The organism is Polynucleobacter sp. AP-Melu-500A-A1 (assembly GCF_018882125.1).
Classification (GTDB): Bacteria; Pseudomonadota; Gammaproteobacteria; order Burkholderiales; family Burkholderiaceae; genus Polynucleobacter.
Genome location: NZ_JACVOZ010000003.1, coordinates 286,736 through 344,406 on the forward strand (window position 1 = coordinate 286,736; position 57,671 = coordinate 344,406).

58 protein-coding genes (2 of these 58 running past the window's edge) are annotated in these 57,671 nt (G+C 44.5%); 19 read left to right on the plus strand and 39 right to left on the minus strand.

Features of this window, described 5'->3' with window-relative positions; all coding sequences use genetic code 11:
• The 4 genes from ICN38_RS07925 to lysS form a co-directional block, all read left to right on the plus strand.
• Positions 1-51: the end of a hypothetical protein gene (locus tag ICN38_RS07925; RefSeq protein WP_255562773.1), read on the plus strand. Its footprint begins 915 nt before the window's first position; the window shows 51 of its 966 coding nt (coding positions 916-966); the start codon falls outside the window, past its left edge; the stop codon is at positions 49-51.
• A gap of 8 nt (positions 52-59) precedes the next feature.
• Positions 60-1,814, plus strand: coding sequence for a single-stranded-DNA-specific exonuclease RecJ (gene recJ, locus ICN38_RS07930; protein ID WP_216256529.1), 1,755 nt, complete (start codon positions 60-62; stop codon positions 1,812-1,814).
• A gap of 35 nt (positions 1,815-1,849) precedes the next feature.
• A protein-coding gene (gene prfB, locus ICN38_RS07935; protein ID WP_216256530.1) for a peptide chain release factor 2 occupies positions 1,850-2,954 on the plus strand; the annotation gives its coding sequence in 2 pieces (ribosomal slippage) (positions 1,850-1,930 and positions 1,932-2,954; 1,104 coding nt in all).
• Positions 2,955-2,992: 38 nt separating this feature from the next.
• Complete coding sequence (gene lysS / locus ICN38_RS07940; RefSeq protein WP_216256531.1) at positions 2,993-4,543, plus strand: lysine--tRNA ligase; 1,551 nt, start codon at positions 2,993-2,995, stop codon at positions 4,541-4,543.
• 58 nt (positions 4,544-4,601) lie between these two features.
• Here lysS and ICN38_RS07945 read toward each other — a convergent pair whose 3' ends face one another.
• Positions 4,602-5,093, minus strand: a complete 492-nt coding sequence (locus ICN38_RS07945; protein ID WP_216256532.1) for a disulfide bond formation protein B — start codon at positions 5,091-5,093, stop codon at positions 4,602-4,604.
• 168 nt (positions 5,094-5,261) lie between these two features.
• On the opposite strand from ICN38_RS07945, the gene ICN38_RS07950 reads away from it, so the two are divergent.
• Entirely contained in the window at positions 5,262-6,038 is a 777-nt protein-coding gene (locus ICN38_RS07950) for a ferredoxin--NADP reductase (RefSeq protein WP_216256855.1), read from the plus strand.
• 29 nt (positions 6,039-6,067) lie between these two features.
• Here ICN38_RS07950 and ICN38_RS07955 read toward each other — a convergent pair whose 3' ends face one another.
• From ICN38_RS07955 to uvrB, 23 genes are all read right to left on the minus strand, one after another.
• Positions 6,068-7,075: an Ldh family oxidoreductase gene (locus tag ICN38_RS07955; protein WP_216256533.1), complete on the minus strand. Its 1,008-nt coding sequence runs from the start codon at positions 7,073-7,075 to the stop codon at positions 6,068-6,070.
• On the minus strand, positions 7,075-8,010 hold the full coding sequence (locus ICN38_RS07960; protein ID WP_216256534.1) for a hydroxyacid dehydrogenase: 936 nt from the start codon (positions 8,008-8,010) through the stop codon (positions 7,075-7,077). Before ICN38_RS07960 ends, ICN38_RS07955 begins: the two co-directional genes overlap by 1 nt.
• 86 nt (positions 8,011-8,096) lie before the next feature.
• A complete protein-coding gene (locus ICN38_RS07965; RefSeq protein ID WP_216256535.1) occupies positions 8,097-9,089 on the minus strand; it encodes a tripartite tricarboxylate transporter substrate-binding protein in 993 nt (330 codons plus the stop codon).
• Positions 9,082-11,214: an adenylate/guanylate cyclase domain-containing protein gene (locus ICN38_RS07970; RefSeq protein ID WP_216256536.1), complete on the minus strand. Its 2,133-nt coding sequence runs from the start codon at positions 11,212-11,214 to the stop codon at positions 9,082-9,084. Before ICN38_RS07970 ends, ICN38_RS07965 begins: the two co-directional genes overlap by 8 nt.
• Before the next feature lie 38 nt (positions 11,215-11,252).
• Positions 11,253-12,584 (minus strand): dicarboxylate/amino acid:cation symporter, encoded by a 1,332-nt coding sequence (locus ICN38_RS07975; protein WP_216256537.1) that lies wholly within the window; start codon positions 12,582-12,584, stop codon positions 11,253-11,255.
• Complete coding sequence (locus ICN38_RS07980; protein ID WP_216256538.1) at positions 12,581-13,447, minus strand: ABC transporter substrate-binding protein; 867 nt, start codon at positions 13,445-13,447, stop codon at positions 12,581-12,583. Before ICN38_RS07980 ends, ICN38_RS07975 begins: the two co-directional genes overlap by 4 nt.
• Positions 13,448-13,546: 99 nt before the next feature.
• Entirely contained in the window at positions 13,547-14,551 is a 1,005-nt protein-coding gene (locus tag ICN38_RS07985; RefSeq protein ID WP_216256539.1) for a galactitol-1-phosphate 5-dehydrogenase, read from the minus strand.
• An 11-nt stretch (positions 14,552-14,562) separates the two neighbouring features.
• A complete protein-coding gene (locus ICN38_RS07990; protein ID WP_216256540.1) occupies positions 14,563-15,336 on the minus strand; it encodes an SDR family NAD(P)-dependent oxidoreductase in 774 nt (257 codons plus the stop codon).
• Positions 15,333-16,646, minus strand: coding sequence for a histidinol dehydrogenase (gene hisD, locus ICN38_RS07995; RefSeq protein WP_216256541.1), 1,314 nt, complete (start codon positions 16,644-16,646; stop codon positions 15,333-15,335). Before hisD ends, ICN38_RS07990 begins: the two co-directional genes overlap by 4 nt.
• Before the next feature lie 80 nt (positions 16,647-16,726).
• Positions 16,727-17,791, minus strand: a complete 1,065-nt coding sequence (locus ICN38_RS08000) for an ABC transporter substrate-binding protein (RefSeq protein ID WP_216256542.1) — start codon at positions 17,789-17,791, stop codon at positions 16,727-16,729.
• Between the two features lie 30 nt (positions 17,792-17,821).
• Positions 17,822-18,619, minus strand: coding sequence for an ABC transporter ATP-binding protein (locus ICN38_RS08005; protein ID WP_216256543.1), 798 nt, complete (start codon positions 18,617-18,619; stop codon positions 17,822-17,824).
• A 3-nt stretch (positions 18,620-18,622) separates the two neighbouring features.
• The gene (locus ICN38_RS08010) at positions 18,623-19,408 is read right to left on the minus strand and encodes an ABC transporter permease (protein WP_216256544.1); all 786 of its coding nucleotides are present in this window, start codon (positions 19,406-19,408) and stop codon (positions 18,623-18,625) included.
• Entirely contained in the window at positions 19,408-20,118 is a 711-nt protein-coding gene (locus tag ICN38_RS08015; RefSeq protein WP_370624383.1) for an ABC transporter permease, read from the minus strand. The genes ICN38_RS08010 and ICN38_RS08015 overlap by 1 nt, the downstream gene beginning before the upstream one ends.
• A 437-nt stretch (positions 20,119-20,555) precedes the next feature.
• A complete protein-coding gene (locus ICN38_RS08020) occupies positions 20,556-21,548 on the minus strand; it encodes a YeiH family protein (protein WP_216256545.1) in 993 nt (330 codons plus the stop codon).
• A gap of 7 nt (positions 21,549-21,555) precedes the next feature.
• Positions 21,556-21,723 (minus strand): hypothetical protein, encoded by a 168-nt coding sequence (locus tag ICN38_RS08025; RefSeq protein WP_216256546.1) that lies wholly within the window; start codon positions 21,721-21,723, stop codon positions 21,556-21,558.
• Positions 21,724-21,744: 21 nt separating this feature from the next.
• Entirely contained in the window at positions 21,745-22,083 is a 339-nt protein-coding gene (gene fdx / locus ICN38_RS08030) for an ISC system 2Fe-2S type ferredoxin (RefSeq protein WP_216256547.1), read from the minus strand.
• Between the two features lie 32 nt (positions 22,084-22,115).
• Positions 22,116-23,981 carry a Fe-S protein assembly chaperone HscA gene (hscA, locus tag ICN38_RS08035; protein WP_216256548.1) on the minus strand — a complete coding sequence of 622 codons (1,866 nt, stop codon included), beginning with the start codon at positions 23,979-23,981 and terminating at the stop codon, positions 22,116-22,118.
• A gap of 18 nt (positions 23,982-23,999) precedes the next feature.
• Positions 24,000-24,539 carry a Fe-S protein assembly co-chaperone HscB gene (gene hscB / locus ICN38_RS08040; protein ID WP_216256549.1) on the minus strand — a complete coding sequence of 180 codons (540 nt, stop codon included), beginning with the start codon at positions 24,537-24,539 and terminating at the stop codon, positions 24,000-24,002.
• Positions 24,505-24,828, minus strand: a complete 324-nt coding sequence (gene iscA, locus ICN38_RS08045) for an iron-sulfur cluster assembly protein IscA (protein ID WP_216256550.1) — start codon at positions 24,826-24,828, stop codon at positions 24,505-24,507. Before iscA ends, hscB begins: the two co-directional genes overlap by 35 nt.
• Positions 24,829-24,847: 19 nt before the next feature.
• The gene (gene iscU / locus ICN38_RS08050) at positions 24,848-25,234 is read right to left on the minus strand and encodes a Fe-S cluster assembly scaffold IscU (protein WP_216256551.1); all 387 of its coding nucleotides are present in this window, start codon (positions 25,232-25,234) and stop codon (positions 24,848-24,850) included.
• Between the two features lie 28 nt (positions 25,235-25,262).
• On the minus strand, positions 25,263-26,522 hold the full coding sequence (locus ICN38_RS08055) for an IscS subfamily cysteine desulfurase (protein WP_370624384.1): 1,260 nt from the start codon (positions 26,520-26,522) through the stop codon (positions 25,263-25,265).
• A 30-nt stretch (positions 26,523-26,552) separates the two neighbouring features.
• Positions 26,553-27,122, minus strand: a complete 570-nt coding sequence (locus ICN38_RS08060; RefSeq protein WP_216256552.1) for a Fe-S cluster assembly transcription factor — start codon at positions 27,120-27,122, stop codon at positions 26,553-26,555.
• A 136-nt stretch (positions 27,123-27,258) separates the two neighbouring features.
• Positions 27,259-29,415, minus strand: a complete 2,157-nt coding sequence (gene uvrB, locus ICN38_RS08065) for an excinuclease ABC subunit UvrB (RefSeq protein WP_255562774.1) — start codon at positions 29,413-29,415, stop codon at positions 27,259-27,261.
• Between the two features lie 160 nt (positions 29,416-29,575).
• On the opposite strand from uvrB, the gene ICN38_RS08070 reads away from it, so the two are divergent.
• From ICN38_RS08070 to ICN38_RS08090, 5 genes are read left to right on the plus strand one after another with little or no spacing between them, the layout of a single operon-like run.
• Positions 29,576-30,778 (plus strand): amino acid aminotransferase, encoded by a 1,203-nt coding sequence (locus ICN38_RS08070; protein ID WP_216256553.1) that lies wholly within the window; start codon positions 29,576-29,578, stop codon positions 30,776-30,778.
• A 28-nt stretch (positions 30,779-30,806) separates the two neighbouring features.
• A complete protein-coding gene (locus ICN38_RS08075; RefSeq protein ID WP_216256554.1) occupies positions 30,807-32,093 on the plus strand; it encodes a polyhydroxyalkanoate depolymerase in 1,287 nt (428 codons plus the stop codon).
• A gap of 55 nt (positions 32,094-32,148) precedes the next feature.
• The gene (gene rsxB, locus ICN38_RS08080) at positions 32,149-32,841 is read left to right on the plus strand and encodes an electron transport complex subunit RsxB (RefSeq protein WP_216256555.1); all 693 of its coding nucleotides are present in this window, start codon (positions 32,149-32,151) and stop codon (positions 32,839-32,841) included.
• Complete coding sequence (gene nth / locus ICN38_RS08085; RefSeq protein WP_216256556.1) at positions 32,841-33,497, plus strand: endonuclease III; 657 nt, start codon at positions 32,841-32,843, stop codon at positions 33,495-33,497. The genes rsxB and nth overlap by 1 nt, the downstream gene beginning before the upstream one ends.
• Positions 33,484-33,915, plus strand: coding sequence for a DUF1841 family protein (locus ICN38_RS08090; protein ID WP_216256557.1), 432 nt, complete (start codon positions 33,484-33,486; stop codon positions 33,913-33,915). The genes nth and ICN38_RS08090 overlap by 14 nt, the downstream gene beginning before the upstream one ends.
• Before the next feature lie 4 nt (positions 33,916-33,919).
• On the opposite strand, the gene ICN38_RS08095 is transcribed toward ICN38_RS08090, so the two are convergent.
• From ICN38_RS08095 to clpB, 9 genes are all read right to left on the minus strand, one after another.
• The gene (locus ICN38_RS08095) at positions 33,920-34,315 is read right to left on the minus strand and encodes a Zn-ribbon domain-containing OB-fold protein (protein ID WP_216256558.1); all 396 of its coding nucleotides are present in this window, start codon (positions 34,313-34,315) and stop codon (positions 33,920-33,922) included.
• The gene (locus ICN38_RS08100) at positions 34,312-35,484 is read right to left on the minus strand and encodes a thiolase domain-containing protein (protein ID WP_216256559.1); all 1,173 of its coding nucleotides are present in this window, start codon (positions 35,482-35,484) and stop codon (positions 34,312-34,314) included. The genes ICN38_RS08095 and ICN38_RS08100 overlap by 4 nt, the downstream gene beginning before the upstream one ends.
• A gap of 35 nt (positions 35,485-35,519) precedes the next feature.
• Entirely contained in the window at positions 35,520-36,500 is a 981-nt protein-coding gene (locus ICN38_RS08105) for a tripartite tricarboxylate transporter substrate binding protein (RefSeq protein WP_216256560.1), read from the minus strand.
• Positions 36,497-37,159 carry a 3-oxoacid CoA-transferase subunit B gene (locus ICN38_RS08110; protein WP_216256561.1) on the minus strand — a complete coding sequence of 221 codons (663 nt, stop codon included), beginning with the start codon at positions 37,157-37,159 and terminating at the stop codon, positions 36,497-36,499. Before ICN38_RS08110 ends, ICN38_RS08105 begins: the two co-directional genes overlap by 4 nt.
• On the minus strand, positions 37,156-37,827 hold the full coding sequence (locus ICN38_RS08115) for a 3-oxoacid CoA-transferase subunit A (protein WP_216256562.1): 672 nt from the start codon (positions 37,825-37,827) through the stop codon (positions 37,156-37,158). The genes ICN38_RS08110 and ICN38_RS08115 overlap by 4 nt, the downstream gene beginning before the upstream one ends.
• A gap of 38 nt (positions 37,828-37,865) precedes the next feature.
• Positions 37,866-38,303: an HIT family protein gene (locus ICN38_RS08120; RefSeq protein ID WP_216256563.1), complete on the minus strand. Its 438-nt coding sequence runs from the start codon at positions 38,301-38,303 to the stop codon at positions 37,866-37,868.
• A 106-nt stretch (positions 38,304-38,409) separates the two neighbouring features.
• Positions 38,410-39,708 carry an isocitrate lyase gene (gene aceA / locus ICN38_RS08125; protein ID WP_216256564.1) on the minus strand — a complete coding sequence of 433 codons (1,299 nt, stop codon included), beginning with the start codon at positions 39,706-39,708 and terminating at the stop codon, positions 38,410-38,412.
• Between the two features lie 281 nt (positions 39,709-39,989).
• Positions 39,990-41,225 carry an MFS transporter gene (locus ICN38_RS08130; RefSeq protein WP_216256565.1) on the minus strand — a complete coding sequence of 412 codons (1,236 nt, stop codon included), beginning with the start codon at positions 41,223-41,225 and terminating at the stop codon, positions 39,990-39,992.
• Positions 41,226-41,283: 58 nt separating this feature from the next.
• The gene (clpB, locus tag ICN38_RS08135; RefSeq protein ID WP_216256566.1) at positions 41,284-43,887 is read right to left on the minus strand and encodes an ATP-dependent chaperone ClpB; all 2,604 of its coding nucleotides are present in this window, start codon (positions 43,885-43,887) and stop codon (positions 41,284-41,286) included.
• A 105-nt stretch (positions 43,888-43,992) separates the two neighbouring features.
• Here clpB and ICN38_RS08140 point away from each other — a divergent pair, with 105 nt between their 5' ends.
• Positions 43,993-44,238 carry a GIY-YIG nuclease family protein gene (locus ICN38_RS08140; RefSeq protein ID WP_216256567.1) on the plus strand — a complete coding sequence of 82 codons (246 nt, stop codon included), beginning with the start codon at positions 43,993-43,995 and terminating at the stop codon, positions 44,236-44,238.
• 7 nt (positions 44,239-44,245) lie between these two features.
• On the opposite strand, the gene moaE is transcribed toward ICN38_RS08140, so the two are convergent.
• From moaE to ICN38_RS08170, 6 genes are read right to left on the minus strand one after another with little or no spacing between them, the layout of a single operon-like run.
• A complete protein-coding gene (moaE, locus tag ICN38_RS08145; RefSeq protein ID WP_216256568.1) occupies positions 44,246-44,701 on the minus strand; it encodes a molybdopterin synthase catalytic subunit MoaE in 456 nt (151 codons plus the stop codon).
• A gap of 1 nt (position 44,702) precedes the next feature.
• On the minus strand, positions 44,703-44,960 hold the full coding sequence (gene moaD / locus ICN38_RS08150) for a molybdopterin converting factor subunit 1 (protein ID WP_216256569.1): 258 nt from the start codon (positions 44,958-44,960) through the stop codon (positions 44,703-44,705).
• An 18-nt stretch (positions 44,961-44,978) separates the two neighbouring features.
• Positions 44,979-46,220: a gephyrin-like molybdotransferase Glp gene (glp, locus tag ICN38_RS08155; RefSeq protein WP_216256570.1), complete on the minus strand. Its 1,242-nt coding sequence runs from the start codon at positions 46,218-46,220 to the stop codon at positions 44,979-44,981.
• Between the two features lie 28 nt (positions 46,221-46,248).
• Positions 46,249-47,691: a threonine synthase gene (gene thrC / locus ICN38_RS08160; RefSeq protein WP_216256571.1), complete on the minus strand. Its 1,443-nt coding sequence runs from the start codon at positions 47,689-47,691 to the stop codon at positions 46,249-46,251.
• A gap of 9 nt (positions 47,692-47,700) precedes the next feature.
• The gene (locus ICN38_RS08165; protein ID WP_216256572.1) at positions 47,701-49,011 is read right to left on the minus strand and encodes a homoserine dehydrogenase; all 1,311 of its coding nucleotides are present in this window, start codon (positions 49,009-49,011) and stop codon (positions 47,701-47,703) included.
• Positions 49,008-50,264 (minus strand): aminotransferase class I/II-fold pyridoxal phosphate-dependent enzyme, encoded by a 1,257-nt coding sequence (locus ICN38_RS08170; RefSeq protein WP_216256573.1) that lies wholly within the window; start codon positions 50,262-50,264, stop codon positions 49,008-49,010. Before ICN38_RS08170 ends, ICN38_RS08165 begins: the two co-directional genes overlap by 4 nt.
• Positions 50,265-50,343: 79 nt before the next feature.
• On the opposite strand from ICN38_RS08170, the gene ICN38_RS08175 reads away from it, so the two are divergent.
• The 8 genes in view from ICN38_RS08175 to ICN38_RS08210 are tightly spaced (at most 41 nt apart) and all read left to right on the plus strand, a layout consistent with a single transcriptional unit that may run on beyond the window.
• Entirely contained in the window at positions 50,344-50,724 is a 381-nt protein-coding gene (locus tag ICN38_RS08175) for an Mth938-like domain-containing protein (protein WP_216256574.1), read from the plus strand.
• Positions 50,721-52,415, plus strand: a complete 1,695-nt coding sequence (locus ICN38_RS08180; protein ID WP_216256575.1) for a glycosyltransferase family 39 protein — start codon at positions 50,721-50,723, stop codon at positions 52,413-52,415. Before ICN38_RS08175 ends, ICN38_RS08180 begins: the two co-directional genes overlap by 4 nt.
• 9 nt (positions 52,416-52,424) lie before the next feature.
• On the plus strand, positions 52,425-53,591 hold the full coding sequence (locus tag ICN38_RS08185; protein WP_216256576.1) for a DegT/DnrJ/EryC1/StrS aminotransferase family protein: 1,167 nt from the start codon (positions 52,425-52,427) through the stop codon (positions 53,589-53,591).
• Between the two features lie 41 nt (positions 53,592-53,632).
• On the plus strand, positions 53,633-54,595 hold the full coding sequence (locus ICN38_RS08190; RefSeq protein WP_216256577.1) for a glycosyltransferase: 963 nt from the start codon (positions 53,633-53,635) through the stop codon (positions 54,593-54,595).
• Positions 54,596-55,468, plus strand: coding sequence for a formyltransferase (locus tag ICN38_RS08195; RefSeq protein WP_216256578.1), 873 nt, complete (start codon positions 54,596-54,598; stop codon positions 55,466-55,468).
• Positions 55,469-55,488: 20 nt separating this feature from the next.
• Positions 55,489-56,535: a bifunctional UDP-4-keto-pentose/UDP-xylose synthase gene (locus ICN38_RS08200; protein ID WP_216256579.1), complete on the plus strand. Its 1,047-nt coding sequence runs from the start codon at positions 55,489-55,491 to the stop codon at positions 56,533-56,535.
• An 11-nt stretch (positions 56,536-56,546) separates the two neighbouring features.
• On the plus strand, positions 56,547-57,482 hold the full coding sequence (locus ICN38_RS08205) for a polysaccharide deacetylase family protein (RefSeq protein WP_216256580.1): 936 nt from the start codon (positions 56,547-56,549) through the stop codon (positions 57,480-57,482).
• A gap of 17 nt (positions 57,483-57,499) precedes the next feature.
• Positions 57,500-57,671, plus strand: partial view of a peroxiredoxin gene (locus ICN38_RS08210; RefSeq protein WP_216256581.1) — the beginning only. 293 nt of this gene lie beyond the right edge of the window; only the first 172 of its 465 coding nucleotides appear in the window; the start codon lies at positions 57,500-57,502; its stop codon lies beyond the right edge, outside the window.

Consider the following 57,671-nt stretch of genomic DNA (forward strand, 5'->3'; position numbering starts at 1 on the left):
TTCTGGAAAAAGACAAACCCCCTCACCTGGAAAGAAATTGCTCAGCAATAAGGATTGATATGAGTCTTTTCTCTCAACGGCCATTCTCTGATCGAACTGCTAGCTGGTTGCAGCAAGGCGGCTTACACCCCTTATTAGCAAGGCTCTACGCAGCACGTGGTCTTCAATCCCCTGAAGAGCTCTCATTAGATTTGAAGCAATTACTCTCCCCAATAGAGCTGAAGAACTGCTTAAGTACTGCTAGCTTAATTGCCGATGTCCTTGAAAAAAAAGAGCCTATGCTCATCGTTGCCGACTACGACTGTGATGGTGCCACTGCTTGTGCCGTTGGCCTGCGGGGCTTGCGTATGCTTGGAGGACCCCAAACACTCATTCAATTTCTAGTACCAAATCGTTTTACGATGGGTTACGGCTTAACGCCTGAAGTGGTTGAGCTTGCCTCACAACAGATACCAAAACCAAAATATCTCATCACTGTTGATAACGGCATTGCCAGTGAGGCTGGTGTAGAACGCGCCCGTGAATTAGGAATGGAAGTCATCATTACTGACCACCATCTTCCCGGAGATCATCTCCCTAAAGCTAAAGCAATCGTCAATCCGAATCAACCTGGCTGCAATTTTCCAAGCAAGGCACTTGCTGGCGTTGGCGTCATGTTTTACTTATTAATAGCTTTGCGTGCAGAACTTCGTCAGCGCGGAAAATTTACGAATGAGACCCAGCCTAAAGTAGAGAACTTATTAGATCTGGTGGCCTTAGGCACGGTAGCCGACGTTGCTCAGCTTGATCGTAATAATCGCGTATTGGTCTCCAATGGTCTTAAAAGAATTCGTGCAGGCGTATCGCAACCAGGGATCCAAGCCCTATTTCAAGTGGCGGCAAGGGATCCACGCAAGGCAAATACTTTTGATCTTGGATTTGCAATCGGCCCCAGGCTTAATGCCGCTGGACGCTTAGCAGACATGACTTTAGGGATTCGCTTATTGCTCACTGATAACGTCGATGAAGCACTTGCATTGGCCCAGGAACTCGATCGTATTAATCGTGAGCGACGTGTAATAGAAACCGGCATGCAAGAAGCCACTCTTGCCCATCTTGCCGAAGATCAATTGGCAGGAACTATGGCTGATCGCAACGGTATTTGCCTATGGAATCCAGAATGGCATCAAGGCGTGGTGGGTATTGTGGCCTCCCGCCTTAAGGAACGCTTTAACCGCCCAGCGATTGTCTTTGCTCCAGCAGATGGCGCCTCTGGTGAGGAGTTACGTGGCTCAGGACGTTCTCTTACCGGCTTTCATTTGAGAGATGCACTTGATGTCGTCTCAAAACGAGAACCAGGACTGATTCTAAAATTTGGTGGCCACGCAATGGCAGCTGGTTTAACAATACGCAAAGCAGATTTTGAAAAATTTGATCTTTGCTTCCAGCAAGTTGCAAACGAATTGCTAACGGATGAACTGCTTGAGAGACGACACATACATGATGGCGCACTCGAACTATCTGAATTTACTGCGGAAACTGCGGATTTACTGGCAGAAGAGATCTGGGGGCAAGGCTTTCCACAGCCTATTTTTTATGGCGAGTTTGAGATCACGCAACAAAGCCTGATGAAAGAAAAGCATTTGCGATTAATGCTTCGCCCCTTAGGCTCGGGAGTAGTGGCCAGCAAACCATTTACCGCTGTTTGGTTTAATCACACACAAAGCTTGCCAAGCAAGGCGAAATTGGCCTATCGCCTAGTAACCGATCGTTACCAAGGCCAAGCCCGGATTCAACTCATGATTGAGGCACACGATGAGACTTCAGGTGACTAAGAGGCCGGGTCGAATAACCCCCTTATAATTAAGGGATGGAAGCCGAACAATTAAATACTATTTCAAATACCTTGTCTGACCTGCTCACCCGTGAGCAAGCGCTTCGGGGGTATCTTTGACTTCGAAGTAAAGTCACGCCGCCTTACTGAAGTTAACTCCATTCTTGAAGATCCCACGATCTGGGATGATCAAAAGAAAGCACAAGCCTTAGGTAAAGAAAAGAAGTTGCTTGATGGTGTTGTGGCTACCCTCACAGACCTCAATACCAACATTACCAGCGCTCTTGAGCTCTTTGATATGGCCAAGGAAGAAAGCGATTTTGAAACCATCGGCGCTATTGAGCAAGATGTAGAGGGTTACAGCAAGATTATTGGTGATCTCGAGTTTCGCCGGATGTTCCACAATGAGATGGATTCTTGCAATTGCTTTATTGATATTCAGGCGGGTGCTGGCGGGACTGAGGCTTGTGACTGGGCTAGCATGCTCTATCGACAATATCTAAAGTATTGCGAGCGCAAAGGCTACAAAACAGAAATTTTGGAAGAATCTGATGGTGATGTCGCTGGTATCAAAAGCGCCACTATCAAAGTAGATGGTGAATACGCTTACGGCCATCTTCGCTCTGAAACGGGTGTTCACCGCTTAGTTCGTAAATCACCGTTTGATTCCTCAAATGGTCGCCACACTTCATTTGCATCAATTTATGTTTATCCTGAGATAGATGACTCCATTGAGATTGATGTAAATCCTGCTGATATCCGTACCGATACCTATCGCGCTTCAGGCGCTGGTGGACAGCATATCAATAAAACCGATTCTGCCGTGCGTCTTACTCACCTTCCAACCGGTATCGTGGTTCAGTGTCAGAACGATCGAAGCCAGCACCGTAACCGCGCTGAAGCCATGACAATGCTCAAGTCACGCTTGTATGAGCATGAGATGCAAAAACGTCGCGTAGAGCAAGACAAATTAGAGGCTAGTAAAACCGATGTGGGTTGGGGTCACCAAATCCGCTCTTATGTGCTAGACCAAAGTCGTATTAAAGATTTACGTACCAATGTTGAAATCTCCAACACTCAAAAAGTATTAGATGGCGATCTCGATGCATTTATTGAAGCTAGCCTTAAACAAGGTGTGTAATCAAAATTAACCGTAGTCATTAATAGCAACCCAACGATATGAACGATAAAGCCAACCTTACCCCTGCTCCGGCGACTGAAGTTGTTGATGAAAATCACATCATTGCAGAGCGCCGTGAAAAATTAGCCAAACTTCGTGAAGGTGGCATTGCCTTTCCGAATGACTTTGTCCCCACACATTTAGCTGCTGACTTACATACCCACTACGACAGTCTGACTAAAGAAGAGCTGGCAACCAAGAAAGTTCATGTCAAAGTTGCAGGCCGCATGGTATTAAAACGTGTGATGGGTAAAGCTAGCTTTGCCACTATTCAAGATCGCAGTGGTCAAATTCAGTTCTATATCAGCGATGAACTCAGTGGTGCCGAGACCCATGGCGCCTTTAAGCATTGGGATATGGGTGACTTCATTTCAGCCGAGGGCAATCTCTTTAAGACAAATAAAGGTGAGCTTTCGGTAGAGTGCAGTCATTTGCGCTTATTAAGCAAGTCCCTGCGTCCACTACCTGATAAATTTCATGGACTTTCTGATCTCGAGACTAAATATCGACAGCGTTATGTAGATTTAATTGTTAATCCAGAGAGCCGTAATACTTTTAAAGCACGTAGTAATGCGATTGCTTCACTTCGCCGCCATATGCTCGATGCCGACTTTATGGAAGTGGAGACCCCAATGCTCCACCCTATTCCCGGTGGCGCTACCGCAAAGCCCTTTATTACTCACCACAATGCCCTAGACATGCAAATGTTCTTGCGTATTGCTCCAGAGCTATATCTCAAACGTTTGGTAGTTGGCGGCTTTGAGCGGGTTTTTGAAATTAATCGTAACTTCCGAAATGAGGGTGTAAGCCCGCGCCACAACCCTGAATTTACCATGATGGAGTTTTATGCAGCCTATACTGATTACCGCTGGCTGATGGATTTCACAGAAGGATTGATTCGTGCAGCAGCAATAGATGCTCAAGGCACAGCTCTACTGACTCACCAAGGTCGGGGACTGGATTTAAGTAAACCTTTCCAACGTCTCACGATTACTGAAGCCATTCTTAAGTACTGCGGTCAATCCGGTAAGAGCTATCAAGCAAGCCAGCTCGATGATATTGAATTCATTCGCGCTGAACTCAAAAAAGGCGGCGAGAATCCTGATGCACCAACTCTAAAAAATGCTGGTATTGGCGCACTTCAACTAGCTTTATTTGAATTGGTTGCTGAAGAGCATCTTTGGGAGCCAACTTACATCATTGATTACCCAATTGAAGTGAGTCCACTAGCAAGAGAATCCGATACACGCCCAGGCATCACCGAGCGCTTTGAATTGTTCATCACCGGCCGTGAAATTGCGAATGGTTTCTCAGAGCTCAATGATGCCGAAGATCAAGCCAATCGTTTCCGCAAGCAGGTTGAGCAAAAAGAAGCGGGTGATGAGGAAGCTATGTACTTTGATCATGACTTCATCCGCGCCTTGGAATACGGCATGCCTCCAACCGGCGGCTGCGGAATCGGTATTGACCGACTAGTCATGCTACTCACGGATTCCCCAAATATCCGTGACGTCATTCTCTTTCCACACTTACGTCGTGAAGAAGAGTAAGGAGTTTGGATAAAAAGTAAAAGGCACCTTAGGATGCCTTTTTATTGCCCATTCTTTACTAAGATGGATTTTGCTTTTGTTTTTTGAAGAAAGTAAAAATCAAGGCCAGAAATAACACTGCAAACCAGAAAAAAGACCACTCGGGAACTTGTAAGCCCAAGATTGAAGGCAATTTCGCAGAGCAAAGTCCGTCAGCCTTAAATAACCAAGGCATTGCGTTAGCTAACTGAAATTGATTAATCCACAGCTCCAGGGGATCTATTCCACAAGACTCACTCGGGTGAAATAATAGCCAAACATGATGTCCTGCGACTGCTATTCCATATCCCGCTGACAAAATAGCTAAGCCATGAAACAGCTTTCTCAGTGGCGAAATACAAAATGCTAAAAAGCATGAAATAGCGATTCCAAGATAGCCAATTCTTTGCAAAATACACAAAGGACATGGCAGATAACTCACTCCTTGATATCCAGTCTGTTGCAAGATGACTGCAAAAATGACTAAGCTCAAACTAAAAATTGAGAGAAACAAGTAATAGGGTCTTTTCATACATAGATGATAGCTAAAGGCCCTGACATCGGACTTAATGCAGGGCTTTATTACTAAAATTCTGATCTATATCACTACTGAGTCCTATTTTTCATGGGATTAGCTTCAAATTAGGCCCTCAAGAATGGGATAATTAGTGCTTTGCTATCTATTAACGAATACGTATTTATGGCCGCATACAACACTGAAACCGTTTTGACCGTTCACCATTGGAACGACACCCTTTTTAGCTTCACTACCACTCGCAATAAAAGCCTGCGCTTTCGTAGTGGCCACTTCTTGATGATTGGTCTTGAGCTTGATGGCAAACCTTTGGTGCGTGCTTATAGTGTTGCCAGCCCTAACTATGAAGAGCATTTGGAGTTCCTCAGCATTAAAGTTGAAGATGGTCCACTAACATCCCGTTTACAAAAAATCAAAGTGGGTGATCCTATATTGGTTAGCCAAAAGTCTGTGGGCACCTTGGTAGTAGATGACTTAAATCCAGGCAAACACCTTTATCTCTTTAGCACTGGAACTGGCTTAGCGCCATTTATGAGCATCATTCGCGATCCAGAAACCTATGAAAAGTTTGAGAAAGTTGTCTTGATTCACGGTGTTCGCTTGGTGAGCGAATTGGCCTATGGTGATTACATTAAGAATGAACTCACCCAAGATGAATATCTTGGAGAACTCATACGTGAAAAACTGATCTACTATCCAACTGTGACACGTGAGGCATTTAAGCACACTGGACGCCTGACTACTGCTATTGAATCTGGTCAACTCTTTAAAGATATCGGCTTACCGCCATTGGATCCAGCAGTCGATCGCGCTATGATCTGCGGTAGTCCATCCATGCTCAAAGAAACTGCTGAAATGCTGGATGCGAAGGGCTTCAAGGTCTCCCCAAGTCTTGGTCAAATGGGTGACTACGTTTTTGAGCGAGCATTCGTAGAGAAGTGAATTTCAGCAATCAAAAATAATAGGATGGATCACCGCCAAGATCTAGCAATACCGTTACGGATTTCTTCCACGATCACATCAGGTACGTTAACGCCTTCCTGAAACCCAGCAGCTCGTTTTTTAAAGCGACGTTGCCCTGGTAAGCGAACGCCTGCATCTAAGGCAAGCTCCTTCAAGAAGCTAGTCATTTTTTTGGCATAAACACCAGATCCCGAGATTCCAGGATTGATGGTGAGAATTAGTTGCCCAATCCGTGGACGATTACCCTTAGGATCAAAAAAAGAATCTGCTTCATAGGAAAACTGGCTACCCGAGAGACCCACCACCAATAGCTCAACGATCATTGCTAGCAAAGCACCCTTATCTCCACCTAAGGGAACCATCAAGCCTTTTAAGCCCTCTTTAGGATCGGTTGTAGGCTCTCCCGAAGCAGTTAAGGCCCATCCTAGTGGAATGGATTGACCATTCTTATCGGCCACCATGAGTTTGCCTCGCGCCACCGCTGATAAGGACATATCAATGACAAGCGGATCTCGCCCTTTAACTGGAAAAGCGGCTGCCAAGGGGTTTGTGCCGAATAGCGCTTTGCGCCCTCCTGCCATCGGCATTGCTGCCGGTGTATTGCCAAATAGAAGTGAGATATATCCAGCACGTGCAGCTGCTTCTGTGAAATGCCCAGCAACGCCAAAATGATGGCTATTTTTAATAGCAACCAATCCGATACCTGTTTTAGATGCCAAATTTACGGAAATATCAGTGCCATAACGCAACGCAGGAAAGGCTAATCCATCCCCAGCATCGACCAGCATTGCAGACGATTTAAAAGGAGTGAGTTTGAGCTTTGCCTGCTTTTCAACGCGACCATGCACAGCATGTCCAGCATATTGAGGTACACGGGATAAACCATGTGACCCAAGCCCATCTAACTCCGCTAAGGCTAAAAATTGAGCAGTCTCTTTTGCAGCTTCTGCAGATATGCCAGATGCTCTTAAGCCCTCTGTGCTCAAATCAAGCATTTCTTGATAACTTAGTAGCATTAGTTTTTTTCCAAAAAGTGACTAACTTCATTTGCAATTAACTGACTTACTCTTTCATTACTCTCAGCTGTCACTCCAGCAATATGGGGAGTAAGAATTAAATTCTCTATGTTTGAGAAATGACTTAAATCCTTTGCCGGCTCAGCAGAAAATACATCAATCGCAGCGCCGCCTATTCGACCCGAACGCAATCTCTCTGCCAATGCATTCTCATCCAAAATGCCGCCTCGCGCAGTATTAATCAATATAGCCCCCTCTTTCATCAAATCTAGAGTTGCGGCATTAAATAGATTCTTCGTTTCAGGTAGCAGCGGTAAATGCAATGAGACATAGTCACTTTTCCCTAACAAGTCTTGCAGTGGCATCAAGGGTACTGAAAAATCTCCCATAGCAACTTCAGACCCACTGAGAAATGGGTCATAAGCAATACAGCGCAGCCCCAAACCATTTGCATTTTTGGCCAGTACTTTTCCAATACTGCCAAAACCAATGATCCCTAAATATTTACCAGCGCATTCAGCCTGGCCAGAAAATGTTGAACGGGGCCACTTGCCTTCGAGAGTCAACTGCGTAGCCTGCTCAAATCTACGTGAAAGTGCTATCACACTGCCAATGACATACTCGGCGACAGACTGGGCATTAGCACCCGTTGCTGGTATCACTTTAATATTTCTTTGTGCACAGGCAGGTAGCTGAATATTTTCTAAACCTACCCCGAGTCTGCCGACCACTTTAAGATGAGGTGCTGCTGACAATATGTCCTCATTTACCTGAGTAAGATTTCGAACAATCAATCCCTGAACATGTTGAATAGATTCCTTAATCTTTAAGGGATCCTTATATAGTTCCGGATCGTAGATGACCTCATGTTTCTCACGGAGAAATTGCAAGGCCTGAGGGGAGATAAACTCAGAAATTAAAATGGATGTACTCATGGGGACTTAAGAAATGGCTCAGATTCTAAATAGAATTTTTACTAACAAGACGTAATAAAGTAAGGCAGTAATTAGCTCATCACCTTCTATTTGGTGTTTACGTCAATGTTGGCCTTGCGAATAATAGGACCCCATTTATTAATTTCGGACTCCAATAAGCTATACAAACTTTCGGCATTCACTTTAGATGGCGGGACGATATTAATACTAGATTCATCAAACCGTTTAATAACATCAGGATCTTTTAAAGCAAACTTCAAGGCATCATTCAATTTTTTCATGCTTGCCTTATCAGTACCCTTTGGGGCATAAAGTCCATGCCACACGGATATATCAATACCTTTAACCCCCTGCTCATCTAAGGTAGGAACATCCGGCAAGCTTGATAAGCGCTTAGGAGCAGCTACACCATAAGCTTTAATAGACTTGGCTTTTATTTGGCTAACTGTTTGAGTAGTTTGATCGCACATTAAATCAACCTGACCCCCCATTAAATCCGTCAGCGCAGGCGCCGTTCCCTTGTAAGGAATTTCAGTCATACGAACACCCAAACGGCTCATCAGCATCAAGCCGCAAAGATGGGCAACACCACCTGGTCCAGCATTAGCAATATTGACTTTTGATTGATTGACCTTAATGTATTCAATTAATTCTTTCGCATTTTTAGGAGGCAAATCTTTTCTTCCCAAAAGCACCATTGGCACGTCAACAATTTGACCTACATACTCAAAATCAGTCAGAGGATCGTAGCCTAATTTGTCATAAAACGCTGGAGTAGATGCCATCGCTAAATGCTGCAAAAACAAGGTGTAGCCATCTGGTTTAGCTTGAGCTACCTTTCTCGTTGCTACGGTTCCACTAGCACCCAGTACGTTTTCAATAACTACTGCTTGCCCCAAATATTTTGACATTGGACCTGCAATTGTCCTAGCCACAGCGTCTACAGGACCACCAGCAGAATAGGGAACCACTATCGTGATGGGCTTATCAGGATAAGCAGCATTCACTGAGGACCCAAAAAAAAGCGCTCCCAAGATGCAGAACGATGAAATAAAGGATGAAGTAAAAGAGTTATGCATGTAACTTTTCTCGACACTTAGCAGCCATCACTTTAGAGAGGCCATCGTTAAACTCTGTTGCAATAGCCATGTATGCAAGCTCTGCCTCAGCATATTGGCCTGCAGCATAAAAAGTGTAAGCATCTTTGGTCAAGATGCATAACTGCTTCTCATCTTCAGTTGCCTCAACTTCTGGATCTCCATTACGAATACCCATCAACTCATAGATCAGGAATTCGTTTTGTCTGCCTTTTACTGCAATCTTATCAATTGGCCTAACCCACAGACGCTCACCAGCCTCTTTAAATAGACCATGACTTACGCATATTTGCGTTTGATAATCTTTGTTAACGCCCTCAAGTCTTGAGGCAATGTTCACGCCGTCACCCATCACTGTATAGCTCAATCGCTCCATTGAGCCAATATTTCCACAAAGGACTGCATCTGAGTGAAGACCCATTCGAACAAATAGAGGAGGAATTGATTTCTCTGCAAGTTCAGCATTGAAGATCGCCATCCTACGCTTAGACTTGATTGCCGCTACACAGGCATGGTATGCATGGAATTGGTTAAGCACTGGCGCTCCCCAAAAAGCCATGACTGAGTCGCCAATGAATTTATCGACTGTTCCATCTTCTTCTTTAATCGCATAGGTTAGCAACTTCAGATAAGAGGAGACCCGCTCTAATAGCTCTCGTGATGGGGTATTTTCAGCAAGGGTTGAAAAATCCTTCAGGTCTGAAAAGAACATGGTGAGATAACGACTTCTACCGCCAATTTCGATTTGCTTGCCCGAGGACAGCAGCTCCATCACTAAATCACGTGGGACATAAGCAGTAAAAGCTAGGATGGTTGATCTGAGTTTTTGAACGGCGCTTGATAACATCAGGATTTCAGAGATGTAACTGGCAATAGGCTTGCGCTCTTCAATCTTAAATTCAAGAATATCTTTAATTTCTTGAGAAATCATTTCAAGCGGCTTGGAAATAATCTTTGAAAAATAAGATGCTAGAAGAACTATTCCAAGAAAAATGATGCCCCCAAAAAGCATCAGATTTTTATTGCTATTTTCTAATGGGGCAAGAAAATCTGAAACGGGTGAAACGGTTATCGCGTACCACGTTTTATTCGATGTAGTAGGAAAGCTAGAAATTACTGCAAAATACTTTATGTTGTCCGCATAGAACTGAAATTGATTTGAGGCTTTCTTGGACTCTTCCCAGGTACGAAATGCGGCACTAACAGCCTGATTGGATATTTCACTAATATTTTTTAACTTATAGACCTGGTCCACAACAGTAAATGTATCTTGAAAAACAGAATTCAAAATCACTTTATTATTCTTGTCAAAGATAACGGTAACGCTATTGGGGCTAACTGCATTTTTAGCCAGAAAGTCCGATAAGGTGACAATCCGACCTTGAGCACTAATTGTCCCAGCGGGCTTATTGTTCTGAAAAAATACCCTATTAATACCGATTACGGCCTGCTTGCTGCGATAAGCAAAAAACGGGTCATCAATCGATACCGGGTTAGTGCTATCAGCTTCAGCTGCTTTGAAGGCCTCTATATAAAACGGGCGTTTTCTGGGATCGTAGGTATCTGGCTTATTGAAATGCTCTATGGAATTTAGCTTTTCATCATAAAAGGTATATACCGTATCCGCACCTTGATTAGTCTTTCTATCAATCGATACTTCCGCATATTTTGCTTGCTTGGGAGGGACTCTTCCCCCTAATGGAACAGCTTCATTCGTTCGCTGGGTCTGATAAAAAGAACCATCTTGATTGGCGTAAAAGTAGCTGACTACATCTTTATTATTTTCAAGGTTAGTTATGAAATGTGGAAAGATTTTACCTTTCGCAATAAAACTAGGATCTGATTCAATCAGATTAGTAGTGATGAAAGCAGAACTCGTTAGTTGACCTAAGAAATCAAATATCCTACGGATATCTTCTTGGTTATTCCTTTCAATCGATTCATAGGCGTTTTTCTCATAGCTCTGTTTATTGGTTTGATACGAGTAGGTAACAAAAGCAATGAAAATCGGAGCAATTAGGATAACAAACAGCGCGCTGATAGAAAGGCGCAGTTTGATATTAGGAATATCAATCGCAGGTATAGAAAAAGGGTTCTTTATACGCATTATTTCTTTCAACTAACCCTTATCTATGCTGTGCAGTCTTATGAATTTACAAACTTAACATCAGATGGATCTGAAACCAGAACCTCATCTTCAGGACCGCCCGCAAGGACAGCAATCGCGCAATTGACTGAAATATTCATGATGGGACGAATCATTTGAGATATCGGGTCAATAATTGCCAATAATGGCAAAGCCAATTCGTAAGGTAAACCAAAAGCCTTTAGAACGATAGCGAAGGTCGGCAATACTGCGACACCATTTAAGCCCAAAGAAGAAATAGATGCCAATATACAAAATAGGCAAATGGAGACGAGCTCCCAAAGATTGAAGCTGACATTGAGTAAAGATGCAAAAAAGAGTGTTGCAACAATGAAATAGACCATTAAACCAAAACGAAAGGTGGTGTATCCAAGAGGAATGAAGAGGTCAACGGTACTCTTTTTAGCTTTTAATTGAACTACCAAACCATCTACGGTTGAAGGAATGGCAATCAATGCATTTCTAGAAACTGCACCCATAGTCAAGGTTGCTGACATCGCTTGTATAGATTCCCTAAGGGACTTCTTCAGAGAATAACTAATACCAAAGATAGAAACAAAAACGACTACAACTGTAGCAATCAAGTAGGCAATCACAAATAGTGAAAGCATCACATAAATCTGGGGTGATAATTTTCCTACTTGCGGCGCAATTAGCGCAATAATGCCAATTGGCATAATGATATTGAACCATTCAAATATCACCAAGCACACCCTCTGCACGTGACGAATGGATCCAAATAAGGAGTGCTCATTTTCACGCTCAGACATCACTAAAGCAATTCCAAATATAGCAAAAAACACTAGTATCTTATTGCTATCATTTGCGGCTAAATCTTGAAATACGTTCTGCGGAATGAGGCTAAGAAGTCCAGATGGTCCTTGATTGACTACTTCTTTAAAACCGTCAATGAAGACCACAATATCAGCCTTATCCACATTAGAGACGCCCAAGAAATCGCCAATGCGGGTGAGCTCTACCTGATCTAATTTAATGAAATTAAATAGTTGAGTACCAACCACGAGAGAAATCGCTGAGCAAACCACAGTAGCAACAACAGTCCAAATAATGAGCTTGAGCACTACGTCGCGGACATTTCCAGCGGTCATCGCTGAGCGAATAGCCAGCGGAATAGTCGTAATGAGGAATGGTAAAACGAGCATTTGCAGTAAGGCTAAATATAAGTCGCCTACAGGCCTTAAATATTCAACTGCAGGAGAGCCACTAAAGCCAATCACAATGGCAAGCACCACAAAACCAAGTGTAAATAGCGGTTTATTGATGGTGGTTACAAAATCTTTTACCGTATATTTTCTTTTTGTTAAGTTCATTTTTTAACATCCGCTAACTTTAAAGAGTTCAGAATCGAAAAATCATTTTTCTCAGTGTCCAAGTAGTAATTTACAAACTGCTGTAACTTTGCACAGCTGTCACATATAGCAACGGAGATATTAGAGGTTCGGTCTTTAATCGATGCCACACCATACTTAATATTCAATTCTGGCTCACCCTTGAGTAAGCGCTTAATCTCAAACTCATCTCTATACAGCATTGAAACCTTGCCAGATTTAAGAGCAGTGACGGCAGCTTTCCAATCGTCATAAGCTACTACCTCAGCATTTTTAAAGTGGATTTTGGCTGCAGGCTCGTATGCCGTACCTTTAATAACGCCAATCTTTCCCTTAAAAACTAAAAACTCTTCAGACAATTTTTTGGAACGGTCTGCAGAAGCCTCAAGATCCAAGCGGTTATAGATCGCTGCATAAGGGATTTTGATATAAGGTCTTGAAAATCGGATATTTACCCAACGCGGATAGGTTTGCTGAATTTTGCTCACCGCAACATCAACTTTACCTTTAACAAGCATGTCAATGAGCTCCTGCTGGTTCTTGGCCTCATTATTGAAGGATGCACTAACTCCCATCTTGTTTGCGATGTTATTGACTAGATCAATCTCTGGCCCTTGAAATTCTTCACGCTGGATAGTTTTTGTAGTGCCATCTGGGTTGGTAACCGTTTCATCTTTAACTACCTTCCACATAAAACCTGGAAGATCGTTTTTAATCACACCTACTCTGAGTACACCACTTTTTTGGATGCTAGTGATGTCATTCAATTCAGCGGCATGAGTATGGGCCTGAAATAGCATCATTCCCAACACTAATATTCCTAGAAATTTTGTCTTTAAATTCATCATCTTATCGTTGTTTTTGGCTTGGTTAAAGTTAGCTGAAAATGGCTTTTTAATGATTTTGATGATTATAGGGGAAATCGACAAAATCACCTTTTTTCATTAAAACGGCTTCAATAGGACTTTTGCGGCAGCAGTTTTTCCGGCATGCAAGTCACTAAAGGCCTGAGGGCCTTCATCTAAAGATCTCTTCTCAACCCAAGCTAAGTTACCAAAAGCGCTTCGTGCCAGCAAATTGACGGTCGCTTGTAAATCTACGGTGGAATAGGTGTAGGTGCCTAATAGCGTAATTTCAGCAAGTGTTAATTTACGCATGTCAATTTCGCTAGCCCAATCTTGAAGACCTACGTGCATCATGACACCACCCGGCTTCACTGCAGCCAATGCTGTGTTTCGAGTCACTACAGCGCCCACACAGTCCATTACAAACTCATAGGAATTCTCAGCCATTTTTTCATTAATGGGGTTGATTGTTTTACAGCCAACATACTTTTCAATTGCATTTCTACGCAAGGGATTCACTTCAGCCACAGTTAAATCATCTACTCCATAATACTTTAAAAGTAGCGCAGATAACATGCCAATTGCCCCACCCCCCAGTATCAAGACACGACATTCTTGAATGGGTCTTTGAAGAGCACGCATCGATAAATTAATAGCATGTACAGCGGTAGCTGCAGGCTCAGTTAAGGCAGCTGCATCAAGACTGAGACCTTCTGGTATTGCGATCAGTGAGCTTGCAGGAATACTCATATATTGCGCAAATGCTCCAGGCCTTGTCATGCCCACCATAGTGCGATTGGCACATAAATTATTTCTACCCTGCAAACAATAATCACAATGTCCGCAAGTAATGAGGGGGTTGCCTGTAACACGCTGTCCCTTGGTAAAAAGTGAAGAGCTGGTGTCGGCTACAGTTCCAGCAAACTCATGCCCAAGAACTAAGCCTGGTTTTCTTCTAGGGTCATGACCATGAAATGCATGCATATCACTTCCGCAAATTCCCACTGATTCAATCTTCAAAACTACTTCATCGTGATCTAATGAGGGATAAGGTCGATCTTGAACTTGCATTTCATTCGGTTGTGTATAAACCAGGGCTTTCATATTTACGATCCTTATAGTGCGGTGTAACCGCCATCGAGCATGATGGTTTGCCCAGTGATGTAAGTAGACGCATCACTAGCCAAAAAGACCGCTAATCCATGTATATCGTTCATCTGACCATTACGCCCAATAGCCGTTCTTTCTGCGTGCATTTTGACAAGCGCAGGGTTACTAAACACTGGTACCGTCAGTGCGGTCGGAAAATATCCAGGACCAATCGCATTACAGGTAATGCCAAACTTGGACCATTCTTGCGCAATGGCATGGGTTAACTGCACGATCCCGCCTTTGGCTGCACCATAGGGTGCGCTATTAGCAAAGGCACGATAGCTTTGCAGTGATGCAATATTAATCACCCTGCCCCAATGGCGCTCTTTCATTTGTGGAGCCAATGCTTGCGTCATAAAAAATGGAGCAGCTAACTGCACATTCAATTGCTCTTGCCAGCTTTGTGGAGATACCTCGCCAAACGGCTCTCGTAAATTCATACCTGCAGCGTTAACTAGGATATCTACTTTGCCTAACTGGCTTAACACTCGCTTTGATAAGTTTTGAGCTTGATCTAACTCGCTCAAATCAGCCGCAAAAAAAGAAGCCTTAATCCCCTGAGAACTCAATCTTCCAACAGCTTCTTCCAAGGGGCCCTCTCTGCGAGCAGCCAGCGCCACTTCTGCCCCTGCTAAACCGAGTGCTAGTGCAATCTCCCCACCTAAGCCACTGCTGCCGCCGGTAATAAGCGCAGTCTTACCTTGCAAATTAAAGAGTTGATGAATAATTGGACTCATATTTCTACAGGACTTCCCAAATCAAATTTTTCATTGGGGAAATACTTCTCTAAGCGATCATCCGCTGTTCGAGCATGCGCTTCCATACCTTCAAGACGACTAATCCTAGCAGTTACTAAAGCCATCTCCTTACTACCTTCACGCGTCATCTTCTGCCAAGTCAGTGTTTTCATAAACTTATGAACTGATAAGCCGCCTGAATACCGGGCTGCACCTTTGGTTGGAAGAACATGATTTGGTCCACTAGTCTTATCTCCAAATGCAACAGTGGTTTCTTCACCCAAAAATAAAGATCCATAACAGGTAAGGCTACTTAACCACCAATCTAAATCTTTTGCATGAACTTCAAGATGCTCACTTGCATATTGATCAGAAACCTTCGCAACTTCCTCGCGGGTGCTACACACAATCACCTCGCCATAATCTCGCCACGCACATGCAGCGGCATCTTTTGCGATGGGAGGTAAGAGATCAATCATCTGAGGCACCAACTCCATTACTTCTTTAGCTAATTTTTCTGAAGTAGTAAATAACCATGCAGGAGACTCGTGACCATGTTCGGCTTGACCAACAAGATCGCTCGCCACAATTTTAGGATCAGCAGTTTCATCTGCGATCACGGCAATTTCGGATGGTCCAGCAAATACATCAATGCCCACTTTTCCAAACAAGGATCGCTTAGCTTCAGCCACAAACTTGTTTCCAGGACCCACCACGACATCTGCAGGCTTCCCAGTAAACAAGCCGTAAGCCATAGAAGCAATCGCCTGAACGCCACCCAAGGTCATCACAACATCTGCGCCGGCAGCCTTAAAAGCATAGAGCACGTAAGGATGAATACCGCCACCCCGAAATGGACTAGAACAAGCAATAATATTTTTAACACCTGCCGCTTTGGCAGTGGCTACCGTCATATAGGCAGAAGCGATATGAGCATAGCGTCCAGACGGCGCATAACAACCCACAACATTGACAGGTAAGACCTTTTGACCAGCAGTAACGCCTGTATGCAAAGTAGTAGAAAAATCTTGAATGCTATTTTTTTGAGCAATGGCAAAGTCATACACTTGCTTGACCGCGAAATCAATATCCCGCTTTACCTCGACTGGGACATCCGCCAAAATGGCATTCATTGATTGCTCTGTCATCACAATATCGCCAGACCATTGATCTAGCTTTAAGGCATATTCCTTAACGGCTAACTCACCATTTTTCTCAATATTGGCAAGCATCTCCGTAACTACCTCTTGAGCAGTGGATGTCTCAGTCTCTGGAGTTTTAGCAGCTTTTTTTAAATAATCGATAGCCATATTTCTAACCTTAATTTTGTAAGCACTTATAGCCTGCATCTAAAAATGAGGTTACCCCCATTTTTAGATTTATAAATTAACTACTTAGTATTATTGGCAAATTCACGAAGCTTTTTATCTGCATTGACCATCTTCATAAACTCATCGGTAATGTACTCATTTGCTGGTGGAACAGTTTGAATTGCGCCCGTAGACTGCATAAAGGCAGCAATCGCATTAAACCAACCATCAACTTGTGAAGGACCTTTAGAGTTATCCATTACCTTTAACTCTGCAGCTAAGTCATAGGTAGGACGAGTATCAAACTCTTTTTTCATAGAGGCTTCAGAAATCGATACGCCACCTTGCTCGTAGAACTTTTTCATCATCGCAATAGCCTGTGGCTTATTGGCATTCATCCACTTCCAGGCACGTAAATATACAGCTAAGAACTTAGCCACATTTTGTGGATTCTCTTTTGCATAATCACCACGTACGATTAGAGCTCCGGGAACAAATGCACCGCCATCCTTGCCGCTACAAATAACCTTAGCGCCCGCTTTTTCTTCTAAGGTATAAATATTGGGTGCCCATAAGCCGCCAAAATCTGCATTGCCTGATGACATGGCAGAAATGATCTCGCCTTGCCCCATATTCTTCATCACCACATCGGTTTTAGATAGGCCATATTTCTTGAGACAAGCCTGGACAGCATAGTCACCAGTAGAATTTCCTGTAAGGACGATAGTCTGCCCCTTCAAGGATTGCGGATTTGCAGCAAAAGCTTCGGCAGCTTTAGGAGTTGCTAATAAAGCATTGGCTGCAGACTCATCATTAGTTAAGCCGATAGTTTTGATACCAAAGCGAACATAACCCAGTACTGCTGGAACTGAGCCTGTACCACCTACATCCCAAGATTTAGATGCCGATGCTGCGATTTGTGGAACGCCAGCGGGAAAAGTACTAAATTCCGGTTTCAGGCCTAACTCACCCCACCAGTTTTTTTCTGTCGCCACAAAAAATGGTAGTGCCCAATATAAAGCTGGCTGATAGCTGACTTTAATCTCAGTTAACGCAGGTTTTGCTTGCGCATAAACATTCGTAACACTTGCTGCAACAAGTACTGTTGCACCCACAATACTGATTAATGTTTTTTTAAATTGCATTTTTATCTCCTTCATATATTACAAAGTGAATTAATGATCGACACCCAAGTTTTGTTCCCGCAACAACTTCCAAATCTGACTACGCAACTGCACAAATGAACTCAAATCCATCACATCCTCAATACGAGAATGCGTATCCCAACCTTCTTTTTCACGAGTTGGCTTAATGTCAATAACTTCCCGAATCAAGCCGGGTCTTCTAGACATTACCACTACTCGATCGGCAAGATACACTGCCTCTTCCACTGCATGGGTAATAAATAAAACGGTTTTAGGGTTTTTACGAGCAAGTCGTACCAGCTCTTCCTGCATCACTACGCGGGTTTGCGCATCTAATGCACCAAACGGTTCATCCATTAAAAGTACTTCGGGCTCCAACACATAGGCGCGCGCAATGGCTACCCGCTGTTGCATGCCCCCCGATAACTGATGGGGATAAGCCTGCTCATATCCCTCTAGACCCATGAGAGAAACTAAACGGGCCGTCTTTTCTTGCTGTTCTGCAGGGCTCATATTCATGGATTTGAGACCAAACTCAATATTTTCCTGAACGGTTTTCCATGGAAATAAGGCGAATTGCTGAAACACTACCGCACGATCTGGACCGGGCCCTTTTACTTCCTTGCCGCCAACTAACACACTGCCTTTGCTAGGCATCTCTAAACCAGCCACCATTCGTAAGCAAGTCGTCTTACCGCAACCAGATGGCCCAACCATGGCGACAAATTCTTTATCCTTAACAGTTAAGTTAATGCCACCCACGGCTAAAAATTCTTTATTGCCCTGCTTAAAGCTACGCTGCACAGAATCGAAAATAATATCGGCCATCAATCACACTTCTTTATAGTGAATAGCGAACTTTTCAGCCTGCCTTAAAAGCACATCAATCAATAGACCAACTAGACCAATGGCAATCATGCCACTCATCACAATATCAGTCTGAATACTAGCCTGACCCTTAACCATCATGTAACCAACACCACTTGAAGCAACAATGAGTTCAGCCCCTACTAAAGATTGCCAGCCCAAGCCAGCAGAAATCCTGAGTCCGGCAATGATTGATGGAATGGATGCGGGAAACAACACCTCCGTCATCAAACGTAACTTACCTGCACCAAGCATTCTGGCAGCTTCGAGATACTTTTGATCAACATGAATCGCGCCCCGATAGGTATTAATGAGGACTGGGGGAAATGCGCCCATAAAGATTACCAGTATTGGGCCACCAATGCCCGTACCGAACCAGAGCGCAGCAAATGGCACCCAAGCAATTGGCGCAACAAAGCGAATACTTTCAAAAAATGGCGTAAATAGCCGATTGGCGTATTTAGATAAAGCCATTAATAAGCCTAGAGGTACGCCAATTACTACTGCTAATAGAAAGCCATATAAAAAACGCTGGAAGCTCGAGGCGATGTGCACTAATAAGGTGTAACCAGAAAATGGCTCCTTGAGTAGCTGAATAAATTTGATTAGCACTTCATGTGGGGGTGGTAAAAATTGTTTAGGCACCACACCAAGTAGTACAAAGAGGTACCAAAAGCTAACAAAGCTGGTGATACCTAAACCGGTCCACAATATAAACTGACCCTGATTTAAGCGTTCTTGATGGACCATCAAGCTCTCCAAGGCATTGCGTGGCGCTCAGCTTTAGCCAGTATCTGTGTCATTAACCAACCTGAAATGGCAACACTGATCATGCCGACCAAAATCATTGCCGGATTAATATCCTGCGCAGCCTGATTCAGAATTGATCCCAAACCTAAGGTTGCCCCCACCAATTCAGCAGCGACTAATGTAGTCCATGAGGCTTGAAGTGAGAGGCGCAAGCCAGTAAAAATGAGTGGTAGTGCCCCTGGTATTAATACTTCACGATAGTAAGCAAAGCGGCTGATACCTAACATGGCAGCAGCTTCACGCTGAGGTACTTCAATTGATCTGACACCTGTATAAGTATTAATTACTGACGGTACAAATGCAGCAACAAAAATTACCATGATCTTTGCAGAATTTCCTAAACCCAACCAAACAATTGCTAAGGGGATCCAAGCTAAGGGTGGTATTGGTCTCAAGGTTAAAAATATCGGATTGACAAATGCTTCGATTTTCTTATTAGCACCCATCAGAATGCCAAGCAAGATTCCCAAAGAAGAAGACACTAAAAATCCTGCAGTAACGAGAATGATGCTCTGTAAAATATGCTGATACAGCTTGCCATTGCCATAACCCTGCAAGGCAATAATTTTGAAAGAATTCCAAGTTTCCGTAGGCGATGGAAATCTTGCGCTCGAGATGGTGCCCGTCCACTCCGTGAGTCCAAACCACACCAGAAGCAAAATTGAACAAAACAGAAAGAAGGATAAAAGCTTGCTTAAAATTTCTAATTCCCCATAGGGCTAATGGATTGTGGGCGTTATCATTCTAACCACAATTTGTTATAAAAATGAGGCGTATCAAGCAACGGCAAGAAGGAATCGCAAGTGCACCTATTAGGTACCCTAAAACAGGGAATTCAAGCTCTTCGAAGGCGCTGAGCTTTTAATCCTTTTGAATTGCTAAAGGCATATCTTTTGCTGTGGGGTAAAAAACGATTCATTCGGCAGGGAATGTACCTCGATTGATTCCATGGTGCCACTGACTGACCATCTCGATAATTGCCTCCCCATTTTGAAAGGTGCGTTCACCGCCGTTCTCTTTGACAACAGTGGCTTTACCCTCAATAGATAGGCTGCATTAATTGAGGGGTGCCGTCTAATAGGAAGCACTAAAAATGCGCATAGATAAATACAAATCCAATAGCAGCAATAAAAACCGTTTCGGCTACTAGCATTAATACAGGCTGCCAACCTAACTTTGCCAACTCTTGAAAGTTAGTCTTCAGTCCTGCTGCTGCAATAGCAATGACTAACATCCAGCGTGATAAGCAGCTAATTTGCTGAGTCAGGCTACTTGGCAAGATTTGCATCGAGGCCACAATCGAGAGCGCCACAAATCCTAATAAAAATGTTGGAATCAAACGTAGACTTCCCCATCCAAATTTAGCAGTCGAACTTTGAGTGCCAAAAAAAATAGAGATAAATAAAACTACAGGGAGCAAGAGTGCTACGCGAAACAACTTAACAACCGTAGCAACATCCCCTGCTTCGGAGCCAAATAACATTCCAGCAGCAACTACCTGTGCTACATCATGAATAGTCGCACCTAAAAAAATCCCAGCAGAAAGTGCCCCTATATCCATCATTTGTAATAAAAATGGATAAGTGACCATTGCAATAGTTGAGAGTACCGTAACGCCCACAACTACTAACAAGGTAAATTGTTCGTTTTCTTTGGTTTTAGGTAATACTGAGGCTACCGCAAGTGCAGCTGAGGCCCCACAAATTCCAACTGAACCCCCAGCAATGAAACCGAAATCGGGTGAAAGTTTTAATACTTTAGCCAAAATATATCCGAGGGCTACAGTAGAAGCCACTGCGAACATTACCATCAAGCCAGTATTTAAACCAATTGCCCCAATATCAGCAAAAGTAATACGAATCCCTAAAAAAGCCACCCCCAAACGCAGTAAAGTAGTCGCTGAAAAGTCGATTCCTGGCTTTACCGTTTCATTGAGATACAAAAAATGAAAAGATAGGCCAATTAGTAAGGCATAGAGAAGTTGTGGACCACCATAATTCTCTGATAAAAAACTGGTTGAAATTGCAATTAATAGACATACCAACAAGCCTGGGATAATTTTTTGAGTGGATCTCAACATATAAGATTTAATCTTTTTTAATCGCCAATGGTAGATCTTTAATTGCCCTATAAAAGACGCTTAAATTAGAGCTACGAATAACAAATTCAGTCATGACGCCAGGGTGGGCTCCTTCGGCACTAGCGGTATTGAGTGCTGATATCACGATTACAAATAGGCAGAGCTTTAACTTCATCAAGTTATAGGTCTTCTATTTTTAATGATTTTCTTTAGCGTGATTAATCGAATACTTTGGTATTTCAATCACCAAATCTTCACGTGCAACAATCGCCTGACAAGATAGGCGCGACTGAGGGTTGAGACCCCACGCACGATCGAGCATATCTTCTTCATTTTCATCGGGAGGATTTAAGCTCTGGTAGCCCTCCTTGACGATGACATGACAAGTGGTGCAGGCGCAAACCATATCGCAAGCATGCTCAATGGGAATGTCATTCTCCAGTAAAGCCTCGCAGATCGAGGTTCCAGGTGCCGCCTCGACTACAGCGCCCTCTGGGCAATATTCACTATGGGGGAGAACAACAATTTGAGTCATGATCTTTTCTGTTTCTTTATTCGTTTTATTTTTTAGATCTCAGCGACATTCTTGCCAGATAAAGCTTTTTGAATACTCGCATTCATCCGCATTTGCGCAAAATCGTCTGTTGCCTTAGCGGCATGATCTACAGCCTTGCGCACTACATCGCTATCGGTTTCTCCATTCAAAATCCTTTGTAATGTTGCCATCTCACGATCGATTGCAGATTGCTCTTCTTTTGAAAGTAGATTCCTGTCGCTATCAAGTGCTGTTTGGACGGCATCTAATAATCTTTGGGCGTTCACCTGCTCTTCACGCAAGGATCTAGCTAATAGATCTTCTTTTGCTGAGGAGAAACCATCTTGCAACATCCTAGTAATTTCTGCATCCGTCAATCCATAGGAGGGCTTGATATCGATCGACGCCTTTACACCAGAGCCTTGCTCCACTGCGCTGACAGATAACAAGCCATCAGCATCCACCTGAAAAGTAACTCGAATACGAGCTGCGCCCGCAGCCATTGCCGGAATACCGCGTAATTCAAACTTGCCTAAAGAGCGGCAGTCTTGAGCAAGCTCACGCTCCCCCTGCACTACTTGAATGGCTAAGGCAGTTTGGCCATCTTTAAAGGTTGTGAAATCTTGCGCTCTTGCTACAGGGATGGGGGTATTTCTAGGAATAATCTTCTCGACTAAGCCACCCATGGTTTCAATACCAAGAGAAAGTGGAATAACGTCTAATAACAGCCACTCATCATCTTTACTTTGATTGCCCGCCAATAAATCAGCCTGCATAGCAGCACCGAGAGCTACCACTTGGTCAGGGTTTAAATTATTTAAGGGTTTGCTACCGAACAACTCTCCGACTAAGCGCTGGACATTCGGCATACGGGTTGAGCCTCCAACCATAACCACGCCTTTAATATCTTCAGCCTTTAAACCAGCGTCGCGCAACGCTTTTTTACAAGCCAGCAAAGTTTTGGCAACTAAATTATGTGTAATTTCGAATAGCTGTGCTTGACTAATACCGATATTCACTACAGTGCCATCAGATAAAGTCTCATGTACACGCGCCAAAGGATTGTGACTGAGTAACTCTTTTGCATGTTTACAAGCTTGTAATAAAGTGCGGTGATCGTGAATAGATAGCGGCGGGAGTTTTGCCTGCTCAATAACCCAACAATATAGGCGATGATCGAAGTCATCTCCACCTAGAGCAGAATCTCCACCAGTAGAAAGCACTTCAAATACACCCTTACTCATACGGAGTATGGATATATCAAATGTTCCGCCACCAAGATCGTAGACCGCGTATACCCCTTCCGAGGCATTATCTAATCCATAAGCAATTGCGGCGGCAGTCGGCTCATTTAATAAACGCAGAACCTCAATACCAGCCAACTTAGCAGCATCTTTAGTCGCCTGACGTTGGGTGTCATCAAAATAAGCAGGTACAGTAATTACCGCTCCGACAATATCTTCGGCGACTGAATCTTCAGCTAACTGACGCAGTCGCGCCAAGATTTCAGCTGAAACTTCAATGGGGCTTTTATCACCAGCAACCGTTTTAAGTTTGAGCATGCCTGGTTGATCAACAAAATCGTAAGGCGCACTTTCTATGTGCTCAACATCAACTAAACCTCGACCCATAAAGCGCTTCACTGAAACAATGGTGTTCTTTGGATCGAGCACAATGCTTTCAAGCGCTTCAAAACCCGCTTGCGTTCGTCCATTGGGTAGATATCGAACTACCGATGGAAGCAATTCACGACCTTGAGCATCTGGCAGTACTTTAGGCAAGGCATCGCGCACGATGGCGACTAATGAATTGGTGGTTCCCAAATCAATTCCGACTGCAATACGCCGTTGATGGGGCGCTAGCGACTTACCGGGTTCAGAGATTTGTAATAAGGCCATAGGAGGAAGAGTTTAAAGCTATACCAAGGCGGCAATAGCGTCATCAAGCTCAAGGGCGAACTTGTCTATAAAAAGTAAACCCCGCAAGAGCTCAGCAGCCTGCTCAAAATTTTTGGCATGATCAATAGCTTGCGTAATCTCGAGCAGAGTAGCTTGTCTAGAAGACTCAACCTCTTCCATCATGGACTCTAAAGCAGGCAAGTCTTCTGCCCGTTCATCTAAATTTTCGCGCCACTCCATCTGCTTCATTAAAAAAGCAGCCGGCATTGCGGTATTCGTTTCCAATTTAGCATCAACGCCATGGAGCTGGCACAGATAAAGGCCACGCTGTACGGGATTTTTCAGTGTTTGATATGCGGAGTTAGCCAGGGTAGCCATCTGCATTGCTAGACGCTGCTCGGTATCACTACCACGAGCATAGCGATCAGGATGTACTTCTTTTTGAATTGCTAGATAAGCCTGATCCAAAACAGGCAAGTCGATTTTGAATTGCTGATTTAAACCAAAAAACTGGAAGTAATTGTCAGACGCGGAAGGATTCGCCACAACCACACTCATCTTTTACGTTTGGATTTTGAAACTTAAACCCTTCATTCAAACCCTCGCGCACGAAATCTAATTCCGTTCCATCCAGATAAGCCAAACTCTTAGGATCAACAAATACCTTAATGCCATGGGACTCAAACATCGTATCTTCAGAAGCTGCTTCGTCCACATACTCCAGCTGATATGCCAAGCCCGAACAGCCAGTAGTGCGAACTCCCAAACGCAAGCCACATCCCTTACCGCGCTTTTCTAAGTTACGGTTGATGTGTGCAGCTGCTTTATCGGTTAAGGTAATTGCCATAGTTTTATCTTTACTGCGTTTATTTCGCCGTATGCTTTTCTTTGTAATCTGCAACTGCAGCTTTAATAGCATCTTCAGCCAAAATTGAGCAATGAATTTTTACCGGTGGAAGCGCCAACTCTTCTGCAATCAAAGAATTCTTAATCTCTAGCGCCTGGTCTAAAGTTTTACCCTTAACCCACTCTGTTACCAATGAAGAAGAAGCAATGGCTGATCCACAGCCATAAGTCTTGAACTTGGCATCTTCAATCACGCCTTGATCGTTTACACGAATTTGCAATTTCATAACGTCGCCACAAGCTGGGGCGCCAACCATGCCGGTACCGACACTTTCATCACCCTTCTCAAATGAGCCTACGTTACGGGGATTTTCGTAGTGGTCAATGACCTTTTCGCTATATGCCATGGTATTTCCTCTTTAATACTTCAATTGTTTAGTGTGCTGCCCATTGAATCGTACTGATGTCAATTCCATCTTTATACATTTCCCATAAAGGCGATAACTCACGCAGCTTGGCAATCTTTTCCTTTACCAACTTAATCGTGAAATCAACTTCTTCTTCAGTAGTAAAGCGTCCCAACGTAAATCGGATAGAACTATGTGCTAATTCATCATTACGTCCAAGTGCACGCAATACATAAGAAGGCTCTAAAGAAGCGGAGGTACAAGCGGAGCCAGATGAGATCGCCAAATCTTTCAATGCCATCAACATGGACTCACCTTCAACATAGTTAAAGCTAATGTTGAGGTTGTGAGGCACCCGCTGATCCATGTCGCCATTGACATACACTTCTTCAATATCTTTTAAGCCATTGAGTAAGCGATCACGCAAGGCGCGAATCCGCTTATTTTCCTCAGCCATTTCGATGCGAGCAATACGGAAAGCTTCGCCCATACCGACAATTTGATGGACAGCTAGTGTTCCAGAGCGCATACCACGCTCATGACCACCACCATGAATTTGCGCCTCAATCCGAATGCGAGGTTTACGACGCACAAACAAGGCTCCAATGCCTTTAGGTCCATACGTTTTATGAGCAGAAAAACTCATCAGATCCACTTTGATTTTTTCCAGATCAATCTCGACTTTGCCAGTTGCTTGGGCGGCATCCACATGAAGAATTACGCCGCGTGAACGACATAAGTCGCCAATTTTAGGAATATCCTGAACAACACCAATTTCATTGTTGACATACATTACAGAAGTCAAGATAGTTCCAGGCTTCATCGCCGCTTCAAGCTGGGTGTAATCAATTAAGCCATTAGGTAGCACATCCAAATAGGTCACTTCAAAACCTTCGCGCTCGAGGTCACGACAAGTATCTAAAGTTGCTTTGTGCTCGGTCTTCACCGTAATAATGTGATTGCCACGATCTTTGTAGAAGTGGGCTGCCCCCTTAAGAGCCAAGTTAATACTCTCAGTAGCACCACTAGTAAAGACAATCTCTCTTGGATCAGCGTGAACCAATTGTGCAACTTCTGAACGCGCCCACTCAACCGCCTCTTCAGCAGCCCAGCCATAAGCATGGCTGCGGGAGGCGGCATTACCAAATTGCTCACGCAAGTAAGGCAACATTTTGTCAACCACGCGAGGATCAATCGGCGTTGTAGACGAATAATCCATGTACACCGGAAAGTGTTTAGGGCTAAACATAGGAACCGGTTGTTTTGGAAGGTCTTGTGGTGCGTTCATGATTATCTTTTAGATTGAAGGTGCGGCGAATTAGCTTTGCCGAGCCAGATTGAAAACAGAATTCACTAAAGGCGCCTTAGGGGCTTCCTCTTTCTTCGCTGCTAGTGCAGTAGCTGGCTTTGCAGCTTTCACACTTTCAACTTTCATTTTCTTTTGACGCATATCTTGAATGACGATACCGCGCCCTTCTTGTTGTAGCACTAGATCGTGCAAACTGACAGAACTCAGGTACTCAACCATTTTGGAATTGAGGTTGCTCCACAGATCATGTGTCATGCATCGACCATGACTATCTTCATCACTATGACAATTGCCTTTACCGCCACATTGGGTAGCGTCTAAAGGCTCATCCACGGCAACAATGATGTCTGCTACGCTGATCTGATTAGATGCACGTGCGAGGGTATATCCACCCCCTGGGCCACGAGTACTTTCCACGATATTGAAACGGCGCAATTTGCCGAACAATTGCTCGAGGTAAGAAAGGGAAATTTTTTGTCTTTGGCTTATTCCAGCCAAAGTTACAGGACCATGCGTTTGACGCAGGGCTAAATCGATCATTGCGGTTACTGCAAAACGGCCTTTAGTTGTAAGTCTCATATGTCACCTTGGTAATGGATTGTTATGGACAGCTAACAGTCGGGCGGGTAATACCCGACTATTCCACTCAAGTTTAGCATATACCCCACCAATACGCTCGGGAATTATCCCAAATTTAGAAGGGGAATCCGAGAATTTAGCCCAGGAAGTCTTGTGACCTAGCCCCAAATGCCATTTCTTTAACCTTAGTGAGACGATCCCGGGTGCTGGCAGCCTTTTCAAACTCCAAATTCTTGGCCTCAGCATTCATTTGCTTTTCTAAGCGCTTAATTTCGCCAGCTAAATCCTTCTCACTCATGTCCTCATAGCGAGCCCGCTCTTGCTCCACCTGCATCTCCTGACGCTTCTCCTTGACGTCATAGACACCATCGATGATGTCTTTAATCCGCTTTTGGACCCCCTTAGGCTCAATTCCATGCAATTTATTAAAAGCAACTTGCTTGGTACGCCGTCTTTCTGTCTCCCCCATCGCCCTTCGCATCGAGTCTGTGACCCTATCGGCATACAGAATGGCTTTGCCTCTTACGTTTCGTGCAGCCCGTCCGATGGTCTGAATTAAGCTGCGCTCCGAACGCAGAAAACCTTCTTTATCTGCATCCAAGATGGCGACTAGTGACACCTCAGGAATATCTAAGCCTTCACGCAGTAAGTTAATACCGACCAATACATCGAAGACACCTAAACGTAAGTCACGCAAAATCTCGACACGTTCAACGGTATCGATATCCGAATGCACATAGCGAACTTTCACGCCATTGTCAGATAAATAATCAGTTAATTGCTCAGCCATTCTCTTGGTTAATACTGTCACTAAAACACGCTCACCAACTTTGACTCTGTCATGGATCTGACCCAATAAATCATCGACTTGAGTGCTTGCTGGCAAAACTTCAATTTCTGGATCGACTAAACCAGTTGGCCTTGCTACTTGCTCAACGACTTGACCTTGATGAGTCTTTTCATAATCAGCAGGTGTAGCAGACACAAAAATAGTTTGACGCATTTTGGTTTCAAATTCAGAGAATTTCAATGGTCGATTGTCCATTGCTGATGGCAAGCGAAATCCAAACTCCACCAACGTATGTTTACGAGATTTATCACCGTTGTACATCGCGTTTAGCTGACCAATCAGGACATGACTTTCATCCAAGAACATCAAAGCATCGTTGGGTAAATAATCTACCAGGGTAGGCGGCGCCTCACCTGGGGCTGCACCCGAGAGGTGGCGTGAGTAATTCTCAATCCCCTTACAAAAACCTAACTCGTTAAGCATCTCTAAGTCAAAACGGGTACGTTGCTCAAGGCGCTGCGCCTCAACCAATTTTCCGCCTTTGACAAACTCATCTAGGCGAGTACGTAACTCTTCTTTAATCGTTTCAATGGCCTTCAAAACAGTTTCACGCGGAGTGACGTAATGCGAACTTGGGTAAACAGTAAAGCGTGGAATCTTTTGACGAATCTTCCCGGTGAGAGGATCAAAGAACTGTAAGCTCTCGACCACATCATCAAATAATTCAACACGCACTGCTAACTCATTATGTTCAGCTGGAAAAATATCAATGGTGTCGCCACGGACCCTAAATACGCCGCGCTTAAAATCCGTTTCATTACGGTCATACTGCATGGCGATAAGTCGCATCAAAATATCGCGTTGACTCATCTTGTCACCGGGTCGAAGCGTCATCACCATACTGTGATAGTCGCCAGGATTACCAATACCGTAAATAGCGGACACAGTGGCTACGATGATCACATCACGTCGCTCCAATAAACTCTTGGTTGCAGATAAACGCATCTGTTCAATATGCTCATTAATTGAAGAATCTTTTTCAATAAATAAGTCACGCTGTGGAACATAAGCCTCAGGTTGGTAATAGTCGTAATAGCTGACGAAGTACTCAACGGCATTTTTGGGGAAAAATTCCCGAAATTCGCTATAAAGCTGGGCTGCCAAGGTCTTATTTGGAGCAAAAATAATGGCTGGGCGCCCTGTTCTAGCGATGACATTGGCCATCGTGAAGGTCTTTCCAGACCCAGTAACCCCCAGGAGTGTTTGAAAGGTCAATCCATCCTCAACTCCTTCAACTAAGGCTTCAATTGCCTGCGGCTGGTCTCCAGCTGGGGAAAATGGCTGATAAAGCAGGTAAGGGGAGTCTGGAAAACTGACAAATTTAGTGGGATCTAGGTCGTGGCTAGCTTCCCCCAGGGGATTGGCTTCGGGGCTTTTTTTGATTTCTTTTACTGCAGAATTTGAATCAGTTTTGGGTAACTTAGGGGGCATCTCGGCTATCATTTCAACTATGAGTTTGCTTCACAGCGAATTTTGTACAAACAATGATTTTGCCGTTTTTATTTGAAAATAGTTGATTCTGGTCTCAAAACCAGGCAATTAAACCAATACAAGCTGAATTTAACGTCAATTACTAACTAAACAATCACATAAACTCCTTCACATGACCCTGTTCGCCTCCGTTCAATTAGCCCCAAAAGATCCTATTTTTGGCCTCACAGAAGCCTATGTTGCTGACCAGCGGCCCGATAAAGTTAACCTAGGAGTTGGCGTGTATTACACGGATGAAGGCAAGGTGCCATTGTTAAAGGCTGTAATCAAAGCTGAAGGGACGCATGTTGCTAAGCAATCTCCACGTAGCTATGTTCCCATCGAAGGTCCAAATCCTTACAACAGTGCAGTTCAATCTTTATTGTTTGGTGAAGATTCTTCTTTAATCAAAGATGGTCGGGTAGTAACCGCTGAATGTCTTGGCGGTACTGGCGCATTGCGTGTTGGAGCAGACTTCATTAAGCGCCTCAATTTAAATGCACCCTGTGCAATCAGCAATCCTACTTGGGAAAATCATCGGGGCATCTTTGAGTCTGCTGATTTTAAAGTAATTGACTATAACTACTTCGATGCCAAAACACGTGGCGTTGATTTCGATGGCATGGTGAAATCTTTGGAATCTTTTCCAAAGAACACCACGGTCTTACTACATGCTTGCTGCCATAACCCCACTGGCGCCGATATGACTGAAGCTCAATGGGAACAAATAATTTCAATCTGTAAAAATAAAGGCTTAATTCCTTTCTTAGACATCGCCTACCAAGGCTTTGCGGCTGGTATTGAGCAAGATGGAATTGCCGTTCGTCTGTTTGCAAAATCAGATTTGTCTTTCTTGGTATCTAGTTCATTTTCCAAATCATTTTCACTTTATGGTGAACGTGTAGGCGCCTTGTCAATCGTGACACAAAGTAAAGAAGAATCGACGCGTGTGATGTCTCAACTAAAACGCGTCATTCGGACGAACTATTCCAACCCACCAACGCATGGTGGAGCGATTGTTGCAGCAGTTTTAAATTCACCTGAGTTACGTAAGCTTTGGGAAGATGAATTAGCAGAGATGCGTGATCGTATTAAAGCAATGCGTCATGGCTTAGTAGAAAAACTTGCTGCTGCTGGAGTGAAACAAGATTTTTCATTTATCGAGCAGCAATGTGGAATGTTTTCTTACTCAGGCTTAACGCCTGAGCAAGTAGATCGCTTACAGAAAGAAGATGGTATTTATGCCCTTTCAACTGGACGCATTTGTGTGGCGGCTCTCAATACCAAAAATATTGATAAAGTAGCCAAAGCAATCGCCCGCGTCTTAGCGCAATAAGCGGATACACTGAATTACCGGAGGTAGCATGCTATATCAGTTACACGAGTTTCAAAAAGCCTTACTTCAACCAGTTAGCTCCTGGGCACGCGCAGCTTCAGAAGCCTTTATTGATGCCTCTAACCCTGCCTCTAAGGTTCCAGGATCTGAGCGTTTAGCTGCCAGCTATGAACTTCTCCATCGCTTAGGTAAGCACTATAAGAAACCAGAATTTGGTATTCGCTCTGTTCAAGCACATGGTCATGAAGTTGCAATCCATGAAAGAACGGTCACTGCAAAACCCTTTTGTAATCTGGTTCGTTTCAAGCGCTTTTCTGATGATGTAGAAACTATCAAAAGTCTCAAAGAAGATCCTGTTGTATTAGTCGTCGCCCCGATGTCTGGCCACCACGCCACTTTGTTGCGCGATACTGTGCGCACTCTTTTACAGGATCACAAGGTTTACATTACTGACTGGATCGATGCTCGCAATGTTCCAGTTGAAGAAGGTGAATTTGGTCTTGACGACTATGTTCACTATATTCAAGAATTTATCCGCACCATTGGCGCAAAAGATTTGCATGTCATTTCTGTTTGCCAGCCTACCGTTCCAACCTTGGGCGCTATTTCGCTGATGGCTTCAGCCGGTGAAGAAACGCCTGCCTCCATGATCATGATGGGCGGTCCGATTGATGCCCGTAAATCGCCTACCGCTGTGAATAACTTGGCCGAGCAAAAATCATTTGAGTGGTTTAAAAGTCATGTGATCTATAAGGTGCCGCCCACCTATCCAGGTGTCGGTCGCAAGGTATATCCTGGCTTTTTGCAGCATACTGGCTTTCTTGCCATGAATCCTCAAAACCATTTGCAATCACATTGGGACTTCTTCCAAAACCTCGTTCGTGGTGATGAACAAGATACTGATGCGCACATTCGCTTCTATGACGAATACAACGCAGTATTAGATTTAGACGCGAAGTTCTACCTTGATACCATCAAGACCGTTTTCCAAGACTATGCTCTACCAAATGGCACTTGGACAGTAGCTGGTGAATTGGTTAAACCTCAAGACATTAAGAAGACTGCTCTATTAACTATTGAGGGTGAGCTTGACGATATCTCTGGTAGTGGTCAAACTCGCTCAGCACATGGTTTGTGTGCTGGCATTCCTAAGGAGATTAAAGATCACTACGAAGTATCCGGCGCAGGCCACTACGGAATCTTTGCTGGACGTCGTTGGCGTAATAAGGTTTACCCAAAGATTCAATCTTTCATTCGTGATCACCAAAGTGCTCATCATAAGACCAGAGCAAGACCTCCCAAATCAGAAGTCTAACTAAGCAACTAAAGATGAGGACTGCGGTCCTCTTTTTTTACATAATCACTCAGTAATGAACATTCATCAGGCGGATAATCTCACCGATCGCTTAGAGGATGCCCTTCCTCAAACTCAATGCACTAAATGTGGATACCCAGATTGCCGCGGCTATGCAGAAGCCATGGCAAGTGGGGATGCATTACCCAATCGCTGCCCGCCAGGCGGCGTTGAGGGCATCAAACGACTTAGTAAAATTCTAGTACCGATTTACCCCCAAGATGCTTTTGCATTAAACCCCACCATCAATCCTGAGTGCGGCCTTGAACGCGCCAGGCCCGTTGCCTTCATCGACCCCCAAAAGTGCATTGGTTGCACACTGTGTATTCAGGCATGTCCTGTAGACGCTATTGTTGGCGCCTCAAAGCAAATGCATATTGTTTTAACGGAATGGTGTACAGGCTGTGATTTATGTATTCCTCCCTGTCCGGTAGATTGCATCAGCATGATTGATGTCACTGGCAGCAACACTGGCTGGGATGCCTGGACTAGCGATTTGGCCGATATCTCTCGTAAGCGCTACCATGATCGGGAACGTCGCCTTGATAGAGAAGAAAAAGATAACGATGCACGCTTAGCCAAAAAAGCAGCGGCAAAACTACTGGCTGTTAATGCTGAAGATGCAATGTCAGAGGATGCAAAAAAAGAACAAGAAAGAAAGCGAGCCATCATTACTGCTGCCATTGCAAGAGCACAAATAAAAAAATGATGAATTTAGAAAAGCGGCGGGCTTTCTTTGAGCAGCTCAAAGCCAACAATCCCCATCCAGAAACCGAGCTGGAATACAGCTCTCCTTTTGAGTTATTGATCGCTGTTTTACTCTCTGCGCAGGCAACAGATATCTCCGTTAATAAGGGTACTAAGAAACTTTTTAAGATTGCTAATACCCCACAAGCCTTTCTAGCGCTTGGCGAAGAAGGAGTACGTCCCTTTATTCAGCATATCGGCTTATTTAATGCAAAAGGCAAGCATATACAAGAAACTTGTCACCTCTTGCTTGAGAAGCACGGTGGTGAAGTTCCGCAAACCCGAGAAGAGCTAGAAGCTTTACCAGGTGTTGGCCGAAAAACAGCGAATGTGATTTTAAATACTGCCTTTGGTCAACCTACTATTGCCGTAGACACTCATATCTTTCGGGTTTCGAATCGTACCGGTTTAGCTCCTGGCAAAGATGTTATCAAAGTTGAAGAGCAGTTACTCAAAAGGGTTCCTAAAGAATATCTACAAGATGCCCATCATTGGCTTATTCTCCATGGCAGATACACTTGCAAGGCTCGTGCCCCAGATTGTGCGCAATGTGTTGTTGAACCTCTCTGTGGCTTCAAACAAAAAACTGGTAAAGGAAAAGTTCGTGGCCCTATTTAATCCAACCCGCGAAGAAGTACGCCGTTTTTTTTGTGATACCTGGAAAAAAAAGAGTGAAAATCATATTCTCGATTCCATGGAAACACTTGCGGGTGATTGGATGCACGAACACCCCGAATATCATGCTTTACTCGCAAATCCAGAGGGCGCTCTTGAGCAAGACTACTCTCCAGAGCGCGGGGAAACCAATCCCTTTCTCCATTTATCGATGCACCTCTCGATTAGCGAACAAATCTCTATCAATCAACCCCCTGGAATCAAAGAGATTGCTGAGAAACTCACCAAGAAATTAGGCTCAGAACATGAGGCCCAGCATCGCATCATGGAATGTCTTGGGCAAGTAATGTGGGAGGCGCAACGCGAAGGTAAACCACTCAATCCAGAGAATTACTTAGAAGCGCTCAATAAGTTAGTCTAACAATTTATTCAAGCGGTTCGAAGAGGTGGGTCTTTATACCATCTTGGGTTTCCTGAAACACCACTCTTACTTTTTGACCTATTTTTATCCCATCAAAATCACAATTTGTCAGATGGGTGAGTATAGAAATACCCTCATCTAATCGTACATAAGCCATTGCAAAAGGAAACTCAACTCCACGTCTCATTACGGTATAGGAGTAGATTTCACCGAGGCCTTTTGATTCCACCCATGCAGTGTCATCACTGCCGCAATGAGGACAAAGTGTACGAGGATAGTAATGTAGTTCTTTACAGCTATTGCAAAACTTTAAAGTTAATTGATTATTCTGTGCAGCATCCCAAAATGGCTTATTTTCAGAATTGATGATGGGGCTTGGTAAGCGATGAGCTTGACTCATTGCAGTCTCCCCATAATTAATGCAGCTGCACCATGACGTGATCCTAAAGCGCCACCAATTCCGGAAGCAAGAGCAAATTCCAAATTAGGAACCTGCACTGCTGGATGAGCCTCTCCTCGTAATTGTCTCACTGCCTCAATGACCTTAGTCATGCCGCCTCGGTTAGCGGGATGGTTATTACATAAACCTCCACCATCGGTATTAAAGGCCAGTTTGCCTTTGCCAGAAATCAGTTGTCCTCCCTCAACAAATCGACCTCCCTCACCCTTCTTGCAAAATCCTAGATCTTCCAACTGAATTAAAACAGTAATTGTGAAGCTATCGTAAATAGAGGCATAGCGTATTTGCTCGGGCGTTAACTTAGCTTCTGCAAAAGCTCGTGGCGCAGCCCATGCCAATCCAGAATAGGTCAAATCGACCTTACCACCCATTTGACCTTTGGTTGATTCCCCAGCACCCATCATAGTAATTACTGGTTTTTTTAGAGTCTTGGCAATATCTGGATGAACCACGATTAGCGCACCGCCACTATCTGTAACGACGCAACAATCGGCACGGTGTAATGGATCAGCAATCATTGGAGAACTCAGAACATCCTCAACCGTTAAAACATCTTTGAGTGCAGCATTCGGATTATGTTGGGCATGATGAGAGGCAGCCACTTTAACCCAAGCCAGTTGCTCACTCGTCGTTCCGAATTCATACATGTGGCGCATGGCACACATTGCGTACATATTTAATGGTGCTGGAGAATACGGTTTTTCAAAAGCAAAGTCTGGGGCGCCAGCATATTGACTCCGCACCTGCGTTCCACTAGAACCCTCAGATTTAGGACGTCCTGCCAAGGTAATCAAGGCAACCTTACATTGCCCGGTTGCAATTGCACGCGCAGCATGGTTTACATGGGCTAGATATGATGAGCCACCAGTGTCGGTAGAGTCTAAATAGCTTAACTTTTTTAAACCCAGATAATCTGCCATTGAAATTGGACCCATACCGGGTGCATCACCTGCGCAAAAATAAGCGTCAACATCATTTAGGGTCAGCCCTGCATCTAGCAATGCGCCACGCGCCACTTCTGCATGTAGTTGAGCGACTGTATGATTAGGAGCAACACGCAATGGGTGCTCATAGATTCCTGCAATACAAGCATTCGCAGCAAAGGACATATTACTTCCCTATATTAATTTCTTATTTGGCAGATTTAGTCAACCGTAATATTGGATTGCGCAATTAACTTGCGCCATTTTTCAGTTTCAGCTTTGATGAATTGAGAAAACTGCTCAGGAGTTCCGGGCATTGGATCGGCGCCCTGAGCTATTAACTTATCTTTAAATTTAGGATCTGCCAAAATGATCTGCAATTCTTTATTCAACCGATTACGAATAGGTTCAGGCAGATTAGCTGGTGCCACTAAACCATACCAAGTTGCCATGTCATAACCTGGTAAGCCAGATTCGGCGATTGTGGGCACACTCGGAGCTGCCCCTGAACGTTTGGCTGTTGTAACACCAAGCGCACGCAGATTACCCGCTTTCACTTGTGGCCAACCACTGGGAAGGTTAGGGAAACTCATATCAACCTGTCCTGAAATGACATCCGGCATGGCGCTACCAGTTCCCTTATAAGGAATATGCACCATATCTATCTTGGCCATCTTCTCAAACAGTACTGCTGAGAGGTGTACTGATGTACCGCTACCACTAGAAGCAAAAGTGAGCTTGCCAGGGTTGGCCTTACCCGCAGCAATTAACTCCCCTACTGTTTTATATGGAGAGTTCATCGGTACTACCAAAATATTTGGGGCTGAAAATACGCCTCCAATTGCCGTAAAGTCTTTTACAGCGTCATAGGGCAAGTTTTTATATAAAGAAACATTAACAGCATGCCCAATTGAAGGGAAGTAAAGAACATAACCATCAGCTGGTGCGCGAGCGACAAATTCTGCAGCAATATTGCCATTAGCTCCAGCTTTATTTTCCACTACGACAGGCTGTCCTAGGCGTGTTGATAGTCCTTCTGCCAAGGCACGACCAACCGTATCGGCTGCACCACCTGGGGAAAAGCCAACGATGATGCGAATCGGCTTGGTGGGATAGTTGCCTACGGGATCTGCAGCATAGGTGGTGTTCAAACCAAAACCAAAAGCCGTCAATATAAATAGCAATATGAATTTACTGATCATTTATCTGCCCTTCTTAGAGGCACACCACTTAACGATTGCAGCTCCTCAAAAGTCAAGCCATCAACCCAATCGATCGCTACTAAACCATTCGGCGTCACAGCAATCGTTGCTAAATCCGTGTAAATGCAATCAACTGCCTCAAGTGCAGTTAAAGGATAGGTGCATTCCTTTACCAATTTAGATTCGCCCGATTTAGTCAGGTGCTCCATCATGACAAATAACTTTTTTGCACCCAATGCCAGATCCATCGCCCCACCAACAGCAGGAATTGCTTTAGGGTCTCCCGTCCGCCAATTAGCAATATCACCCTTGACAGAAACTTGGAATGCCCCGAGTACACATATATCAATATGGCCGCCCCGAATCATGACAAAGGAGTCAGCATGATGACAAAGAGAAGCTCCAGGCAACATCGTCACAGGCTGTTTACCCGCATTAACCAGCTCCTCATCAATCTCATCACCTTGAGCAAGTGGCCCCATACCCAAAAGACCGTTTTCACTATGCAACAAAATTTCTCGATCAGATGGCAAGTAGTTTGAAATCGACATTGGCTGACCAATTCCCAAATTCACATGGGCACCATCTGGAATATCCTGCACGATTCGCTTGGCAATATCCGCTGTACTGCGTTTTTTTATTTTTGAAAGATCCATCATGACTTACTCCCAGCTAGCACGACACGCTGAACAAAGATTCCAGGTGTCACAACAACTTCGGGATCTAAAGCCCCAAGCTCGACTACTTGTTTAACCTGCGCAATAGTACAACGGGCAGCAGTAGCCATAATTGGCCCAAAATTTCTGCCTGTACCGCGATAGGTGAGATTTCCCCAGCGGTCACCCTTATCTGCCTTGATTAAAGCGTAGTCCGCCTTAATGGCTTTCTCAAAAATATGATTCACACCATCTATCACGCGAGTGTCTTTTCCATTTGCGAGCTCTGTACCAAAACCCGTTGGCGTATAAAAACCACCAATTCCCGCGCCACCTGCACGAATACGTTCAGCTAGCGTTCCTTGCGGAACGAGCTCTAATTCAATTTTTCCCGCACGGTAAAGCTCATCAAAAGCTCCGGACTCAGGCTGTCGAGGATAGGAACAGACCATCTTGCGAACCTGGCCTGCAGCAATCAACTTGGCAATACCAACGCCTTGATTACCTGCATTATTACTAACTAAAGTTAAATTCTTTGCCCCCTGCTCTACCAAGGTATCCAGTAGATAAATAGGTAAACCCGCACCACCAAATCCTGAAATCAATATGGTGGATCCATCAGCAATATCTTGTAGAGCCTCAGCTACGCTGTGACTAATTTTGTCAATCACGACAAGTCTCCGTTTCTTATACTATTTTTATATAGCCACTAATATAACCGAGAAATCTTCCCTCGAATCACATCAGGCAGCTCTAGGGAGGCTTTACGTCGTTCAGCAAGAATCGCTGGGGGTGTTTCTTGAATCCTGGCTGACCAAATAGATCCAGGAAAGAATGCATCATCTTTAAAACGAGGAATCACATGCCAATGAATATGTGGAACCATATTTCCAAGAGCAGCGAGATTTACCTTGGAAGGCTTCATCACATGACGAACAGCTTCCTCCACTACAAATACCAAATGCATTAAATGCTCTCGCTCACCATGACTAAGCTCAGTCATATCAGCTTGATGACGATTCCAAATCACACGGCAAAATCCGGGTAGATCATGGTCGTTCACTAAGATAACTCTGCAGTCATCACCGCGCCATACCAGCTCATCCTCATTAGGCTTTAAATCAGCACAAAGTACGCAATTCTCCATCTGCTGAATGTAAACGAAAACGGCATCTAAGTCACCCTTGTGAGGTTATTTAGATGCCGCGGCAGTATTGGTGCTACTGCTACTACAGACTACTTAGGGATTCTCATTAGTGAAACTGCTCTTCTTCGGTAGAGCCCGTCAATGCTGTTACTGAAGACTTGCCACCCTGAATCACGGTAGTGACATCATCGAAGTAACCAGTTCCAACTTCTTGCTGATGCGAAACGAAGGTATATCCACGATCACGTGCAGCAAATTCTGGCTCTTGTACTTTCTCGATGTATGCAGTCATACCACGTTGCATGTAGTCTTGCGCCAAGTCGAACATGTTGTACCACATCGAATGAATACCAGCCAATGTAATAAATTGATACTTGTAACCCATTGCGCCTAATTCGCGCTGGAACTTAGCAATAGTGGCATCATCCAAATTCTTCTTCCAGTTGAAAGAGGGTGAGCAGTTGTAAGCCAACATTTTTCCAGGGAACTTCGCACGAATTGCTTCAGCAAACTGACGAGCAAAATCAAGATCAGGTGTACCTGTTTCACACCAAACCATATCAGCATATGCAGCGTAAGCTAAGCCACGTGAGATTGCCTGATCCAAGCCCTTACGAGTCTTGTAAAAGCCTTCTGGTGTTCGCTCACCCGTAAGGAATGGCTTGTCGTTTTCATCATAATCAGATGTCAACAAATCAGCAGCCTCAGCATCGGTACGAGCCAAAATAATGGTTGAAACACCCATCACATCAGCCGCTAAGCGTGCAGAAATTAACTTCTGAACTGACTCGGCTGTAGGCAACAATACTTTGCCACCTAAGTGACCGCACTTTTTAACAGAAGATAATTGATCTTCAAAGTGAACGCCAGCCGCACCTTGTTTGATCAATGCTTTACTTAATTCAAATGCATTCAATACGCCACCAAACCCAGCCTCAGCATCGGCAACGATTGGCGCAAAATACTCGATATAGCCTGCATCGCCCTTGTTAATACCTTTAGCTGTTTGAATTTCATCAGCACGTTGGAATGAGTTATTGATACGCTCAACCATCTTCGGTACGGAATCAACTGGATATAAAGATTGATCTGGATACATCGCTGCATACGAGTTACCGTCTGCAGCAACTTGCCAGCCTGATAAGTAAATTGCTTGTACACCAGCTTTTACTTGTTGCATGGCTTGTCCACCAGTCAATGCACCCAAACAGTTTACGTAAGCTTCGTTATTGACCAACTCCCAGAGTCTCTCTGCGCCATGCTTAGCCAGAGTGTGTTCAATCTTCAATGAGCCACGAAGACGAACCACATCTTCCGCTGTATAGCCGCGGGTAATACCTTTCCAACGTGGGTTGGTATCCCAATCTTTTTGAATAGCTGCGATTTCTGCTTTGCGATCTGCCATGTTTTTCTCCCTAAGTTAAACAAGTACTTCAAATTTTGAGAACCTTAAGACCTATTTAAGTCTTATGTCTTATATAAGAGTTTAGAGAGTTCAAAAAACCAAGCAAGAGAAATTTACAGTCATTAAAAAAATTTTTAATTATTTAAAATCAATAACTTACATCTTAAATATCACAATATGATAATGAAGATCATTGATTGAAATGGACAGCAAGGGTAAATGTTGCGCTGCATTTTACGCAGGGAAACGACGTTTCACATTATGAGAATACTTAAGACCCATTAAGCTACTTGAGCCCTAGTCTTGGAAGTTACTTTCAAGACGGTGGGAATAATCATTAATTGGAAAAGGGCAATACCTATGAATAGTGCCTTGGGTAAGCCGGCGTCCATAAAGAATCCAAAGATAAAAGGTCCTACAGCTGCGCCCAGATCAATCCCAGAATAAACGATGCCATATACCCTTCCGGATACACCTTGTGGTGTTACCTGCTTTACCAAGAGGTCGCGTGATGGTGCTAGGACACCATAACCAAAACCAATAATGCAGAACAGTATAGGAATGAGATCCATAGGAGTGGATCCACCAGCAAGAAGTAAAGACATCAAAATTGTTAAGGAGAGACAAGAGGAAACAATCTTTTGTGGCGCTTTTAATTTTGCTGCCAAATAGCCGCCAAATAAAACGCCAGCGGCACTTCCTAAGGCTAGCAATGTGATGAAATAACTACCAACACTAATGGCAACGCCATATATTTCAAAGAGAGCAGTAGGAGCGAATGATTGCAAACTAGAAGTGGCGGCCATACTAAAGAAAAAGAACATCCAGCATAACCAAACTGCCGGTAATTTTAAAAACGCAAATGCACTATCTGGAAATCCGCTAGGGTTAGCGGCTTGTGCGCTGGCTTGACTTTCTGCACGACGCTCCTGAACGTTGTCGATCAATTTACTGCGATTTATCCAGAGTATGAATAAAACGCAGGCCTCCAATACAGCAGCGGATAAGAAAGCAATGCGCCAACCTGAAAGCTCAGCAATACCCACCATAAATGCAGGGGCTGCAGCCCATCCTAGATAGCCAGTGACGCCATGCATGGAATACGCATAAGGCAAATTTGGAGGTGAGACTTTGTGATTAATTAAGGTGAAATCCACCGGATGAAAGATGCCGTTACCGCAACCTGCAATGACTGCGCCCAGGATCAACATCGCATAACCATTACTTTGTGAATATGTGAGGGCGGCTAAGGCAAGTAAACCAACTCCTGCAAACAATACGGGTCTGGCACCAATGCGATCAACTAAAAAACCGGAGGAAGCTTGCGCTACACAAGACACCACAAAGAAAATTGACATCAGCAAGCCAAGCTCGGCATAACTTAGCGCAAATGCATCCTTTAACCATGGAAACATGGAAGGAAGAATTAAATGAAAAAAATGGGAGCTACCGTGAGCCAGGCTAATCAAAGCAATAACCCGGACATCACTGGCGCGCCTACTAAGCGTAACAGTCATGTTCCGAGTTTACTGGTGCAGGCAAATTCCTGCTTATTTGCTGCAGTGCTGCAAAATATTAGTGAACTTGACGAGTAAAACTAAAGTCACCTTTTTTATCCACATCCACAGGAACTACATCTTGCGGACCAAATTTGCCTTCAAGGATCATTTTGGATACAGGGTTCTCAATATGCTGCTGAATTGCCCGCTTGAGAGGGCGAGCACCAAACACAGGATCAAAACCCACTTCAGCGATCTTATTCAAAGCAGCATCACTCACTTCAAGTTGCATATCAACTTTTGCCAATCGATCCGATAGGTTCTTCAGCAAGATCTTGGCGATATTAGCAATGTTGCCTTTATCTAAGCCATGGAAGACGACAATCTCATCGATTCGGTTTAAGAACTCCGGACGGAAGTGACTCTTGAGTTCCTCAAACACTGCATCTTTAATCTCAGACTGTTTCTTATTAGCCATAGACTGAATTAAATGGGATCCGATATTACTGGTCATCACAATCACCGTATTTTTAAAGTCCACTGTGCGGCCCTGACCATCAGTCAAGCGTCCATCGTCTAATACTTGTAAGAGCACATTAAAAACATCTGGATGGGCTTTTTCGATCTCATCAAAAAGAATCACACTGTATGGGTGGCGACGCACTTTTTCAGTTAAATAGCCACCCTCTTCATAACCCACATAACCGGGAGGCGCACCGATCAAACGAGCAACACTGTGCTTCTCCATAAATTCACTCATATCAATTCGGATGAGGTGATCTTCGCTATCAAACAAAAATCCAGCCAAGGCTTTACAAAGCTCCGTCTTACCAACGCCTGTAGGACCAAGGAATAAGAATGAACCATATGGACGATTTTCCTCAGCCAGACCTGCACGGGAACGACGAATTGCATCAGAGACGGCACGAATAGCCTCTTCCTGACCAACAACACGTTTATGTAATAACTCTTCCATCTTGAGCAATTTATCGCGCTCACCTTGCATCATCTTAGATACCGGAATGCCGGTTGCACGAGAAACTACCTCTGCAATTTCTTCTGCACCGACTTGGGTTCGTAAGAGCTTGTTTTTAACCACGCCATCTTTATCACCTTTGGCTTCTGCTGCTGCCGCAGACTTGAGTTTTGCCTCTAGCTCAGGCAGCTTGCCATACTGCAGCTCAGCAACCTGCTCTAGTTTTCCATCACGCTGCAGTCTTGTAATATCAGCCCGAACTTTTTCAATTTCTTCTTTTAGATTGGCAGCGCCTAATACGGCACCCTTTTCTGCCTTCCAGATTTCTTCTAAGTCAGCATACTCAGCCCCAAGGCGCTTGATTTCATCTTCAATGAGCCCTAAACGTTTTTGCGAAGCTTCATCTTTCTCTTTTTTCACAGCCTCACGCTCAATCTTTAACTGAATGAGACGACGCTCTAATTTATCCATTACTTCAGGCTTAGAATCAATCTCCATCCGAATACGCGAACCAGCCTCGTCAATCAAATCAATTGCCTTATCTGGTAAGAATCGATCAGTAATGTAGCGATGTGATAGCTCAGCTGCTGCCACGATTGCTGGATCAGTGATCTCAATACCATGATGCAATTCATAGCGCTCTTGTAAGCCGCGCAAGATTGCAATGGTTGCTTCAACACTAGGCTCATCAACCATGACTTTTTGGAAGCGTCTCTCTAGGGCAGGATCTTTTTCAATGTACTTGCGGTACTCATCCAAAGTAGTGGCGCCGATGCAATGCAATTCGCCGCGTGCCAAAGCAGGCTTGAGCATGTTTCCAGCATCCATTGCGCCATCACCCTTACCAGCGCCCACCATCGTATGAATTTCATCAATAAAGATGATGGTTTGACCTTCGTCTTTAGCAACATCACTTAACACTGCCTTAAGGCGCTCTTCAAACTCACCGCGATACTTAGCGCCTGCCAATAACAAGGCCATATCAAGCACTAGAACACGTTTGTTTTTTAAAGTTTCCGGTACTTCACCATTGACAATACGTTGAGCCAAACCTTCTACGATGGCAGTTTTACCTACCCCCGGCTCCCCAATGAGCACCGGATTATTTTTGCCCCGACGCTGCAAAATCTGGATGGTGCGACGAATCTCATCATCACGTCCAATCACGGGATCCAACTTACCAGCGCGAGCGCGTTCAGTTAAATCGACGGTATATTTCTTCAAAGCTTCACGTTGACCTTCAGCATCTGCACTATTCACTGACTCTCCTCCGCGCACTAAATCAATAGCGGCTTCTAATGATTTACGATTCAATCCATTCTCTCGGGCAACTTTGCCCAGCTCACCCTTATCATCCGCAACTACCAGCAAGAACAACTCGCCAGCAATAAATTGATCATTGCGTTTATTGGCCTCTTTTTCACATAAGTTCAGCCAATTGCTTAAGTCACGCCCGACCTGAACCTCGCCACTAGTACCTTGCACCTCTGGCAAATTACTAATGATTTTTTCAATACCTTTTTCAAGGCCTGGCACATTTACGCCTGCCCTGGTGAGTAAACTCTTGGCAGCACCATCTGAATCACGCAACATCGCCAACAGCACATGTGCTGGCTCAATATATTGATTATCTTTAGCCAAGGCCAAACTTTGAGCCTCGCTCAGGGCCTCTTGAAATTTAGTTGTTAATTTATCTATTCTCATTTTTTGCTCCCCATCTACTCCATGAATATCTACCTATAGAATATAGGGGCATTCTTAACAATTTCAAGTGTTTTAGCCCCTTTTTAAGCGAATTTATCCCTCATTTTGACCTGGCTTGTTTATCTCCTGAAATGCTCAGATGGCAGCTTTTATGCTGGCATTACCAACCGGCTTGAACATCGGCTAGATGCCCATAACTCAGGTCAAGGCGCCCGTTATACAAGATCACGTAGACCAGTAATCCTTTTGGCAACACAAGAGCATCCTGATCGATCTGAAGCTTCCAAGGCTGAGGCCAAATTGAAGCAATTGCCTAGGTCTGAAAAATTAGCGTTTTTTAAGAATGCTTAAGTAAAGGCTACTTCTTTTCCCAGCGAACCATTGCAGCATCGTCAGTCACCCGGGCATCGACCCAACGAGCGCCATCGGGTGTATCTTCTTTCTTCCAGAATGGTGCTGCCGTCTTGAGGTAGTCCATGATGAACTCACAAGCCGCAAATGCCTCTCCTCTATGGGCGCTAGTTACCGCCACCAAAACAATTTGATCTTCGGGTAGTAATGGGCCAATACGATGTATTACTAAAGACTCATATATGTCCCAACGAGATTTGGCCTGATCCAAAATTTCTTGAAGGGCTTTTTCAGTCATGCCTGAGTAATGCTCTAGAGTCAGCTCTATAACTTGACTGCCTTCATTCATATCTCGCACAGTGCCCAAGAAACTGACGACGGCACCTACACGCGGATCACCTTTACGCAGCGCTGCAATTTCAGTACTGATATCAAAATCCTTCTCTTGGATACGAATATTCAATTTACCCCCCTGTTACTGGCGGAAAGAAAGCAACTTCAGCACCCTCTTGCAAAGGAGTATGGGCATCTACCATTTGATGATTTAACGCGCAGCGCAGTACCTTGCCTTCCGCTAGGACTTCTGCCCAAGCGCCTCCCCGATCAGCCAAGAACAAGCGAAGCTGTGCAATCGTTTTCACGGAGTCCGGGACGGAGAGATCCTCCTCGGATACCTTGAGAGCCTCACGTAAGGAAGCGAAAAATTTCAATTCGAGCTGCATTGGGTAATCCTAAACCGATTAGGCTAAAAGCGCATTAAACGGAATGTATTTCACCACGTCACCAGCCTTGATAGGCTGACCTGGAGGGCAATCTACTAAGCCATCACCCCAAGAGGCGCTGGTTAGAACGCCAGAGCTCTGATTCGGGAATAAATCTAGACCGCCTTGATCGTTCACCTTAACACGCAAGAACTCATTACGGCGATCGGCTTTGAGCCAATCAAAATCAGCACGCATTGGATAAGATTGCATAGGTCTTACATGTTGTCCCTGTAGCTTCAAGATAAAAGGGCGCACAAACAAAAGAAAGGTAACGAAACTGGAAACTGGATTTCCTGGAAGACCAATAAACCATGCTTCACCATCAGCAGGCTTCTCAGCTCTACGCACCGCCCCAAATGCAAGAGGCTTACCGGGCTTAATGGCAATTTGCCAAAGATCCAATCTACCTTCGGCGGTTACAGAAGGTTTGATGTGATCTTCCTCGCCAACCGAAACGCCACCTGAAGTAATGATGAGATCATGATCTTTACTCGCTAGACGCAAGGCTTGTTTAGTTGCATCTAAACTATCAGGAACAATACCAAGATCAGTAGCATCACAACCCAGAGACTTGAGGCACGCCAATAAAGTATCTCGATTGGAGTTATATATCCCGCCGGGTTTTAGGGACTCACCGGGTAAGGCTAATTCATCGCCAGTAAAGAATGCAGCAACTTTAACGCGGCGCTTTACATTTAAATGTGTGAGACCTCCAGAGGCAGCAACGCCAAGTTCTTGTGGACGTAAAAATGTTCCCGCAGTCAACGCAGTTTGACCCGCAGTTAAATCCTCGCCTCTGCGACGGATCCACTGTCCCTGCATCGGAACAATGTTGACTTGAACCAAACCGCTTGAGCCCTCAGGAATCGAGCAATCTTCTTGCATGACTACCGCATCAGCGCCAGGAGGAATGGGAGCACCCGTAAAAATTCTGGCAACCGTACCAGGCTCTAATGGCGTCCCCATAGAACCTGCAGGAATGCGTTGAGCAATTTTTAGAGTTTGTCCAGGAGTAGCGGTATCAGCGCAGCGCACTGCGTAACCATCCATTGAGGTGTTGTCTAAGGGAGGTACATCGACAAAACTATTGACGCTCTTGGCAAGCACGCGACCCAGTGCTGCTTGCATTGGAATATCTTCACTCTGCTCAACAGCTTTAGCATGCGAGAGCAGATGGTCTAAAGCCTGCTGTGCAGTCAACATCGGTGGCTTTGTCATCAGAATATAAGTCAGTACTTTTAAATGATTAAATGAGATGCGTCGTAATAAATGCTTTTACTTGATTAACATCCGCATCAATATTTTCTACGCGCTGTGGCTTAGATTTAATGTCTTTAAAGGCAGGTGGGCATTGAGCAGGACGGCCCAAAGCTTCTAAAATAGTCTCTTCAAACTTAATGGGTAGGGCAGTCTCAAGCACTAACATCGGAATACCAGCTTGTAAGTGATCACGGGCAACTTTAACGCCATCAGCAGTATGCGTATCTATCATCACGCCATATTGCTTTTCAATATTGCGAATGGTTTCCAAACGATTGGCATGGGTACTACGACCAGATTGGAAGCCATATTTACCCAGCTCTTTAAATACCGCTGCTTGTGAAATGTCAAAACCACCAGTCTCATCGACTTTCTTAAATATAGCAGCCGTCGCAATACCGTCTTGACCCATAAATTCATAAACAAAGCGCTCAAAGTTACTGGCTTTGGAGATATCCATTGATGGACTGGATGTGTGCAGTGTTTCTGCGGATTTCCGCGCACGATAAACACCAGTGCGAAAGAATTCATCTAACACATCGTTCTCATTGGTCGCCACAATCAAATGCTCGATAGGCAAACCCATCATACGAGCGATATGGCCAGCACAGACGTTTCCAAAATTACCGGATGGTACCGTGAATGAAACTTTCTCAGTGCTAGACTTGGTGGCTAATAAATAGCCTTGGAAGTAATACACCACTTGGGCAACGACACGGCCCCAATTAATGGAGTTCACTGTACCAATTTGATTTTTGGCTTTGAAGGCATGGTCATTGCTCACCGCCTTAACAATATCCTGACAATCATCAAAAACACCGGCTACTGCTAAGTTAAAAATATTCGGGTCTTGCAGGGAATACATCTGAGCAGATTGAAATGAACTCATCTTGCCTCGTGGAGACAACATAAATACTTTGACGCCCTCCTTGCCACGCATGGCATACTCCGCCGCGCTTCCTGTGTCACCTGATGTAGCGCCCAAAATATTCAGGTGTTGACCGTTTTTCTTTAGGGCATATTCAAAAAGATTGCCTAATAACTGCATAGCCATATCTTTAAATGCCAAGGTTGGGCCATTTGAAAGACTAAGAAGGCCAATACGTGTGCCCTGCTCTTCCCCCAACCAATGCAAAGGGGTAATGTCTTTAGCATCATCTTGGGGGCGTCCATTGCAATAAACCTGCTCGGTATAGGTTTTACGCAATAGGGCACGCAAATCATGCTCAGGAATATCATCACAGTACAAACTCAAGACCTCATATGCTAGATCAGCATATGACCAGCCGCGCCATGAATCTAGTTGAGCTGCAGTGACCTTTGGGTATTGTGCGGGCAAATACAATCCACCATCTGGGGCCAAACCACCCAACAGAATTTCTAAGAAAGATTGTTGCGGACTATTGCCACGTGTCGATTGATAACGCATGTATTTAAATTAAGACAAATTTTCTAAGCGGATCTTCACAACTTCGCCAGCAACCGTTTTGAGATTCTGAATCTCTTTAATCGCCGCAAGCATGCTCTTTTCTTTAGTTTCATGAGTTAAGACAACCAAATCAGTCTGGCTTTCACCCTCATCTGCCTCTTTTTGTAAGAGCGCATCGATCGAAACCCCATGAGCAGCCAAAATCTTGGTGATATCAGCTAATACGCCAGCTTGGTCGGCTACACGTAAACGCAAGTAGTAGCTGGTTGTAATTTCTCCAATCGGCAAGACTGGTGTGTCATGAACTGCATCCGGCTGGAAAGCTAAATACGGCACACGATGCTCAGCATCAGCGCTTAGAAGTCGTGTGATATCAACTAAATCCGCAATGACTGCAGATGCAGTTGGCTCAGAGCCTGCACCTTTGCCGTAATACAAGGTAGTGCCTACTGCATCGCCGAAAACCTGAACTGCATTCATGGCACCTTCAACGTTAGCGATCAAGCGCTTGGTTGGTATTAAGGTCGGATGGACACGCAGTTCAACCCCGGTAGTTGTCTTCTTAGCGATACCAAGCAACTTAATACGGTAACCCAACTGTTCCGCATAACGGATATCAATTGCAGCTAACTTAGTAATACCTTCAATGTGTGCTTTTTCAAATTGCATTGGAATACCAAAGGCAATAGCACTCATAATGGTTGCCTTGTGGGCTGCGTCAATACCCTCAATATCAAACGTTGGATCGGCTTCTGCATAACCTAAGCGTTGGGCTTCTATGAGAACAGTTTCAAAGTCCAGGCCTTTATCACGCATTTCTGACAGAATGAAATTGGTGGTGCCGTTAATAATGCCGGCGATCCATTCGATACGATTTGCAGTTAAGCCTTCACGCAAGGCTTTAATAATTGGTATACCGCCAGCAACAGCAGCCTCGAATGCAACCATCACACCCTTGGCATGGGCTGCCTTGAAAATCTCATTACCGTGAACTGCGATCAAAGCCTTATTCGCAGTAACAACATGCTTGCCTGCAGCAATCGCTTCTAATACTAAGTCCTTAGCAATGCCGTAACCCCCAATGAGTTCGACGACAATATCGATCTCAGGGTTATTAATCACAGCACGAGCATCGCCCACCACTTGTGCGCGATCTTGAACAAGCTCTTTGGCTCGCTCTACATTGAGATCGGCAACAGTATTGATGCGGATACCACGACCTGCACGACGTTGAATTTCATCTTGATTACGCTCAAGCACAGTGAACACGCCACCACCAACGGTACCAATACCTAATAGACCTACTTGAATTGGTTTCATGATGCCTTTACTGCAGTTGAGGAAACCTTGCGGCCATGTTTATTACGATAGCGCTCTAAAAAACGTGCGAGGCGATTAATTGCCTCCTTGAGAACATCTTCATGAGGTAAGAACACTATGCGGAAGTGATCGGATTTTCCCCAGTTGAAGCCAGAGCCCTGAACCAACAGCACTTTCTCTTCTTTCAAAAGATCCGCTACAAACTGTTGATCATCCACAATGGGATATATCTCTGGATCTAATTTAGGAAATAGATACAAAGCAGATTTTGGTTTTACACAAGTAACGCCAGGAATTTCTGTAATCAGTTTCCAGGCAAGATCGCGCTGCCGTGCCAAACGACCACCTTCGCTAACCAGATCATTAATGCTTTGATAACCGCCCAATGCTGTTTGAATTGCATACTGCCCCGGAACATTTGCACACAGGCGCATCGAGGCCAGCATATTCAGACCTTCAATATAGTCGCGTACCATTTCTTTATCACCTGAGACCACCATCCAGCCTGCACGGTAGCCGCATGAGCGGTAATTTTTAGACAGGCCATTGAAGGTGATGACAACAACATCAGTCGATAAGGATGCTAATGAAATGTGTTTCTCTGCGTCATACAACATCTTGTCGTAGATTTCGTCTGCAAACAAAATGAGTCCATGTTCACGAGCAATTTGCGTGAGCTCAAGCAACACTTCTTTTGAATAAATAGCACCAGTAGGATTATTGGGATTAATTACTACTATCGCTTTGGTGCGCGACGTAATTTTTTTACGCAGATCAGTTAAGTCGGGGGCCCACTCTTTAGATTCATCACAAAGATAATGAACCGGGGTGCCGCCAGATAAACTGACTGCTGCTGTCCAAAGTGGGTAGTCTGGTGCGGGCACCAATACTTCATCGCCATCATTGAGCAAAGCATTCATGGAAAGCACAATGAGTTCAGACACACCATTACCGGTATACACGTCGTCTAATGCCACGCCTTGAATATCTTTTTCTTGGCAATACTGCATGATGGCCTTACGTGCGGCAAAAATACCTTTAGAGTCCGAATAAGCAGATGCGTTGCTCAAATTTCGGATCATGTCTAATTGAATCTCTTCAGGGGGGTCAAAACCAAAAACCCCTACATTTCCAATGTTTAATTTGATGATTTTGTGACCCTCTTCCTCCATGCGCTGAGCAAGCTCAAGCACTGGCCCACGAATGTCGTAACAGACGTTATCGAGTTTTTGAGACTTTAGGATGGGTTTCACAATAAATTAAAGGGTAAGTTCTTGAAATCTGAGAAAAAACAGCTAGCTATAATCCACATAATTATGACAGAGAGTCCACTTGAAGCTTCAATCTGACCCCCATTCTGGAGCCAATACGATCACGGGCTATGGCCCTGGCTATGTAGAGATCAATCAAACTCCCTATAGCCATCCAGTGCTCCTGAGCTCTAATGGCGCCATCGCAGAATGGCCAGTTCAGTCTTTTGAAGGCCTAACTGCCACCCACTTTGCTCAAATGGTGGATCTAAAGCCTGAATTGATCCTGATTGGTACGGGTACCCGTCAACGCTTTCCCAGCCCGGAACTCTTAAAACCGCTCATTTCTGCCAAGATTGGCTTTGAAGTGATGAATTCGCAAGCTGCCTGTCGCACCTACAATATTTTGGTGGGCGAAGGACGTCAAGTCGTTTTGGCCTTGATTGTGGAGCCTGCTGAATGAACTTTGGGCAAATTCGCCAATCTTCGGCACTGCATCCCGGAAAAATTCTGCTACTGATACTCGTCTACGGCTTGATCTGGTTTGGTACTCTCAACTACCGTCACCTCATTCCATCAGATGAGGGACGCTATGCTGAAATGGCGCGGGAGATGCTAGTTACAGGTGATTGGATTACACCGCGCTATAACGGCTATAAATACTTTGAAAAACCACCGCTCCAAATTTGGGCTACCGCAGTTGCATTTCAAGCATTTGGTTTAGGCGAATGGCAAGCGCGCCTTTGGACTGGACTGACTGGCTTTATGACCATCTTAGTCATTGGCTTTACTGGAGCAAAAATTTATAGCGCAAGAGCTGGATGGCTTGGCGCCTTAGTTCTTGCGTCTAGCCCAATGTGGATTATCAGTGGTCACTTCAACTCACTTGATATGGCGCTCTCTGCATTTTTAATGAGTGCCCTATGCAGTCTCTTGTTAGCGCAAACCGCCAATACTCAATCTGCTTGTCGAAATTGGATGTGGGTTTGCTGGAGCATGATGGCTTTAGCAACGCTTTCCAAAGGTCTGATTGGTGCTGCCATTCCAGCGATGGTCTTCATTGCTTATTCCATCAGTGCTTGGGACTGGAAAATATGGTCGCGCCTATATTTAATTAGTGGCACGATTATTTTCTTGATTATTACCGCACCTTGGTTTGTATTCATTGCTCAGCGGAACCCAGAGTTTTTAGAATTCTTTTTCATACATGAACATCTTCAACGCTTTACTGACGAAGCCCATAGCAGAACAGGTCCTATTTATTACTTTGTGCCATTGCTACTGATTGGCATGCTGCCCTGGATCTTTCAAATCCCTGGTGCTATTGCACAAGCTTGGACAGAGCGTAGGCGTGAGTTTTCGAGTGGCTGGCTCTTGGTATGCTGGGCTGTAGTGATCTTTGCTTTTTTTAGTGTGTCACGCTCTAAGTTGCCTGGTTACATTATTCCCATCTTCCCTGCGCTGGCTATGTTGATCGGAGCTCGCTTAGATCGCTTGCTAGGTAACAACAATTCACTTCATCTTCCATGGAAAATTCAAACTCTGGGCTTTGCATTATTGGGCTGTGTTGGATTTTTCTTTATTTCTGAAATCAGCACACAAGCAAGACCCGATGAAATTGAGGCCTATGCGCAATACGTCTATTGGGTCATCATTGCCCTCATTATTCTCATTGGCTTTAGCGGACTGGCAGCTTGGCAAAGTAAACGCAACGGTCTTCGAAGCATTGTCAGTTTTGCTATTGGCCTTTTCCTTTGCACCATCATTGCAGGTACTGGCCATGAAACGCTTGGTCGAGCTGTATCGGGTATTGATCTCGCGCAGCGCGTCAAACCATTAATCCCTGCCAATGTGAACATCTATTCCGTTCGCATGCTAGATCACACGCTGCCCTTTTACCTTGGCCGAACGATGATCATGGTGGAATCCCCAGATGAATTGGAATTTGGGGTCAATCAAGAACCAGCGCTTTGGATGCCAACGCTAGATGCGTTTATAGAGCGCTGGAAAGAAGATCAAGCCTCTTATGCATTAATGGTTCCTGAGCAATACAGCGCATTACAGAAGATCAACTTTCCAATGCAAGAAGTGGATCGAGATTCTCGAAGAGTGATTGTGAAACATCCCGATAACGCTAGCTTCCCGCAACAATAAAGGCTCATCATGTCAGCATCACAACCTGCATTTATTCCTTTTACATGCCCCAGCTTTAATCAAGAAACGATTGATGCTGTTGCAGAGGTTCTCCGCTCGGGATGGGTTACCTCGGGCCCTAAGTTGGCTGAGTTTGAGGCAAGGCTTTCTGATTATTTTGGCGGGCGTCCTGTACGCTGCTTTGCAAATGGCACTGCGACGATGAAGATTGCATTGCAAGTTACTGGTATTGGTGAGGGTGATGAAGTCATTACCACTCCGATTTCATGGGTTGCAACCTCTAACGTCATTCTCAGTGTTGGCGCAAAACCGGTCTTTGTAGATATTGATCCCCTCACTCGAAATATTGACCTCCAAAAAGTTGCTTTAGCGATCACCCCTAAAACCCGCGCCATCATGCCAGTTTATTTGGCAGGACTACCGGTGGATATGGATAAGCTCTATGACCTAGCACAGCAACACAATCTGCGCGTGATTGAAGACGCAGCGCAAGCCTTTGGATCTCTTTGGAGCGGTAAGAAGATTGGGAGCTTTGGTGATCTCGTGAGCTTTAGTTTCCAGGCTAATAAAAATCTGACCACTGTTGAGGGTGGCTGTCTCGTACTGAACAATCTTGATGAAGCAAAGCTGGCAGAAAAATTTCGCTTGCAAGGACTTACCCGCCAAGGAATGGATAGTATGGATGTTGATGTATTGGGCGGTAAAGATAACCTTACTGACGTGAATGCAGTCATTGGTCTGGAGCAACTAAAACAATTACCCGCTTATCAATCCCGACGTGCTGAACTCGCACGCCAATACTTTGATGTCCTTCGTGGTGAACTTCAGACCGCCGGCTTGGAAGATTTAGAGCTGGAACTGCCCGTAGAAAACTTTACTGAAACGAATTGGCACATGTTTCAGGTACTACTACCACTTGAGCAATTAAGAGTGGACCGCGCCCAGGTGATGACCGAACTCAAAGCGCTAGGGATTGGCACTGGCGTGCATTACCCCATCATTACCGGTTTTACCCTTTACAAGAATCTAGGCTATCAAGCCGAAGATACCCCCATTGCAAACCGTATTGGACATTCGATTCTGACCTTACCCTTATTTCCAGCCATGGCGAATGAGGATATTGGCCGCATTGCAAAGGGTTTAGTAGGAATTCTGAAAAAACATCGCAAAAACTAAGGAACTTGGGGCTAACCCGCAAGATCAGGCAAAATTAAGGCATGACTGCAAATTTAGCCGCCCAGCCAACGCTCAGTATTGTTATTCCTGTTTATAACGAGGAAGATGGCCTCCAAGCTTTATTCGATCGCCTTTATCCCGCATTAGATATTGTTGCCGCCAAACGGAGTATTCCCTACGAAATTATCTTTATTAATGATGGCAGCAAAGATCGCTCTGCCGGCATTTTAGCCAAACAAGTAGAGCTTAGGCCTGATGTCACGCGCGCAGTTTTATTTCATAGCAACTTTGGGCAACACATGGCCATCATGGCTGGCTTTGAATATGCTAAAGGTAAATACATCATTACCTTAGATGCAGACCTTCAAAATCCACCCGAAGAAATTGATGCGCTCACTGAGCAGCTTCTGAAAGGTCATGATTATGTCGGCACCATTCGCGCCCATCGTCAAGACACCTTCTTTAGAAAGCTTGCTTCACGCGCCATGAATCGTCTACGCGAAAGTATTACCCGCATCAAGATGACTGACCAAGGTTGTATGTTGCGTGGCTATAGCCGCCGCATTATTGACTTAGTTCGCCAATGTGATGAAAGCAATACTTTTATTCCAGCGCTAGCTTATACATTCGCTTCGAACCCTACAGAAATCACCGTTAAGCATGAAGAGCGTTTTGCTGGAGAATCTAAATACACGCTTTATCAACTGATTCGCTTGAACTTTGATTTAGTGACGGGCTTCTCAGTAGTGCCCTTACAAATCTTCTCAATTTTAGGTATGTTGCTCGCCCTTGCCGCAGGTAGTTTATTTGCCTATTTACTTTTTCGCCGCTTTCTTTTGGGTGCAGAGGTTGAAGGTGTCTTTACCTTGTTTGCGCTTACCTTCTTCTTAATTGGGGTCATGCTCTTTGGCTTAGGATTACTCGGTGAATATATTGGCCGCATCTACCAACAAGTCAGACAACGCCCAAGATATGTCGTGCAAACTGTTTTAGAGAAAAAATAATTGCACGCCGTCGTCTTTGCCTATCATGATGTGGGTGTTCATTGTCTGAAGGCGCTTTTAGTAGCAGGCATCAAGATTGATTTAGTGGTGACACACCAAGATGACCCCAATGAAAATGTATGGTTTGCCAGTGTTAGCAAACTCTGTTCCGAACAACAAATCCCCTATGTGATGCCAAACGCCACGGAACTGCCTAATTTAATTCCTCAACTTCAAGCGCTAGCACCTGACTATATTTTTTCCTTCTACTATCGTAATATGATTCCTGCGCAGATTTTGGCATGCGCAAAGATTGCGGCATTAAATATGCATGGTTCACTCTTGCCGAAATACCGGGGACGTGCGCCTATTAACTGGGCAATCCTCCATGGTGAATCTAAAACTGGCGCTACTTTGCATGTGATGGAAGCCAAACCAGATGCGGGTGATATTGTTGCTCAGGCAGAAGTCAGTATTGGTCCAGATGAAACTGCCACTGATGTCTTTGCTAAAGTTAGCCAAGCAGCTGTTAGCGTAATTAACGTCGTATTGCCTGATCTTATTCTGGGGAAAGTTCCTCATCAGCTAAACGACTTATCTAAAGGCAGTTATTTTGGTGGTCGCAAGCCATCAGATGGTCTAATTCATTGGGATCAAAGTGCTCAACAGATCCATAACCTCGTCAGAGCCGTCGCACCCCCTTATCCGGGCGCATTTACCGACTGGCAGGGCCAAACCATGATTGTGGCCCGCTCAAGCCTACAAGGGCCTTTTCCGGCGGAGCTCGATCTTGGGGCTCGTGGCATCCAAGTGGTTGATAATCGGGTATTCGGCATTTGTGGTGACCACCAGGCCCTTGAAATCCTGGAATGGTTCCCAGCAAAGACACATTAGATTAAAACGAGGCAGTAAAGATGAAAAAAGTACTCATTCTTGGGGTTAATGGCTTCATTGGCCACCACCTTTCAAAACGTATTCTTGAGACCACCGACTGGGATGTCTATGGCATGGATATGCAGCATGACCGCCTAGGCGATCTCGTAAACCATCCTCGCATGCATTTCTTTGAGGGCGATATCACTATCAATAAAGAGTGGGTTGAGTATCACATCCGCAAATGCGATGTGATCTTGCCTTTAGTAGCCATTGCGACACCAGCTACTTATGTACAGCAGCCTCTCAAAGTATTCGAACTGGATTTTGAAGCCAATCTTCCGATCGTTCGCTCTGCAGTGAAATACAAAAAACATTTGGTTTTCCCCTCCACCTCTGAAGTGTATGGTATGTGTGAAGACAGTGCATTTGATCCATCGACATCAAATATGGTTTATGGCCCAATCAATAAACCGCGCTGGATTTACGCCTGCTCCAAACAGTTAATGGATCGCGTGATTTGGGGTTATGGCATGGAAGGCTTGCGCTTTACCCTGTTCCGCCCATTCAATTGGATTGGTCCTGGCCTTGACAGCATCTATACCCCAAAAGAGGGCTCGTCACGAGTTGTAACTCAGTTCTTAGGTCACATTGTTCGCGGCGAACCAATCAACTTAGTTGACGGCGGCGCTCAAAAGCGCGCATTCACTTATGTTGATGATGGTATTGATGCATTAATGCGCATCATTGACAACCAAGATGGTATTGCTGATGGCAAGATCTATAACATCGGCAACCCTAAGAATAATCATTCGGTACGCGATCTCGCTAATCAAATGCTCGAGATTGCTCGCAGTATTCCTGAATATGCCAAGACTGCAAATGAAGTTACGATTTTAGAAACTACTTCGGGTGCCTACTATGGTGAAGGCTATCAGGATGTCCAAAACCGCGTACCTGCAATTGACAACACTATGAGCGAACTGGGTTGGAAACCAAGCACTACCATGACCGATGCGCTCAAGAATATTTTTGAAGCCTATCGCCAGGATGTGGAAAAAGCCCGCCATTTGGTTGATACGGAATAACTCGGTAGTTCATGGCCAAAATTGCACTAAAGGTTGATATTGATACCTTACGCGGAACCCAAGAAGGGGCGCCAAATTTAGCGCGTACTCTTGAGCGTTTTGGTTTAAAGGCTACCTTCTTATTTAGCTTGGGGCCAGACCATACAGGGTGGGCCTTAAAGCGCGTCTTTCGTCCAGGCTTTCTACAAAAAGTAAGTCGCACCTCTGTAGTGGAACACTACGGTATCAAGACATTGCTATATGGTGTTTTACTGCCTGGGCCAGATATTGGAAAACAAGCAGCTGCAGAAATGCGGGCAATTGACCAGGCTGGTCACGAGGCTGGTATTCATGCGTGGGATCACGTCGCTTGGCATGATGAAGTCCGCAATAAAGATACTAAGTGGACTAAAGCGATGATGCAAAAAAGTTGGGATCGCTTTTTAGAAATCTTTGGTCACGCCCCTAAAACTTATGGTGCTGCAGGATGGCAAATGAATGAAGTAGCCTTTGAGCAACTAGATGAATGGGGTATTCAATACTCTTCAGACGGCAGAGCTGAAGCAAACTTGATACCTTATCGCTTAGCCTTACCCTCTGGTAAGTCTAAGCATGTTCAATACCCCACTACGCTTCCTACCTTAGATGAGCTCATCGGGGTGGATGATGCGGATGAGTTTGGGGCCGTAGACAAGCTACTGGCAATAACGCAAAGTAATCCAAATGATCAAGTGTTTACCCTCCATGCCGAACTTGAAGGTCAAAAGCTATTGCCTGCCTTTGAAAAACTCGTTATTGGTTGGCTTAACCAAGGCCATGATTTGGTGACCATGGGCGAACTTCACCAATCTTGGGAAGCCACCAAACAACTAGATAAAATAGCAGTACTTCCGCTGACTTGGGGGGAAATACCCCATCGCAGCGGTGAACTCATTATTCAGAATAATGAAACCCTAGAGATAAACTAACTAACAAAGGATCATTTATGTCAGTAGCCATCGGTAAACCCATCCCCCATTGCGCTGTCCCTGCTACATCTGGACTGACTTTCACTCCAGCTTCTGCGCAAGGTAAAAAGCTCGTCATTTATTTTTACCCCAAAGACATGACGCCTGGCTGCACAGCCGAGTCTGGTGAATTTAGGGACAATATTGATG

What these genes read in the sequence shown, in the direction of transcription:
- recJ (WP_216256529.1), top strand. Translation starts at nt 60, where the DNA reads ATGAGTCTTTTCTCTCAACGGCCATTCTCTGATCGAACTGCTAGCTGG.
- lysS (WP_216256531.1), top strand. Translation starts at nt 2,993, where the DNA reads ATGAACGATAAAGCCAACCTTACCCCTGCTCCGGCGACTGAAGTTGTT.
- ICN38_RS07945 (WP_216256532.1), bottom strand. Translation starts at nt 5,093, where the DNA reads ATGAAAAGACCCTATTACTTGTTTCTCTCAATTTTTAGTTTGAGCTTA.
- ICN38_RS07950 (WP_216256855.1), top strand. Translation starts at nt 5,262, where the DNA reads ATGGCCGCATACAACACTGAAACCGTTTTGACCGTTCACCATTGGAAC.
- ICN38_RS07955 (WP_216256533.1), bottom strand. Translation starts at nt 7,075, where the DNA reads ATGCTACTAAGTTATCAAGAAATGCTTGATTTGAGCACAGAGGGCTTA.
- ICN38_RS07960 (WP_216256534.1), bottom strand. Translation starts at nt 8,010, where the DNA reads ATGAGTACATCCATTTTAATTTCTGAGTTTATCTCCCCTCAGGCCTTG.
- ICN38_RS07965 (WP_216256535.1), bottom strand. Translation starts at nt 9,089, where the DNA reads ATGCATAACTCTTTTACTTCATCCTTTATTTCATCGTTCTGCATCTTG.
- ICN38_RS07970 (WP_216256536.1), bottom strand. Translation starts at nt 11,214, where the DNA reads ATGCGTATAAAGAACCCTTTTTCTATACCTGCGATTGATATTCCTAAT.
- ICN38_RS07975 (WP_216256537.1), bottom strand. Translation starts at nt 12,584, where the DNA reads ATGAACTTAACAAAAAGAAAATATACGGTAAAAGATTTTGTAACCACC.
- ICN38_RS07980 (WP_216256538.1), bottom strand. Translation starts at nt 13,447, where the DNA reads ATGAATTTAAAGACAAAATTTCTAGGAATATTAGTGTTGGGAATGATG.
- ICN38_RS07985 (WP_216256539.1), bottom strand. Translation starts at nt 14,551, where the DNA reads ATGAAAGCCCTGGTTTATACACAACCGAATGAAATGCAAGTTCAAGAT.
- ICN38_RS07990 (WP_216256540.1), bottom strand. Translation starts at nt 15,336, where the DNA reads ATGAGTCCAATTATTCATCAACTCTTTAATTTGCAAGGTAAGACTGCG.
- hisD (WP_216256541.1), bottom strand. Translation starts at nt 16,646, where the DNA reads ATGGCTATCGATTATTTAAAAAAAGCTGCTAAAACTCCAGAGACTGAG.
- ICN38_RS08000 (WP_216256542.1), bottom strand. Translation starts at nt 17,791, where the DNA reads ATGCAATTTAAAAAAACATTAATCAGTATTGTGGGTGCAACAGTACTT.
- ICN38_RS08005 (WP_216256543.1), bottom strand. Translation starts at nt 18,619, where the DNA reads ATGGCCGATATTATTTTCGATTCTGTGCAGCGTAGCTTTAAGCAGGGC.
- ICN38_RS08010 (WP_216256544.1), bottom strand. Translation starts at nt 19,408, where the DNA reads ATGGTCCATCAAGAACGCTTAAATCAGGGTCAGTTTATATTGTGGACC.
- ICN38_RS08020 (WP_216256545.1), bottom strand. Translation starts at nt 21,548, where the DNA reads ATGTTGAGATCCACTCAAAAAATTATCCCAGGCTTGTTGGTATGTCTA.
- ICN38_RS08025 (WP_216256546.1), bottom strand. Translation starts at nt 21,723, where the DNA reads ATGAAGTTAAAGCTCTGCCTATTTGTAATCGTGATATCAGCACTCAAT.
- fdx (WP_216256547.1), bottom strand. Translation starts at nt 22,083, where the DNA reads ATGACTCAAATTGTTGTTCTCCCCCATAGTGAATATTGCCCAGAGGGC.
- hscA (WP_216256548.1), bottom strand. Translation starts at nt 23,981, where the DNA reads ATGGCCTTATTACAAATCTCTGAACCCGGTAAGTCGCTAGCGCCCCAT.
- hscB (WP_216256549.1), bottom strand. Translation starts at nt 24,539, where the DNA reads ATGAGTGTGGTTGTGGCGAATCCTTCCGCGTCTGACAATTACTTCCAG.
- iscA (WP_216256550.1), bottom strand. Translation starts at nt 24,828, where the DNA reads ATGGCAATTACCTTAACCGATAAAGCAGCTGCACACATCAACCGTAAC.
- iscU (WP_216256551.1), bottom strand. Translation starts at nt 25,234, where the DNA reads ATGGCATATAGCGAAAAGGTCATTGACCACTACGAAAATCCCCGTAAC.
- ICN38_RS08055 (WP_370624384.1), bottom strand. Translation starts at nt 26,522, where the DNA reads ATGAACGCACCACAAGACCTTCCAAAACAACCGGTTCCTATGTTTAGC.
- ICN38_RS08060 (WP_216256552.1), bottom strand. Translation starts at nt 27,122, where the DNA reads ATGAGACTTACAACTAAAGGCCGTTTTGCAGTAACCGCAATGATCGAT.
- uvrB (WP_255562774.1), bottom strand. Translation starts at nt 29,415, where the DNA reads ATGATAGCCGAGATGCCCCCTAAGTTACCCAAAACTGATTCAAATTCT.
- ICN38_RS08070 (WP_216256553.1), top strand. Translation starts at nt 29,576, where the DNA reads ATGACCCTGTTCGCCTCCGTTCAATTAGCCCCAAAAGATCCTATTTTT.
- ICN38_RS08075 (WP_216256554.1), top strand. Translation starts at nt 30,807, where the DNA reads ATGCTATATCAGTTACACGAGTTTCAAAAAGCCTTACTTCAACCAGTT.
- rsxB (WP_216256555.1), top strand. Translation starts at nt 32,149, where the DNA reads ATGAACATTCATCAGGCGGATAATCTCACCGATCGCTTAGAGGATGCC.
- nth (WP_216256556.1), top strand. Translation starts at nt 32,841, where the DNA reads ATGAATTTAGAAAAGCGGCGGGCTTTCTTTGAGCAGCTCAAAGCCAAC.
- ICN38_RS08095 (WP_216256558.1), bottom strand. Translation starts at nt 34,315, where the DNA reads ATGAGTCAAGCTCATCGCTTACCAAGCCCCATCATCAATTCTGAAAAT.
- ICN38_RS08100 (WP_216256559.1), bottom strand. Translation starts at nt 35,484, where the DNA reads ATGTCCTTTGCTGCGAATGCTTGTATTGCAGGAATCTATGAGCACCCA.
- ICN38_RS08105 (WP_216256560.1), bottom strand. Translation starts at nt 36,500, where the DNA reads ATGATCAGTAAATTCATATTGCTATTTATATTGACGGCTTTTGGTTTT.
- ICN38_RS08110 (WP_216256561.1), bottom strand. Translation starts at nt 37,159, where the DNA reads ATGATGGATCTTTCAAAAATAAAAAAACGCAGTACAGCGGATATTGCC.
- ICN38_RS08120 (WP_216256563.1), bottom strand. Translation starts at nt 38,303, where the DNA reads ATGGAGAATTGCGTACTTTGTGCTGATTTAAAGCCTAATGAGGATGAG.
- aceA (WP_216256564.1), bottom strand. Translation starts at nt 39,708, where the DNA reads ATGGCAGATCGCAAAGCAGAAATCGCAGCTATTCAAAAAGATTGGGAT.
- ICN38_RS08130 (WP_216256565.1), bottom strand. Translation starts at nt 41,225, where the DNA reads ATGACTGTTACGCTTAGTAGGCGCGCCAGTGATGTCCGGGTTATTGCT.
- clpB (WP_216256566.1), bottom strand. Translation starts at nt 43,887, where the DNA reads ATGAGAATAGATAAATTAACAACTAAATTTCAAGAGGCCCTGAGCGAG.
- moaD (WP_216256569.1), bottom strand. Translation starts at nt 44,960, where the DNA reads ATGCAGCTCGAATTGAAATTTTTCGCTTCCTTACGTGAGGCTCTCAAG.
- glp (WP_216256570.1), bottom strand. Translation starts at nt 46,220, where the DNA reads ATGACAAAGCCACCGATGTTGACTGCACAGCAGGCTTTAGACCATCTG.
- thrC (WP_216256571.1), bottom strand. Translation starts at nt 47,691, where the DNA reads ATGCGTTATCAATCGACACGTGGCAATAGTCCGCAACAATCTTTCTTA.
- ICN38_RS08165 (WP_216256572.1), bottom strand. Translation starts at nt 49,011, where the DNA reads ATGAAACCAATTCAAGTAGGTCTATTAGGTATTGGTACCGTTGGTGGT.
- ICN38_RS08180 (WP_216256575.1), top strand. Translation starts at nt 50,721, where the DNA reads ATGAACTTTGGGCAAATTCGCCAATCTTCGGCACTGCATCCCGGAAAA.
- ICN38_RS08185 (WP_216256576.1), top strand. Translation starts at nt 52,425, where the DNA reads ATGTCAGCATCACAACCTGCATTTATTCCTTTTACATGCCCCAGCTTT.
- ICN38_RS08190 (WP_216256577.1), top strand. Translation starts at nt 53,633, where the DNA reads ATGACTGCAAATTTAGCCGCCCAGCCAACGCTCAGTATTGTTATTCCT.
- ICN38_RS08200 (WP_216256579.1), top strand. Translation starts at nt 55,489, where the DNA reads ATGAAAAAAGTACTCATTCTTGGGGTTAATGGCTTCATTGGCCACCAC.
- ICN38_RS08205 (WP_216256580.1), top strand. Translation starts at nt 56,547, where the DNA reads ATGGCCAAAATTGCACTAAAGGTTGATATTGATACCTTACGCGGAACC.